Genomic DNA, 55,705 nt, shown 5'->3' on the forward strand with positions numbered 1-55,705 from the left:
CCCCACGAAATCCACGTCAACACTTAACTTAGGGTTTATTGCAGTACCACCAGTAAGCCTGCCAGACACCCCGCCAAGCGGCTATCTATAAGGAAGACATAACAACTCGACATATTCAGGCGCCCCCACGAGTCGCCAGCAGGTGAAGCATGCAATTGGCTGACTCAACAGATGCACGACAAAGCCCCCCCCCCCAATGCTCCACGACATCTATATAGTCATATCCCTAATTTGACCTTAAGGGTTTATCTCGTAACCCTCGCCACGAATTGCTTCTTCCACTTCGGCAACCGACAGCCGACTGCTCACCCGCACCTCACCGTCCGCTAGATCAACCTGTACCTCCGCCGCCTCATCCAATGCCTTCACTGCCTGGGTGATCGCCCGCACACAATGCTCGCAGGACATGCCCTGCACCTTGAACACTTGCATCTGTCACCTCCTTGATTCAGTTGAGGCCCGATACTGTCGAGGCCAGGCACAGTATTCGTCCTGCCACCGGGGCGAGGTCAAGACCACGACTTGTTCTATCGACCGACGTAGACCAGTCTGTAAGCAATCCTAGCGCGTGATGGAGGTGTCATATGCTCCGATCCTGCCTCTCGATGCTCGCTGGGCTGCTGGCACTCGCGACGGCACAAGCACAGCTGGTGCCGCCGGCCACTTCCCATGCCAACAGCTATGCAGTGTTGATCGTCTCGCGTGAGCGCCTGGAAGCAGCCACGTCCTGCGAGATTGGCCTGTTTTTACACGACCAGTTGGCTGCACGCCTGTATCAAGGCCAGTCGGTGGCCTTCAACCTGCCGCCCGGCGAGGTATCGCTGCGTCTCCAGTTGATTGCCAGCGGCACCTGCCATGCAGGCATTCAGCAGCCCAACCTGCAACGCCTCAGCCTGCGCGCTGGCGAGGTACGCCACTACCGCATCGCCCGGCGCAGTGTTGGACTGTACCTGATCGCTACTCCGGCCAGCCTATAACACAGGGCTTGACCTTACCCATGGGTCAAGGTTGATCCTACCGACGAACTCAACGGAGATCGTCCATGTCCAGCCTGACCACCTTTGACCTGCCTATCAGTGGCATGACCTGCGCCAGCTGCGCCGGTCGGGTCGAGCGCGCCTTACGCAAACTACCGGAAGTCATTAGCGCCAGCGTCAACCTGGCCAGTGAACAGGCGCGCGTCGAGGCACCACGCGAAAGCTTGGCGAAGCTGCTCGCGGCGATCGAGGGCGCCGGCTATGAGGTGCCCAGCGAACGCCTGGAACTGGCCATCGACGGCATGACCTGCGCTAGCTGTGTTGGCCGAGTCGAACGTGCGCTGGCCAAGCAGCCGGGCGTGCTGGCGGTCAGCGTCAACCTGGCCACCGAGCAGGCGCAACTGCAAGTAGCACCTGGTCTCGATCCGCATCTATTGTTACAAGCCATCGGCAACGCCGGTTACTCCGCCAGCCTGGTGGATAGCGTCTCTCCAGCGCAGCCCACTGCCGACACGCACCTGCGGCGCGAGCGCTGGGCGCTGGTGCTGGCCCTGCTGTTGGCCGCACCACTGGTTGTACCCATGCTGCTTGAGCCATTCGGCGTGCATTGGATGCTGCCAGCCTGGGTGCAGTTCGCCCTGGCCACGCCGGTGCAGTTCGTGCTCGGCGCGCGCTTCTACCGCGCGGCATGGCAGGCCCTGCGCGCCGGCGCCGGCAATATGGATCAGCTGGTCGCCATCGGCACCAGCGCCGGCTATGGCCTGAGTCTGTATCAATGGGCAATTACTCCGGCGGGGCAGATGCCCCACCTGTACTTCGAGGCATCGGCGGTGATCATCGCCCTGATCCTGCTCGGCAAATACCTGGAGAGCCGGGCCAAACGCCAGACCAGCAGCGCCATCCGCGCCCTGCAGGCGCTACGTCCAGATCAGGCACTGCGCCTGCGCGACGGCCAGGAAGAAATGGTGGCGCTGAGTGCTCTGGCCCTGGGCGACCAGATCGTGGTCAAACCCGGCGAACGCTTCCCCATCGACGGCCAGGTGCTGGAAGGGCAGAGCCACGCGGATGAAGCGCTGATCAGCGGTGAGAGCCTGCCGCAGGCCAAGCAGCCCGGCGACAAGGTCACCGCAGGCGCAATCAACGGCGAAGGCCGTTTGTTGATCGAAACCAACGCCCTCGGCGCGGAAACAGTACTGGCGCAGATCATCCGCCTGGTCGAAGACGCCCAGGCGGCCAAGGCACCGATCCAGAAACTGGTAGACCGGGTGAGCCAGGTCTTCGTGCCGGCGGTGCTGCTGATCGCCCTGGGCACCTTGATCGTCTGGCTGCTGCTCGGCGCGCCATTGGCCAGCGCCATGCTCAATGCCGTAGCGGTGCTGGTGATCGCCTGCCCCTGCGCCCTCGGTCTGGCCACGCCTACCGCGATCATGGCCGGCACCGGCGTGGCTGCGCGCCACGGCATTCTGATCAAGGACGCCGAAGCACTGGAAGTCGCCCATGGCGTGACGGTCGTGGCCTTCGACAAGACCGGCACCCTCACCTCCGGCACCCCGCAGATTGCCCACCTGCAAGCGGTCGACGGCGACGAACAAGCGCTGCTGCAACTGGCCGGCGCCCTGCAACGCGGCAGCGAACACTCGCTGGCCAAGGCGGTATTGGATGCCTGCTCGGCACGACAGCTGACGTTACCCCCGGTCAGTGACAGCCAGGCCCTGGCCGGGCGCGGCATCGCCGGGCAGGTTGACGGTCGCAAGCTGGCCTTGGGCAACCGTCGACTGCTGCAGGACAGTGATCTGCACAGTCGTGTGCAAGGGGGAGAACTGGCGTTATCGGCGCAAGCCTGGGAGTCCGAGGGACGCACCCTGTCCTGGCTGATCGAGCAGGCCCCCGAGCCGCGCGTGCTCGGCCTGTTTGCCTTCGGTGACACGCTGAAAGACGGTGCCACCGAGGCTGTCGCCCAGCTGAAGCGCCAGGGCATCGACAGCCACCTGATCAGCGGCGATAACCAGGGCAGCGTCAAGGCCGTCGCCAGCACCCTGGGCATCGACGCAGTGCATGCCGAAGTGCTGCCAGGAGACAAGGCGGCGATTGTCGGCGAATTGAAAAAGACCGGCGTGGTGGCAATGGTTGGCGACGGTATCAACGATGCTCCCGCGCTGGCCGCTGCCGATGTTGGCATCGCCATGGGCAGCGGTACCGATGTGGCCATGCACGCCGCAGGCATCACGCTGATGCGCGGCGACCCGCGCCTGGTACCCGCCGCCCTGGATATCAGTCGGCGCACCTATAACAAAATCCGCCAGAACCTGTTCTGGGCCTTCGTCTACAACCTGGTGGGTATCCCGCTGGCCGCCGCCGGCCTGCTCAACCCGATGGTGGCTGGCGCCGCCATGGCGCTGTCCAGCGTCAGCGTGGTGAGCAACGCCCTGCTGTTGAAGACCTGGAAACCGAAAGACTACGACTGACACTTCGGAGAGCATCCATGAACATCGGCCAAGCCGCGAAGAAGACCGGTCTGAGCGCGAAGATGATCCGCTATTACGAGAGCATCGATCTGTTGCCGGCCGCAGGTCGTAGCGACAGCGGCTACCGGCAATACAGCCCGCAGGACTTGCATCGCCTGGCGTTTATCAAGCGCGCGCGGGATCTGGGGTTTCCCCTGGCCGAGGTCGGCAAACTGCTGGCCCTGTGGCAGGACCGCCAGCGCGCCAGCGCCGACGTCAAAGCCCTGGCCGCACAGCATATCGCCGAGTTGAACCTGAAGATTGCCGAACTGTGCGGCCTGCGCGACACCCTGCAGGTCCTGCTCGAGCACTGCCAGGGCGATGATCGGCCGGACTGCCCGATTATCAAGGACCTGGAGTCTAACGGCTGCCATCGCCCGCAGTCTGGATGACATACGCGGACATCTATGTGTACCGCCTTGACCCGGATTTTATCCGGGCTACGGGGCCGCAGCTAAAGGGCGCGTTGCAGCGCCTGGCAATCCACCGCGAAGTGATCGGTCAACTCCGGCCAGAGGTTCTCCGGCAAATTGACCAGCACGCCGCACGCGCCTGCAGCACGGGCGCACTCCAGGTCGAAGCGGTAGTCGCCGACCATCACCAGTTCGGCGGGCGCCACCTGCCAGCGCTCGGCCAGTTGCAGCAAGCCACCGGGATGCGGTTTAGGCGGTGCCTCGTCGCGACCGAGGATATCGGCCGTGGAGAAACAATCGCCCAGACCAATCGCCTGCAAGGTCAACAGGGCCAACTCATGGGCGTTGCGCGTCAGAATGCCGAGCCGACAATCGCGCGACTGCAGCGCGCGCACCAACTCGATGGCGCCGGCTGCAGGGCGGGCATTGAGCGCCAGCTCCCGCTCATGCTCCAGCAACCAGGCGTGCTTGGCCGCCGCTTCGTCTTCAGGCAGCGCCGCCAGGTGATGAAGGATGTCGTGCTCCAGAGGGATGTCCAGCACCCGCTTGATAGCCTCGAAATCATGCACCGCCAGGGTCAGGGTGCCGTCCATGTCAAACACCCAGTGGCGCGCGGCACTCAGCTTCACTTCCAATCCTCACGCACGCGGGTCAGGCCTTCCTGGGCCACCGAGGCGACCAACTGGCCCTGACGGTTGAAGATACTGCCACGGGAGAAACCACGGGCGTTGCCGGCCCAGGGACTGTCCATGGCGTACAGCAGCCAGTCATCCATGCGCAGGTTGCCATGGAACCACAGGGAGTGGTCGAGGCTGGCGACCTGCATGAACTTCTGCCACACCGACACGCCGTGGGGCAGCATCGAGGTGGTCAGCAGGTTGAAGTCCGAGGCATAGCCAAGGATGTACTTGTGGATCGCCGGCGTGTCCGGCAGCTCACCGTCGGCGCGGAACCACACGTACTTCACCGGTTCGCTCGGCTCCGGCGCGAAGGGGTTGCCGACCGTAACCGGGCGGATTTCGATCGGCTTGGCACTCACCGCGCGCTCACGCATGCGCTCCGGCAGTGAGGCGGCGACCTGCAGGGCCAGCTCGGTTTCCGACTTCAAGTTTTCCGGCCCCGGTACATCGGGCATCTCGATCTGGTGATGGAAGCCTTCTTCGTCGTACTGGAACGAGGCGCTGCAAGTGAAGATCGGCTTGCCCTTCTGGATCGCCATCACCCGCCGCGTGCTGAAGCTGCCGCCGTCACGCACCCGGTCGACCTGATACACCACCGGCAGTGTGGCATCGCCGGGGCGCAGGAAATAACCGTGCAGCGAATGCACATGGCGATCGTCTTCGACCGTCTGACTGGCGGCGGAGACGCACTGGCCGAGCACCTGCCCGCCGAACAGCTGACGGAAGCCAAGATCCTGACTGACGCCGCGAAACAGGTTCTCTTCGATGGCCTCAAGGCTCAACAGGGCCACCAGTTCGTCCAACACCTGACTCATGCGTATTCTCCTGAAGCCGCTCTAACTTGGCGGCAAGCGTAATTCGGGGTAGGCCGGCAGGGAGCACAAGCGCTCATCCCACACGGCGCGACCAAGGGTGAAATGGTAAAGGCTTTGCCAGCGGCTGTCGGCTAATCCGAGCAATTCATGTACCGCGTCATCGAAATAGCAGCCGATACCGGTGGCCGATAGCCCCGCGGCCTCGGCTTCCAGATAAAGCAGTTGACCGATCTGCCCACACTCCCAATACAGCCGCGGATAACGCCAGGCGCCAGCCGCCAGGGCAAGGTCGAAACGGCTGAGCATGGCCAGGGCCACGCAGCCGTCGCTGGCGATATCCTGGCCGCACGAGAGAAACTCGGCCAGACCACGGGCATCGCCCTCGAGCAACCTATATAGAGGCAGCTGCTCGTGTACCCGCTGCCAGAGAAAATCCTCGCGCAAGCCGCTTTGCACCTGCCCATCGACCCGCGCCAGCCAGTACAACCCCGGCATCAGCCCCTGCACCCGATGGACGAACAGCAGCAGATCGACCTGCGCCGGCTCGCCGCTCACCGCCAGGGGCACCGGCGAACTGGCCGGCATCACACGTTGCAGCCAGGCAAACAGCAGGTCGGCGTGAATGCCGCTCTTGGCATCCATGGCCTGCGCGCTGCGGCGCCGATGCAGTAAGGGCCGCAATGGCAAGCCGGGATTGTCCGCCTGCGCACGCCCCACTTCCACCCGCCAGGGCTGCGCGGGCAACGCCGGGGCGCGACAGAGTGGCTGCACCCGCGCCAACTCCGACCAGTCACGGTACTGGCGCGACAGGCGATTGGGCGTGCCCGTCACGTCCAGAGCCGCCAAGCCTTGCAGCAGACTCATCGGCAAGGGGAATTCTGCATCCTGCGGCGGACCGACCCACAACAGGCAATCGACATGCTCGGCCTCATGAAAGCCGTCTCGGTCCAGGCCGAACACGCCATCCAACTGCGCCTCGGCTACGCCGCGCAGCATGCGTACCTGCCAGCCCAGGCTACTGGCGGCGATGGCCAGCGCGGCCAGGGCGTGACCGAGGTCGTGCTGGCAGTAGCGGTAGGCGCGCTCGCCGTACTTCCACGCCTCGCGCCAGGGAATGCTGGCCAGCGCCAGCAGACAGCCGCCCACCGGCAGCGCCTGATTCAGCTGCAGGGCCAACGGCGCTGGCAGCTCGGCGCGCACCTCCAGGGCGTGGGCATCCGCCGTGTAATGCGTGAGCAGCGCGCCCCCCTCCAGGCTGCCCGCGGGTAGCAACAGATAGGCCTCGGTGGGGTGCAGGTTGCCGGACGAGGGATTGACCCGCAGCGTCCAGCGATTACCGCCGGCCTCCTTCCAGGCCGACAACGCCAGACTGTCGTACAGCAGTTGCGAGACGCTGGCTCGATTCAGCGGCGCCGGCTTGGCCAACGGCGCGGCAAATACCTCGTCGTATCCCGGCGACTCCTCCAGAGGGCGGTGGTGCAGCTCAATCAGCCGCGCGCCGTTATAACGGCGAAACGCGGCCGGCTGGGTCGCCCAGTCGAGCTGTCCCGGCCCGGTAGCAAAGCGCTGCGGCTGATGCTTGCTCAGTTGGTGATAGGCGCACACCTGCTGTAACGGACTCATCGGCCCGCCTCCCAGTCGCTGCGGCGCAGGCGGTACAGCACATGAGGACGCAGACGGTGCCCCGCAGGCAATGCCGGGTGTTCGAAATCCTCCGCCGGGTCGCGCTGCATGCCGATAGCCCGCATGACCTGCTGCGACGCCAGGTTATCCACCGCGGTGAACGAGACGATCTGCTCCAGGCCCAGCCGCGTGAAGCCGCAGGCCAGGGCCGCGCGCGCAGCCTCGCTGGCAAAACCCTGGTGCCAGTGGGAACGGGCCAGACGCCAGGCGATCTCCACAGCCGGGCAGAAGCCTGCGTCGAAGGCCACCGGACGCAAACCGGTAAAGCCGATGAAGGCGCCACTGTCCTTGCGCTCGAGGGCCCAGAAGCCGAAGCCATGACGGGCGAAATCCGCCTCGATGCGCTCGATCTGCTGCTCGCTCTCGGCGCGACTCAGGCAAGCAGGAAAATGCCGCATCACCTCGGGGTCGTCATTCAGCTCGGCGAAGGCCGCATGGTCTTCAGCGCGCCAGCGGCGCAGCGACAGGCGCGGGCTGTCTAGTTCGATCTGGGCAGGCATCGGCCCTCCGCTTGAGTGAAACCGGGCAGCACCGCCATACTCAGGCGCTGCGAGAAAAGAGCCATATTGTATGCGCCTGCCGCTGGTCTATCACGACGACTACAGCCCGCCCTTCCCGGCCGGGCACCGCTTCCCCATGGAGAAGTTCCGCCTGCTGCGCGACCACCTGGTCGACAGCGGCCTGACCTGCGATGCCGAGTTGCTGCGCCCCGAACTGTGCCCGCCGGAAATTCTCGGCCTGGCCCATTGCCCCTCTTATATAGAGCGTTTTCGCAGCGGCGATCTCGGCCGCGAAGAACAGCGACGCCTCGGCCTGCCCTGGAGCGAGGCCCTGGCGCAACGCACCATGCGCGCGGTCGGTGGTTCGCTGCTGGCCGCCGAACAGGCGCTGCAGCACGGCCTGGCCTGCCACCTGGCCGGCGGCACCCACCATGCCCACTACGATCACCCGGCGGGTTTCTGCATCTTCAACGACCTGGCGGTGATCAGCCATTACCTACTGGCTGCAGGCCGGGTGCAGCGCGTGCTGATCTTCGACTGCGACGTGCACCAGGGCGACGGCACCGCGCGCATCCTCAAGGACACCCCGGAAGCGATCACCGTCTCCTTGCACTGCGAGAAGAACTTCCCCGCACGCAAGGCCGACAGCGACTGGGACATTCCCCTGCCGATGGGCATGGGCGATGCCGACTACCTGAGGGTGGTCGACGATGCGCTGAACTACCTGCTGCCGCTGTACCAACCGGACATCGTGCTCTATGACGCCGGCGTCGACGTGCATAAGGACGATGCCCTGGGCTATCTGAAATTGACCGACCAGGGCCTCGCCGAGCGCGACGCACGGGTGCTCCAGCACTGTCTGAGCCGCGACATTCCGGTGGTCGGGGTGATTGGCGGTGGTTACGACAAGGATCGAGAAGTATTGGCCCGGCGCCACGGTATCCTCCACCACAGCGCGGCGCAGGTCTGGGCTGAGCGCAGACTGGGTTGAGGCCGAGAAGCCGAACGCCCTGCAACGCCCCATTGCAGGCGTTATCCCGTCAGAACCAGACAGCCTGACGTCATGTCCACTGACATTGCCTCGAGTAGCCCGGATGCAATCCGGGGCGCAATCACACCCGCTGTCCAGGCGTCGCGGATTTCATCCGGGCTACTGGCTGCCGGCGCCTCGGGTAGAATGCGCCACCCACCACTATGACCAGCGCCCTTCTAATGACCGATATAGCCACCTCCTCGACTCATTCGGTTGCCATCATCGGCGGTGGCCCGGCGGGCCTGATGGCGGCCGAAGTGCTGGCACTGGCCGGGGTCAAGGTCGAGCTGTTCGATGCCATGCCGTCGGTGGGGCGCAAGTTCCTGCTGGCCGGAGTGGGCGGGATGAACATCACCCACTCCGAAGCGAAAGAGCCATTCCTGACGCGCTACGGCGAGCGCAGCGCAGAGATCGCCCGGCTGCTCGCCGAGTTCGACGCCGAGGCGCTGCGCAGCTGGATTCATAACCTCGGCATCGACACGTTCGTCGGTACGTCCGGCCGGGTGTTCCCCACCGACATGAAGGCCGCGCCGCTGCTGCGCGCCTGGCTCAAGCGCCTGCGCGAACACGGCGTGGCGATCCACACGCGCCGGCGTTGGCTGGGCTGGACCGACGGTGGCGCGTTGCGCATCGCCACGCCCGCAGGCGAGATTGCCGTACAGGCCGACGCCACCCTGCTGGCCCTGGGCGGTGGCAGCTGGGCGCGACTCGGTTCGGACGGCGCCTGGGCGGCGCTGCTGCAGGCGCGCGGTATTGCGATTGCGCCGCTGCAGGCCAGCAATTGTGGCTTCGAGGTGGCGGGCTGGAGTCCGTTGCTACAAGACAAATTCGCCGGCGCACCACTGAAGAACGTGAGCCTGCGCCTGGATGACGAAGCGCCGCGCCTGGGCGAATTCGTCCTCACCCGCAGTGGCATCGAGGGCAGCCTGGTGTATGCGCTGTCGGCGCGTATTCGTCAGCGGATCGATCAACAGGGTTCGGCCACCATCGTGCTCGACCTGTTACCGCAAAGCCCTTTGGACAAACTGCACCGAGCGCTGAGCAAGCCACGCGGTTCGCATTCGATGGCCAAGCACCTGCATCGCCAGGTCGGCATCGACGGGGTGAAAGCCGCGCTGTTACGCGAGCTGACCAACGCCGAGCAAATCAACGATCCGGCGCAACTGGCCGCTGCGCTCAAGGGGCTGCCCATCACCCTGGTCAGACCGCGGCCCCTGGATGAAGCTATCAGCAGCGCCGGTGGCGTGCCCTTCGAGCAACTTGATGAACAGCTGATGCTCAGACAACTGCCTGGCGTATTCTGCGCCGGCGAGATGCTCGACTGGGAGGCACCGACCGGGGGCTACCTGCTCACCGCCTGCTTTGCCAGCGGGCGCCAGGCGGGTCTGGGCATGTTGCACTGGTTGCAGGCAAAACCCACCGACTAGAGCCTTAGAGGCCCTTTTGGTGAGTCGATTGCACAGTTAGCGGGCCCCACCTCCTCCCCGTTACATGCCAAGTCAGCTGCCCCCTTATCGCCTGCTCGTAAACAGCAGCTTCCGCCAGCCAGCGGCAGCGCGGCATTGGGCTTAGCCGGCGGCAGGGGCTATGCTTGCGCCAAGCCGACACAGAGCGGCTCCCGATCCACGCGCACAGGTAGCCCCTCAACCGTGACTCCCTTGTTGGTCTGCGATGACTCGAACATGGCGCGCAAGCAATTGATCCGCGCCCTCCCCGCCGAATGGCCGGTGACCATCAGCCAGGCGGCCAACGGCCAGGAAGCCCTGGCGATCATTCGCCAGGGTCAGGTCAAGGTGATGTTACTGGACCTGACCATGCCGGAGTTTGACGGCTACCAGACCCTCGCTGCGCTACGGGCCGAAGGCTTGCCGTGCAAGGTGGTGGTGGTTTCCGGCGATATTCAGGAAGAAGCCCTTCGTCGCGTCAAGGAACTCGGCGCCCTGGCCTTCCTGAAGAAACCGGCCGACCCCGACACCTTGCGCAGCACCCTGATCGAGCACGGCCTGTTCGATCCCCAGGCGCCGTCCACGGCCATGAGTCCACCTGCGGCGCAGATTGAGCTGAAGGTGAATTTCCGCGACGCCCTGCGCGAAGTCAGCAACGTCGCCATGGGCCGTGCCGCCGCGCTGCTGGCCAAGGTGCTCGGGGTATTCGTCAAGCTGCCGGTGCCGCAGGTGAATATCTTCGAAGTCAGCGAGCTGCATATGACGCTCACCGACGCCCAACGCGGCGAACGCCTGAGCGCGGTGTGCCAGGGCTTTATCGGCGATGGCATCGCCGGCGAGGCGCTGCTGCTGTTCCACGACTCGGAAGTCGCCGATATGGCGCGCCTGCTCCAGTGGCAGCCGAAGGACGATAACGAAACGTCGGAGATGCTCATCGACCTCGCCAGCATCCTCACCGGCGCCTGCCTGGCCGGGATCGCCGAACAGATCGACGTGCGCTTCTCCCAGGGACATCCGCAACTGCTCGGCCAGCACGCCTCGATCGAGCGGCTGATCCACCTCAACCAACGCCGCTGGAAGAAGACCCTGGCGGTGGAGATCAGCTACAGCCTGGAGGATCACAACATTCACTTTGACCTGCTGCTGTTGTTCACCGAGGACTCGATCAAGCGCCTGACCAACAAAATTCGCTACCTGATGGACTGACCAGCATGTCTACCCAGATCGATATCAAAGAAGTCCACTGGCTGCTCGACATCGTGCAGTGCATCGACGTTGGCGTGATCGTGCTCGACCGCCAATACCAGGTGGAGGTGTGGAACAGCTTCATGGAGAACCACTCCGGCATGGGTCCGGACGAGGTACATGGCAGACCGCTGTTCGAGCTGTTCCCGGAAATCGACGAAACCTGGCTACGCCGTAAGGTGGACACCGTGGTGCAACTCGGCACCCGGGCCTTCAGCCTGTGGGAGCAGCGCCCCTACCTGGTGCACTTCAAGAGCTACCAGCCGATTACTGGCCAGGAAGATTTCATGTACCAGAACGTCACGCTGCTGCCGCTGAGCGGCGCCAGCGGTGAGGTCGACCATCTGTGCCTGGTGATCTACGACATGACCGCCGCCGCCACCCATAAGAAGCAACTGACCGCGAGCCAGGTCGCGCACTAGCCGAGCCTAGCCCGGCATCCATGAGTGCGCACCCCTGGCGGCGCCCCTCGCGAACTACGGCTTTCTACCGCCCTTGGCCGGCCCGCCACCGAAACTCGGCACCTTGCGCACCGCCTTGATCGGCGGTGCTGCTGGCTCGTCGCTCTCCAGCCAACGGCCGAGACTGCCCCCTTTGCCGCCGCCCACCACCTTGGCTTTCTTCGGCTTCTTCGGCTTTTTCACCACTTGGCCGCCGGCCAGGGTCTGCGGCACCCGATGGTCGGGAATGAAATCAGGCTCGTCGACGCGTTTGAGCACCTGTTGAATCAGCGCCTCGATGGCCGACAGGTGCTGCACCTCGTCGGCGCACACCAACGACACCGCCTGGCCGGTGGCGCCGGCACGCCCAGTACGGCCGATTCGGTGCACGTAGTCTTCGGCGACGATCGGCAGGTCGAAGTTGACCACCAGGGGCAGATCGTCGATATCCAGGCCGCGAGCCGCCACGTCGGTGGCCACCAGTACCTTCACCTCGTTGTTCTTGAAGCGTTGCAACGCGCGCAGCCGGGTCGGTTGCGGCTTGTCGCCGTGAATCGCGTCGGCGCTGATGCCCTGGCGCTGCAGTTCAGCTTCCAGCTCGTCGACGCCCTTGCGGGTCTTGACGAACACCAGCACCTGACTCCAGCGCTGGCTCCGATACAGGTGCAGGAACAGCTCGGCCTTGCGCTTCTTGTCCACCGGGATCAGCCACTGCTTGACCGATTTGGCCGCCGCATTGCGCGGGCTGACCTCGATACTCAGCGGGTCGCGCAGCAGTTCCTTGGCCATGCCGCGGATGGCCTCGGAGAAGGTCGCGGAAAACAGCAGGGTCTGGCGTTTTTTCGGCAAGGCGCAGAACAGATCGTCCAGTTCGCGGGCGAAGCCCAGGTCGAGCATGCGGTCGGCTTCGTCGAGTACCAGGGTCTGCAACTGGTTGAACTTCACCGCGTTCTGCCGATAAAGATCGAGCAAGCGCCCAGGCGTCGCCACCAGCACGTCGAGACCCTTGCGCAGCTTCATCATCTGCGGGTTGATGCTGACCCCGCCGTACACCGCATAGCTGCGCAACGGCAGGTGCTGGCCATAGGTCAGAAAACTCTGCTGCACCTGCTCGGCCAGCTCGCGAGTCGGCACCAGCACCAGCGCGCGCACCGAGTTACTGGCCACATTCGGCCCTTCCATCATCAAGCGCTGCAACAGCGGCAGGGCGAAACCGGCGGTCTTGCCAGTGCCGGTCTGCGCCGCGGCCATCAGATCGCGCCCCGCCAGTACCGCAGGAATGGCTTCGGCCTGCACCGGTGTGGGCGCGACATAGTCGAGGCTGTCGAGGGTGCGCAGTAATGGATCGATAAGACCGAGGGAGGCGAATGTCATGAGGGTAACCAGAACCAGGAAAGCGGATGTGCGAATGCGCGCAGTTTACCCTGAGCAGCGCCTATCGGCCCGTTTCTGTTGCCCTGACGGCCGCGTGAACCGGCAGATCTGTCTGGACCTCGGTGCAGTTCCGCCAACCCTCCGAACCCTGCGGCCGACTGGGGGTCTCTAACCTGCGGTCTACACTGTGCGGGACCAGGCGGCTCGGTAGATCCCCCAGCGGACAACGCGATTGGCTTATCGCCTGGGCACCCGGTAGGGTGAGCCTGTATTAACGACTCAACATGGAGATCAGCGAAGCATGCAGACAACCACAGGATTCGGCTTCAGCGCGCGAGTGGCCGCCTTACTGGCCATGGCCGCACTGTTGACTGGCTGCGGCATCAACAACATTCCCACTTACGACGAACAGGTCAAGGCGGCCTGGTCTCAGGTGGAAAACCAGTATCAGCGTCGCGCAGATCTGGTGCCCAACCTGGTGGAAACCGTCAAAGGCTTCGCCAAACAGGAACAGGAAACCCTGGTGGCGGTGATCGAAGCCCGCGCCAAGGCCACCTCCATTCAGGTAGACGCCAGCACCCTGGACGATCCGCAGAAACTGCGCCAGTTCCAGCAGGCACAGGAACAGCTCAGCGGCGCCCTGAGCCGCTTGATGGCGGTCTCCGAACGCTATCCCGACCTGAAGTCAAACCAGAACTTCCTGGCCCTGCAATCCCAGCTGGAAGGCACGGAAAACCGCATCGCGGTGGCCCGTCGCGACTTCATTACCTCGGTCGAACGCTACAACACCGAGATCCGCACCTTCCCGGGGCGCATCTGGCACAGCCTGATGTACAGCGACATGTCAGTGCGGGAGAACTTCGAAGCCACGGCACCTAAGGCGGACAAAGCGCCCGAAGTGAAATTCTGATGTCCGCAGTACTGCGCCTGCCGCTGCTCTTGCTACTGTCGGCCTGGGCTTGCCTGGCCCAGGCCCAGCCCGAGTTCCCCGCGCTGAGCGGACGGGTGGTGGATCAGGCCGAGATGCTCGATGCGCAGAGCGAAGCAAGACTGACGCAACAGCTGGCAGCGCATGAGCAAGCCAGCAGCGAGCAAGTGGTGGTGGTGACACTGGAGAACCTGCAAGGCGTCCCCATCGAGGAATTCGGTTATCAGCTGGGCCGGCACTGGGGCATCGGCCAAAAAGGCAAGGATAACGGTGCCCTGCTGTTGATCGCCCGTGACGAACGCAAAATCCGCATCGAGGTCGGCTATGGCCTGGAGGGCCGCCTGACCGATGCGCAATCCTCGGTGATCATCAATCAGGTCATCAGCCCCGCCTTCAAGGGGGGTGATTTCGCCAAGGGCATCAGCGACGGCGTTACGGCGATCCTCCAGGTGCTCGGAGGTCAACCCCTGGTCGATAGCGCGAAGCCGGAGAAACAGGCCAAAGCGATCCCCTTCTTCGTCTTGCTGATGGTCATCCTCGGTCTGATCGGCGGCGGCCGTGGCGGACGCCGTGGCCTGCTGCTGGGCGGGCTTCTGGCTGCAGGTATGGGCCGTGGCGGCTCCGGCGGCGGCTTTGGTGGCGGCGGTGGTTTTGGCGGTGGTGGCGGCGGCTTTGGTGGCGGCGGTGCTTCCGGCGGCTGGTAATTCAATTCAACGAGTAGACGAGCCCCATGGCGTTATTGAGTGCAAGTGAACAACAACAGGTCGCCCAGGCGATCAGCGCGGTCGAGCGCGAGACCGATGCCGAACTGGTCACCGTATTGGCGGCCAGAGCGGACGACTACACCTATATCCCGCTGCTCTGGGCCAGCCTGCTGGCGCTGCTGGTACCCGGTGCGATCAATTACTTTGGTGCCTGGCTGAGCGCCCAGGAGCTGTTGTTGGTGCAGTGGCTGAGCTTTGCCGGCTTGAGCCTGCTGCTGCGCATCCCGTCACTCACCACTCGGCTGATACCGCGTGCCGTGCGTCACTGGCGCGCCTCCAATCTGGCACGGCGGCAGTTCCTCGAGCACAACCTGCACCACACCTCTGGCGGAACCGGCATGCTGATCTTCGTCTCGGAAGCCGAACACTATGTGGAGATTCTGGTCGACCGGGGCATTTCCAGCCGACTGCCCGACGCGACCTGGCAAGCCATAGTCATGGACTTCACTCAGCGGGTGAAACGCGGCGAAACCCTGCAGGGCTTTCTCGGCTGCATCCAGGCCTGCGGCGAGCACCTCAAGCAGCACCTGCCCGCCACCAGCGAACGCAACGAGCTGCCCAATCACCTGGTGATCCTGCCCTGAGTCATTCAGATCATCGAGGTGCTGCTGAGTCGAAGGATAAAAGGAACAGGAGTGGGTAATAAATACACCACTCCCCTTTGATAGAGGCTATTTAATTAATCGCCCGGTTTGCTATTGATTGAAAAGCCTTTATTGACCACTCGAACCTCTCGCTGCGGGAAGGGTATCTCATAACCATGTTCCTGCAGCGCTTCCAAAATCATCAAAAGCAGGTCACCGCCCACACGATTCTTGCCATCGTCGATGCCTTCCATCCAGAACTCAACGAACATATTAATACCGGAATCGCCAAAGCTGTCTATTTCACAATCGGGACGTTCCTCGAACGGTACATCGTCGCCGCTAAACACCTGTGGGTGGCTAGCAACTACGGCTTTGATAATTTCGACCAGCTTCCTGATATCGGAATGATAAGCGACCGAGAAATCTACCCGGTAACGTTGACTTTTGTCCTTGTGCGTCCAGTTGGTAAATATTTCGGCGATGAATTTTTCGTTAGGCACCACAATATCTTTGCCATCAAACGTTTCCAGCGTTGTCGAGCGCATATTTAACTCGCGAACAATTCCGGTACGGCCGTCATCGAGCTCCACATAATCACCAATAGACACGGAGCGATCCAGCAGGATGATAATTCCGGATATGAAATTGGACGCAATGGCCTGCAATCCTAAGCCAATACCGACACCAAGCGCACCGCCAAACACCGCGAGCGTGGTGAGATTGATACCCATGAGTTGCAAAATCAACAGGGATATCAAGAAAAATATCGCCACCTCGAAAAGTTTCGCCGCAACTTCGCGGGTACGGATGTCGAGGCTTTCCTGATGGGAAATGAATGCTCGGCCGGTTTTGCTGCTAGTGCGACCAAGCCAGAACAGCAGTGAACCGAAAATGGCAACGCGAGCGATACCGTAAACTGAAATCTCAATATTGCCTAAATTTACCGATATGGATTCGAGTATGGCTATTAACTCACTCAATATACCGAGCAGATGCAGAAACAATAGCGGCATACCCAACCATCTGAACAACCCAGCCGCAACCCTGTTCTGTATAAAATCACGAACAACAGAATAAAACAGAAGCAAGATGGCAACAGTGAGCGCCGCCTGCACAAGCCAGCCCTGATTTAATGCGCGCTCACTCACTTCGACGGACACTCGCAACATCAAGATAGCGAGCACCGGAAAAATCAACCCACCCAACCTTCCAACAAATTTACGCAAAGGATGAACAGCAGCCCCTTCATGACGGGCATCAAGGAAGGGGGCATATTTCCTGATGCGATTAGCCAGCCCCCACGCAACAAGATAGATAGCTAGAATAATACCTACTTGCGCATAGACTTCTGGCTGGGAAAATACCGCGCCTGCTTTAGAGGCAGCTTTATTAACGAACTTAATGAATTCATCCATTATCATTTTTGGCAACCTTATGTTCTACCTAACAGGCAATTCAGGCCATCGAAGTGTTGCTGTCGGGCTACGGGTCAAGCGACACGCGTACTAATACACCGCCTCGCTACTCCCACGCAGCCGCTGTAGCGCCTGCGCCATCTTGGCCGCGGGCACTTTCTGCAAGTTGCACAGCAGGCCGTGGGACACCTCGGCGATACCGTGCCGCTCACGCAGCAGCGCGGCCATGAAGCAGGTCAGGTTGGCCGCCATCTCCGCATCGGCCAGGGCCCGGTGAGCCTGGCCGGTGTCCGGCAGCTGTGCCCAGCGATTCAGGGTGCCGAGCTTGTGGTTTGGCGCCTGGGGCAACAGGCGGCGGGCCAGCAACAGCGAACAGGCAAATGGCTGCAGGCGCTTGCGCCGAATCAGGCCCAGCTCGGCATCCCAGAACTTCTGATCGAACGAGGCGTTATGCGCCAGCAACGGCGTATCACCGACGAAATCCGCCACTTCGTGCATCACCTGCGCCGCCGGTGGCGCCTCGCGCAACATGGCATTGCTGATGCCGGTGAGCTGTTCGATAAAGTGCGGCACCCAGGCGCCGCTGTTCATCAGGCTCTGATAACGCGCGACGATCTGCCCGCCTTCGACGATGACCACGCCGATCTCGGTGGCGCGGGCCTGGGCCGGCGAAATACCGGTGGTTTCGAAGTCGATAACCGCTATGGGTCCCACACTCACCTCTTTATGCTTGAGCAGCTGAAACTTGAATAACCTGGGGTTGAGTGGCTCAGTGCTTGAGTAGCAGAGCCCCTTCGATCGGCACATAGCGGCTGGCCGCGCGGACCAGCGATTGCGCAGTCAGCCCCGGCACGCCATAGGCCACCGCTTCTACGCCAAAGCTACCCTTGATCTTGTCCAGCAACAGGTCGAAGTCGCCGTCGCCCGAGGCCAGCACCACCTGGTCGACCCGTGGCGCGGCGTCCATGATGTCGATGGTGATGCCTACGTCCCAGTCGCCCTTGGCTGAACCGTCGCTGCGCTGGATATAGGGTTTGAGCTTCACGGTGAAACCGAGGTTGCGCAGGATTTGCTGGAACTGCTGCTGCTTGGCGTCGCCGCGGTCGATGGCATAGGCGTAGGCCTCGACGATCTGCCCGCCCTGGCTGATCTCGGCCCACAGCGCGGCATAGTCGAAGTGGCAGCCATAGGCCTGGCGCACTGTGTAGTAGAGGTTCTGTACATCGGCGAATACGGCGATTTTCTTCACCGGAAATCCTCGGCAAGCGGCTGACGGACTACAGGCGCAAAGGTTAAAGTCGGCGCCCAGTATGCCAGCCTCGGACACAGGACAGTCGAAATGCCGCCGGAACAGCTCACCCGCTCAGCGCCAGCGGCGCTGCTGATCATCGATATGCAGCAGGGCATTCAACGCCTGGACCGCCCCCGCAACAACCCCGACGCAGAAGCCCATATCGCCGCCCTACTGGCGCATTGGCGTGCGCATGCCTGGCCGCTGGTACATATCCGTCACATCTCGCTGGACCCGGCATCGGTGCTCGCCCCAGGGCAGAGTGGGGTCTTGTTTCAGGCAGCATTGGCGCCGCGAACGGGTGAACAGGTGTTCGATAAGCACGTCACCGATGCCTTCACCCATACGGGCCTGGACCGCTGGCTACACGCCCGCGGGCTACGCCGGGTAGTAATAGTCGGGGTGGCCAGCGAGAACTCGGTGGAGGCCACCGCACGTAGCGCCAGCAACCTGGGCTTTACTACTCAGGTGGTAGCCGACGCCTGTTACACCTTCGCAAAATCCGACTATGCCCGTCGAGCGCGTAGCGCCGATGAGGTGCATGACATGGCCATGGCCAATTTGCGCGACGAGTACGCTCAGGTGCTGGACGCGCAGGAGCTGCTGGCCACCCCGACGGACTGACCGCTCAGCTACCCGGCGAGCGTCAGCCCAGCCACGATTTGGAGCCGCCGCACCTATCGGCTAGAGTGGCGGCCTGCTCACCTGACCGCGACTGCTGCCCATGAATCCGCTTCACGTCCTACGCGACGCCTGGTTTTTCTTCAGCGGCAACCTGCTGCCGATTGCCCGCTTGTGCTTGCCCCTGCTGGTGCTCGAAGCCCTGGTGCAACAACAGATCATCGTGCTGTTCGGGGTCGAGGCGGCCGCGGCCTACGGCATTTTGGTCGGCTTGCTGTTCTACCCGCTGTACACCGGTGCGCTGATTCTGTTTCTCGATGCGCGCAGCAACGGCCAATCGCCGCGATTGCGCGACCTGCTCGTCGCCAGCCTGAACCTGTGGCCGCGCTTCGCCCTGCTGGCCGGGATCAGTACCGTGGCGATCATGCTCGGCGCCTCGCTGTTCGTCCTGCCGGGGCTGTGGATGATGATCAAGCTGGCCTTCGCCGAGTACCTGCTGGTACTGCGCGGCATGACGCCAGTGAAAGCCCTGCATGAGAGTTTCGAGCTGACCAGCGGTTATTTCTGGCCGATTCTGTTCTGCGTGCTGGCGGTGATGGTGCCACTGTGGCTGCTCGCCTGGTGGAGCCAGCCGGAAACAGGCGCCCAGACGGACGTGCTGCTGACGCTGTTGCTCGACAGCGCCAACGGCTTCCTGCAATTGTTCGCCACCGTGGTGTTGTTCCGCCTGTTCATGCTGCGCGGCAGCCAACCTGCCGTGGAGTGAAAACCGGCTAGGCTGTTAGGGTCAATTTCCATGGAGGATTGCCCTATGGCCGACATCAACCCCAGCATCCTGTCGCACGTATCCCTCGGCACCAACCAGTTCGAGCGGGCCGTCGCCTTTTACGATCGAGTGCTGCCGACCCTCGGCTGCCAACGCATTCTCGCCCACCCCGGTGCGGTGGCCTATGGCCGTGAATACCCGGAGTTCTGGGTACAAACCCCGATTGATGGGCAGCCGGCGAGCGTCGGCAACGGCAGTCATTTCGGCTTTTTCGCGGCAGATAAAGCCGCAGTGGACGCCTTCTACCAGGCTGCATTGACAGCAGGCGCGAGTGACGAAGGCGCGCCAGGGCCGCGCAGCGAATACGGCGAGGCCTACTACGGCTGCTTTCTGCGTGACCTGGACGGCCACAAGATCGAAGCGATGTGTTGGGATACCGCCTTGGCCTACGAACTGTATGACGAGCCGCGCGACGCCGAACTGGGTGATACCGCGACCGCCTGATGGTCTTGCGCCAGCCTCAACCGTGGCTGGTGCCCTGCGGCTTCATGCCCGACAAGCGCGGCAACAGCACCCGTTCGAATAGCCGCGGGAAGAAACGCGCCAGCAGCCGCGCGCGCCAATCGACATTCGACAGCACCAACAAGCGGCGGCGTTTGAGTGCCGCCAGATAGATGGCATCGGCGACATCCTGCGGCGAGGCGACCTTGCCCATCGCCAACGGCGGTTGCGCCGCCACCGAGCCGTCGCCGACCAGGGCGTTCTTGCGCAGGTCGGTCGCGGTAAAGCCGGGACAGACCAGCATCACATTGACCCCGGACCCTTTCAGTTCGTATCGCAAGGTCTCGAACAGGCCATGCAAGGCGTGTTTGCTGGCGTTGTAGGCGCTGCGGTAGAGCAACGGGGCGAAGCCGGACAACGAGCTGAGCACGATGATCTGCCCGCTACGCTCGATCAGGCTGGGCAGCGCCGCCTGGGTACAGTGCAGGGCGCCAAAATAGTTGACCGCCATGACCCGCTGAAACACCGCCAACTCGGTATCGACGAAGCTGCTGCGGTGAGTGATGCCAGCGTTGTTGACCAGCACATCGATACCGCCAAAGCGTTCGATCGCCAGGGCGATGGCGCACTGCACCGCCTCGGCGTCCGCCACATCGCAGCACAGGCCCAGGGCCTCGGCGTTGTGATGGTCGGCCAGGTGTTGCACCAGGCTGTCCAGCGCCGCCTGCTGCAAATCGAGAATCACCAGGCGCGCGCCGGCCTGAGCCAGGCGCACGGCCAGGGCGCGGCCGATGCCGGCACAACCACCGCTGATCAACACGACCTTGCGATCGAACACTTTGTTGGCGAATACCTTGCGGTACATGCTTCCCCCGGTTATCTGGCTTTGCCCCTACTACAGCTTGTTATGGCTGCCGTCGCAACAGGGCGGCGTATGGCTGTGCTTGCAGCCACAAAAGTACAGGGTGTCGCTGTGCTCGGCATGATATTTCAACGGGGTGATGCCCGTGCCTTTATGGCTGCCGTCGCAAAACGGTTGAGTGGCGCTACGCCCGCAACGACACCAGAAATAGTCCTCCCCCACTTGCACCGCCACCGGATAAGGCCCGCGCTGGGCAATCAACGGCTCAGTCATATCGACATCCTCACTCGCGAGCGCAATGCCCACGCCAGCCAGGCAGTCGCCAGGGCGCTTCTCGGGTATGCTCACGTTCCTCCAGCATAGCCAAGCCTTAGTGGCCTAGCCCTCAATGATCCTGCCTCGCCCACTGTACATCGCCGTATCCGGCCTACTGCTCGTCCTCGGTTGCCTGCTCGCGCTGGTCTACAGCCTGGCCTGGCGTCCCGCCGAGCGCGAGGCCGCCCCGGTCAGTTGTGCGGCCAAGGCGCCGATACTGCAACCAGGCCAGGCCTTGAAGGTGATGACCTGGAACGTGCAATACCTGGCCGGCAAAGGCTACGTCTTCTGGTACGACCTGGACGACGGCAGCGGCCCCGACCGACGCCCGAGCAGCGCCGACCTGGCCACGACCCTCGCCGCAGTGGCGCGAGTCATCCGCGACGAGCAGCCGGACCTGGTTCTGCTGCAAGAGCTGCATGACGGCGCCAAAGCCAGCGACTACCAGGATCAACTGGCGCTGCTGCAGGCGCGCCTGAGCAACCTCTACCCATGCAACAGCCAGGCCTTCTACTGGAAAGCCGGGTTCGTCCCGCACCCGAAGATTCTCGGCAGCGTCGGCATGAAGCTCGGCACCCTCAGCCGTTACCGCATCGCGCGCGCCGAACGTCTGCAACTGCCACGAATGCCGGCCGATCCGCTGAGCCGTCTGTTCGACTTGCAGCGCGCGCTGCTGGTCAGCTACCTGCCCGTGCGCGGCGGCGGTCAATTGGCGGCGATCAACACTCACCTGGACGCCTTCGCCCAGGGCGATGACACCATGCACCAGCAGGTAGCGATGACCGCCAAGCTGCTCGACCAGCTGCAGGCCGCAAACACGCCCTGGCTACTCGGCGGCGACTTCAACCTGTTGCCGCCCGGCCAGTACCAGCACCTGCCAGCGGCCCAGCGCAGCTGGTATGCCGCCGACAGCGAGCTGCAGGTCCTGGCCGCACGCTACCCGATGATCCCCAGCCTGGCCGAAGCTGGCGGCGCGCAGCAGGCCGCCTGGTACACCCACTTCCCCAACGACCCCGACGTGCAGGGGCCCGACCGCACCCTCGACTACCTGTTTCACAGCCCGCAACTGACCCGTCTGGACGCCCAGGTACGCCGGCACGACAGCCTGAGCATCTCCGATCATTTTCCGCTGAGCGCCCGCCTGCTGTTGCCAACGCTAGATTAGGTTGAGGGAGACGTCGGTACAGGCGGGGCTGGACAAAGCCCGTGGCACTTCGCCATGCTCTGCCTGGTGACATCTTTATAACTACAAGACGGCCATGAGCCGCGGCCCTGTTCGATGCCAATACGTCTCTGCCTAGCGCTGGTTGCCGCGCTTGGCTGCGCTACCAGCCATGCTCAAACCGTCGCCAACGGATCACTCCCGCTGATCCAGGTCGGCTTTTATGAATTCCCCCCCTATTCCTACAGCGACCGCCAAGGCCGGCCACAAGGCGCGATCCTGCAGTTGACCGAACGCCTGTTACAACACGCCGGCTACCAGGCCCAGTTCCGCTCCTACCCGGGAGCCCGGGTCTACAGCGGCCTGCAAAACGGCAGCGTACAGCTCTGGCCCGGCGCACCCGGCAAGCCGGAACTGGCCGCGGACACCCTGGAGACCCGCACGCAAATCGGCGAGATCATCCTCAACCTGTACTTCCGGCGCGACACCCTGCTCCCGCGCATCCCCGAGGACCTGCAGGGGCGCGGGCTGATCCTGATCAGTGGCTACACTTACTGGCAGCCAACCAACGCACTGCTCAACGACCCTGCCCTGGCGATCCAGCAGCACCGTACCGGCAGCCACACTGCCGCGCTGGAGATGCTCCAGCGCCGTCGCGGCGATTACCTGCTCGACTATCAGACCCCGGTGGAACAGGCACGGCGGCGTTTGGGCATGGCCGAACTGCCCTTCGTGGTTCTGCAGCGGGTGCCGCTGAAACTGATAGTCTCGCGCCACACGCCCGGCGCCGAGGCCCTGCGCGATGCGCTGGACCGCGCCTATCAGGAGTTGCAGGAGGCCGGTGAAGACTTACGCCTGCCTTGAGTCAGACGGGCTAGCTGCAGCGCCTTACTTTCTCGGTTTGGCCCGCGCCGTGGGCTCGGCGATCAACGGGTCGTCCGGCCAGTAGTGCTTGGGGTAGCGCCCCTTCAGATCCTTCTTCACCTCGGCGTAGGTGCTGCGCCAGAAGTTGCCCAGGTCCTGGGTCACCTGCACCGGGCGCCGCGCCGGCGATAACAGGTGCAGCTTGACCACTTGCCGACCACCGGCGATGCGCGGCGTCTCGGCCAGGCCGAACAGCTCCTGCAAGCGCACCGCCAGCACTGGCGGCTGCTCGCTGTAATCCAGGCCGATGCGCGACCCGGACGGCACCGCCAGGGTGCGCGGCGCCAGTTCGTCCAGGCGCTGTGGCAGCGGCCAGGGCAGCAGATTCTGCAGCAGGCTGGACAGGTCCAGATTGGCGAAGTGACTGAGGCGGGTGACCGGTGCCAGATAAGGTTGCAGCCACTCTTCCAGACTGGCCAGCAACGCCGCATCGCTGACATCCGGCCATTCGCTGTGGCCTTTCTCGGTCAGTTCCAGATGGCGCAGCAGCAGCACCCGCGCCTGCCACTGGCGTCGCTCAGGAGTCCAGGGCAGCAGCTCCAGGCCCTTGCGCCGGACCAGGCCGAGCAAGGCGCGACTGCGCTGCGCCTCGTCCAGCCTGGCCAGTGGCTCGCGGCTCAACACCAGTTCACCGACCTTGCGCTGGCGCTCGGCACGCAGCACACCTTCGCGCTCGTCCCAGTCGAGCAGCTGCAATTCACTGACCTGCTCACTCAGCACCGATTCGAACAATTGCGGCTCAAGCTCGGCGGCCTGGTAGATGCGTTCCTCGCGCTGACCCTGACGGCTGCCCAGATCGGCGACCACCAGCCACTCATGCTTCATCAGCCCATCGACTTCGCCGAACATCGCCGCGCGGCCGTTGGCCAGACGGTATTCGGCGCCGCCGGCGCGGCGCTGCTGGGCCACCCGATCCGGGTAGGCGAACGCCAGCAAGGCGCCGAGCCAGCGCGGATGTTCGGGGTCGGCCACCGGCGTGACCGGCGCGCGACGCCCGAGCAGCCCCTGAAATTGCCGGGCCAGTTGCCGGGCCCGCTGCACCCCGCCTTGAGCCCCGCGCGCGGCCTTGCCGGCGCCGCTGAGCAAAGTCAGGCGACTGTGCAGGTCGGCGCCGGCGCCGCGCAGGAGGTCCCGTTCGCCGAGCAGCGCGGCCAAGTCGCAGGCCAGCGCGCCGAGGCCCAAGGCCTGGCCGCGCAGCAGCAGATGGGCAATTCGCGGATGGGCTGGCAATTCGGCCATGGCCTGGCCATGGGCGGTCAGTACGCCGCGCGCATCCAGCGCCCCGAGGCGCGTCAGTAGGTCCTGGGCCTGGGCATAGGCCGCGGCCGGCGGTGGATCGAGCCAGGCCAGTTCATCCGGCGCCACGCCCCAGCGCGCCAGCTGCAAGGCCAACCCCGCCAGGTCGGCCTGGAGAATTTCCGCAGCGGCATAGGCCGCCAGTTGCTCGTGCTGCGCCTGCGACCACAGCCGGTAACAGACCCCGGGTTCGAGTCGCCCGGCACGCCCGGCACGCTGAGTGGCGCTGGCGCGAGCAATGCGCTGGGTGTCCAGACGGGTCATGCCGCTGCCCGGATCGAAGCGCGGCACCCGCGCCAGACCGGCGTCCACCACCACTCGCACGCCGTCGATGGTCAGGCTGGTTTCGGCGATATTGGTCGCCAGCACCACCTTGCGCATGCCCGCCGGTGCCGGTTCGATGGCCGCGCGCTGGGCATTCAGGTCCAGCTCGCCATGCAGCGGGCACAGGCGAATCTCACTACGTCCGCTCAGGGCCTCGGCCAACTGCTCGTTGACCCGGCGAATCTCCGCCTGTCCCGGCAGAAACACCAGCAGGCTGCCCGGCTCATCGGCCAGGGCCTGCAAGACCGCCTGCACCACCTTGGGCTCGACCCACTCACCGCTCTGCCACGGCGCGCCCCAGCGCATATCCACCGCAAACATGCGGCCCTCGCTGCGCAGCACCGGCGCGTCGCCGAGCAACGCCGCCAGCTTCTCGCCTTCCAGGGTCGCCGACATCAGCAGCACCTTCAGCGCAGGCTCGCCGCTGTCCTCGCCGCGCCCCGCTCCTTGACGAAATAGCGCGCGGCCATTCAGGCACAGCGCCAGGGCCAGGTCGGCGTCCAGGCTGCGCTCATGGAACTCGTCGAAGATCACCAGGCCGACGCCCTCCAACGCCGGATCGTCCTGCAAGCGCCGGGCGAGAATGCCCTCGGTAACCACCTCGATGCGGGTGTTGGGGCCGACCTTGCTGTCCAGGCGAATGCGGTAGCCGACGGTTTCCCCGACTTTTTCGCCCAGCTCGCTGGCCAGGCGCTCGGCCGCGGCGCGGGCGGCCAAACGACGTGGTTCGAGCATGATGATGCGCTGCCCGGCCAACCAGGGCTGATCGAGCAAGGCCAAGGGCACGCGGGTGGTCTTACCGGCACCGGGTGGCGCTTCCAGCACCGCTTCGTGGCGATTGAGCAAGGCCTCGCGCAATGCGGGTAACAGGGCATCAATGGGCAGGGAATTCATGGGCACTCCAATCCGGCAGGCGATTATAACGGCGAACGGCTAGCCTGCTTTGTGGGTCTTACTCATGCCGGCCAGCGAAGCCATTCGCGGGAGCACAAAACGCCGCAGTTTTGCCCCAGGAGCCTTGCTATAGTTGCGCCACTTTTCATTAGGAGGTGTTCAATGCGCATGCAATCTCGCGTTATCGGCGGTGTTCTCACCGTCACCCTGTTCACCCAGCTGACCGCGTGCGGCACGCTGTTCTTCCCCGACCGTCGCGGCCAGATCGAAGGCCGGGTAGACCCGGTAGTGGTGGCGTTGGACGCCATCGGCATCCTGTTCTACGTCATCCCCGGCCTGATCGCCTTCGGCGTCGACTTCGCCACCGGCGCCATCTACCTGCCTAACGGCTACAACGCCCAAGTCGACCCACAGACCCTGAAAAACGCCGTGGATGCCGACGGCAAGGTCGACAACGCCAAATTGAAAGCGCTGATCGAACAGCACACCGGCCACAACCTGCCACTGGATGACCCACGTCTGATCCAGCACCGCGGCAGCGCCGAACAACTGGCGGCCTACGGCCTGCGACCGGCGGCCTGAATGCAACGCCTGCTCGCCAGCCACCTGGAGCGCCTGCTGAGCTACCACGGCTGGGCGTACCAACGCCTCCTGCAAGGGTTGCAGGCCCTGGATGAGGCCGAGTACCGCGCGCCCTGCGGGCTGTACTTCGGCAGCATCCACGGCACCCTCAACCACCTGGCCGTCGCCGACCGCATCTGGCTCGCGCGCCTGCGCGCGCAGCCGCAGCCCTTTGCCAGCCTGGACGCCGAGGCGGCTACCGAACGCAGCGCGCTGGCCGATTACCTGCAGCACGGCGTGCAGGCCTGGCTCGAGCAGCTGCACGCCTATGACGACGCCGAACTGCTGCAGCCGCTGGCCTACCGCAACATGCGTGGCGAGGCGCAAGCAAAACCCATCGCCGACCTGGTGCTGCATCTGGTCAACCACGGCAGCCATCATCGCGGCCAGATCAGTGCCGCACTGACCGCGATGGGCCAAGCCGCGCCGGCGTTGGACTATCTGTACTACCTGCCGGACGCCACGTGACCGTTCCCGCGCAGCATGCCCGCCTGATGCGCCAGGCCACGGTCGCCGCGCTGGCGGTGGCCCTGAGCCTGTCGCTGGCCAAAGCCATCGCCTGGTGGCTGAGCGGCTCGGTCAGCCTGCTCGCCGGCCTCACCGACTCGCTGCTGGATGGCGCGGCGTCACTGCTCAACCTGATCGCCGTGCACTACGCCCTGCGCCCGGCGGACGAGGATCACCGCTACGGCCATGGCAAGGCCGAAGCACTGGCCGGCCTCGGCCAGGCGCTGTTTATCGGTGCCAGCGCGGTACTGGTCGGCAGCCACGGAGTCGAGCGCCTGCTGCACCCCCAGCCACTCGGTGCGCCCGACCTGGGCATCGCGGTGATGCTGCTGTCGCTGGCGCTGACCGTCGCCCTGCTGCTGTTCCAGCGCCACGTGGTGCGCCTGACCGGCTCCACCGCGATCCGCGCCGACTCGCTGCATTACCGTTCGGACTTGCTGCTCAACAGCAGCATTCTGCTGGCCCTGGTGCTGGCCAGCTTCGGTTGGCCGCAACTCGATGCACTGTTCGGCATTGGCATCGCCTTCTATATCCTCTGGAGCGCCATCAGCATTGTCCGCGAAGCGGTGGCGGTGTTGATGGATCAGGAACTGTCGCCTGAGGTCAGCACGCAGATGCTTGACCTGGTCTGCGCCGTGCCGGGCGTGCTCGGCGCCCATGACCTGCGCACCCGGATTTCAGGTACCCGCTGGTTCGTCCAGCTGCACATCGAGTTGCCGGGTGAGCTGAGCCTGTTCCAGGCCCACGCCCTGAGCGATCAGGTGGAAGCGACAATTCGCGCCGAGTTTCCGCGCGCCGAGGTGCTGGTCCACGCCGACCCGATAGCAACGACCGAGTACTGATAGGTCAGGCGCTGCAAGCCGATCCGGCTTAGCCCGGACAGCAAAAAGGGAGGCCTCTCGGCCTCCCTTTTCGATCAGTGTCCTGTGCTGGCAATGCTGTCGCCGCTTTCTTCGCCTGCCTGGTTGGGCAGTGCGGACCCGGGTGCCGTGACGATCCGGTAGGATCGGCGGCTTCCGTTCACCTGATTGGGCGAGCCGGTTGGACATGTCGTCCGGGCCGTGAAACTGAGGTAAAGCTTACGTGCACGGGCGCGACAGAAGATTGCTAACATTGCTGAAAAATCTATCACTTGCGCAATTTTTAACTCATCAAGCATCATTATCCGCAAGCAAAGAACAAAGGCAGCGCAAAGATGAACAAACTTGACCGCTACGACCTGAACATCCTCGCCGAATTGCAGCGCGACGCCACCTTGTCCAACCAGGATCTGGCCGAGCGCATCGGCCTGTCACCCTCGCCCTGCTCGCGACGGGTCAAACAATTGCAGGACGACGGCTATATCGTCAGCCAGGTGGCCCTGCTCGATCGCAAGATGCTCGGCCTGAGCCTCACCGCCTACGTGCTGATCGGCATGGACCGGCACACCCCGGAGCGCTTCGAGCACTTTCAGGAAACCATCCGCCAATGCCCCGAGGTGCTCGAATGCAGCCTGGTCACCGGCATGGACGCCGACTATCAGCTCAAGGTGGTGGTGCCGGACATGGATCACTACCAGAAGCTGCTGCTCGGCACCCTGACCCGCATCGATGGGGTCTCCAGCGTGCGTTCGAGCTTCGTCCTCCAGCAAATCCTCTCCAGCACCCAGCTGCCGCTGCAACACCTGCGCAGCTGAGCGGTCACTGACAACGCCGGGGGCTGACGTATAATCGCCGGCGTTTTTGCGCTGCCCGCGGCGCTGAGTCCCTAGCGCTGGGTCACGCGCCTGGCACAGAACGGTGCAGCCAGCAGTCAATTGATGAGGTGGAGATGGAACCGGAAGTGTTCGAAGAGTTGATGATGACCACGCTGGTCGGCGCCCTGGTGCTGTTCATGGCGTTTATCGTCTGGGATCTGGCGAAGAAATCCAAGGCCGGCCGCTTCGGCACCATGATTCTGTTTCTTGCCCTGGGGCTGGGCGTACTCGGCTTTATCATCAAGACCGTGGTGATTGCCGGGATGGAAGGTATTTAGCAGCCCTTGCGGCTAGCACAGCACTGACCTACAGGCGCGCCTCGACCTCTTTCCACTCGCCGGGCTGCAAGCCCTCCAGGCTCCAGGGCCCGATGCGCACGCGCACCAGGCGCAGGGTCGGCAAGCCAACCGCTGCGGTCATGCGCCGCACCTGGCGGTTGCGCCCTTCGCGAATCACCAGCTCCAGCCAGGCGGTCGGCACGCTTTTGCGAAAACGCACCGGCGGGTTGCGCGGCCACAGCGCCGGCTCATCCAGCAACCGTGCCTCGGCAGGCAGAGTCGGCCCGTCATTCAACTGCACGCCCTCGCGCAGCTGTTGCAGTTGCTCCGAGGTCGGCTCGCCCTCGACTTGCACCCAATAGGTTTTCGCCAGCTTGTGCTTGGGGTCGGCGATGCGCGCCTGCAGGCGGCCGTCGTTGGTCAGCAGCAGCAAGCCCTCGCTGTCGCGGTCGAGGCGCCCGGCCGGATAGACGCCGGGCACCGCGACAAAATCCTTGAGCGTGGCGCGGCCCTGCTCGTCGTTGAACTGGGTCAGCACATCGAAGGGCTTGTTCAGCAGCAACAGGCGCGGCTCGCTCGGTGGTGCCTTGGCCACCCGGTGCAGTGCGGGCTTGGCGGCAGTACGGCGCGGGGCAAGTGGGCGAGGCGGGCGTGACATGCGGTGTCCGGGAACAGAAAACGGGAGCGGCAGTGTAACCGAGACCGCCCTGCCACTATCACCCTCGCTTATGGGACTGCCCACACGGTCAGCGGGGCGACTATGCTGCAGGGGTTATTTCGCGCGCACCGAGGACACCTGCATGAGCACCTCCGAATCCGTACTCGAGACCTTCACCGGCTGGGCCGCCAAGGCCGCCGGCACCGCACTGGAGCCTTTTCAATTCAAGCCCGGTCCGCTGGGCGCGGAAGAAGTCGAAGTCGCCGTGGAGTACTGCGGCATCTGCCACTCCGACCAGTCGATGATCGACAACGAGTGGGGCAATGCCCGCTACCCGTTCATTCCCGGGCATGAGGTGGTCGGCACCGTCGTGCGCCTCGGCGAACAGGCGCGCGGGCTCAAGCTCGGTCAGCGGGTCGGCATTGGCTGGTACAAGGGCAGCTGCATGCACTGCAACTCGTGCATGGAAGGCGCGCACCAGCTGTGCGGCACGGTGAAACCGACCATAGTCGGCAGCAACGGCGGTTTCGCCGACCGTCTGCGTGCGCATTGGGCCTGGGCCGTCCCGCTGCCGGACAACCTCGACCCGAGCCTGGTCGGGCCATTGTTCTGCGCCGGCTCGACGGTATTCAGCCCACTGCTGGAGTTCGACGTGAAGCCCACCGACAAGGTCGGCGTGGTCGGCATCGGCGGCCTCGGCCACCTGGCCCTGCGCTTCCTCAATGCCTGGGGCTGCGAGGTCACCGCCTTCACCTCCTCCTTGAACAAGCAGGAAGAAGCCAAGCGCCTCGGTGCGCACAAGGTGGTGGCCTCCACCGACAGCGCGGCACTCAAGGCGCTGGCCGGCAGCCTGGATTTTCTGCTGGTCACCGCCAGCGCCGACCTCGACTGGAACTCGTTGATCGCCACCCTGGGCGGCAAGGGTCGCCTGCATTTCGTCGGCATCGTGCCAAGCGCCATCCCGGTGCATGTGTTCAACCTGATTCCACGCCAGCGCAGCCTGTCCGGCTCGCCGGTCGGCTCTCCGGCGAGCATGAGCAAGATGCTCGAGTTCTGTGCCCGCCATCAGATTCTGCCGCAGGTCGAACACTTCCCCATGAGCCGGGTCAACGACGCCATCCAGCATCTGCGCGACGGCAAGGCGCGCTACCGGGTGGTACTGGACGCCAGTAAGTAGCTAATCCCTAAGTGGCCACGCCTCACATCACGCTGTCTGAAGCAAAAAGCCCAACGCTTATACGTTGGGCTTTTTGCTTATCGCCTATTGAAAATCTAGCGGAACGGCGGCTCGTCGAAGCTGCGCAGCTTGCGCGAATGCAGCGAGTCGAGCTGACCACGCAGCAGGTCGAGGGCGGCGATGCCGATATGCAGGTGTTGGGTCACCGCCCGCTCGTAGAAGGCCCCGGCCGCGCCCGGCAGCTTGATCTCGCTGTGCAGCGGTTTGTCCGATACACACAGCAAGGTGCCGTAAGGCACGCGCAGGCGATAACCCTGGGCGGCGACCGTGCCGCTTTCCATGTCCACCGCCACCGCACGCGCCAGGTTGATCAAGGGGCGCTCCTGGGCCCAGCGCAACTCCCAGTTGCGGTCGTCGTAGGTCAATACCGTGCCGGTGCGCAAACGCCGCTTCAGCGCATCGCCACGTTCGCCGGTGACTTGCGCAGCCGCCTCCTGCAGCGCCATTTGCACTTCGGCCAGGGCCGGTAGCGGAATATTCGGCGGCAGGACCCGGTCGAGAATGCCGTCGCGACGCATGTAGGCGTGAGCCAACACATAGTCGCCGATGGTCTGCGATTGGCGCAGGCCGCCGCAGTGGCCGATCATCAGCCAGCAGTGCGGACGCAGCACAGCCAGGTGGTCGGTGATGTTCTTCGCGTTGGACGGGCCGACGCCAATATTGACCAGGGTAATGCCGTCGCCGTCACTGGCGAGCAGGTGATACGCCGGCATCTGGTAGCGGTGCCAGACCACCCCCTCGATAATCGCCTGCATCTCGCCTTCGGCCATGCCGCGTTCGATCACAACGTTGCCCGGCAGCACCATGCGCACGAAGCGCGACTCACCGACCAGCATGTCCAGACCATGACGAATGAACTGGTCGACATAGCGGTGGTAGTTGGTCAGCAGAATCCACGGCTGCACATGTCGCCAGTCGCTGCCGGTGTAGTGCACCAGGCGACGCAGGGAGAAATCCACCCGCGCCGCATCGAACAGCGCCAGCGGCAGCGGATCGGTGTTGGCCCAGTCATACAAGCCATCGGCGATGCCGTCGGTGGCGGCCGACAGGTCGGTGCTAGGGAATACCCGCGCCAGCTCGGCGGCGGTCACTCCCGAACCGGCCAGTTCATCGCCCTGCTCGACGACATAGGGGTAGGGAATATTCTGCTGACTGATGCCGACCTCCACCTGCACGGTGAAGTCGCTCATCAACGGCCGCAATTGTTCCAGCAGGTATTTGCGAAAGGCCGCCGGGTGGGTCACGGTGACGCTGTAGGTGCCCGGCACCTGCACCTTGGCGTAGGCGCGCACGCTGGTCGCTACCTCGCCCTGCCCCGGATAAATCAGGCGCAACTCCGGGTAACGAAACTGCGCACGTTGCGCGGCGTCAGGCTTGACTCGCTCCTTGAGGTAATGCCTGAGTGCCTGACTCAGGGCACTGGTGGCTTGCTGATGGAGGACGGCCAGACGATCCACGGCGTCCTCGGCACTGCGGGCGACGATAAAGTCTTCGGAATAAGAGGTCATGGTGCGTCTCCCTGGCTGAGCACAGGCCTCTATCTTGCCTGCATCGCCGCGCTCCGGCATAGCGCGGCGTGCCCATTTCCACGACACCTGGAGCCGCTCTAGCAGTGGCGCCTTGAGCCGTCGTCGTCCAGCCCCACGGCGCGATTGTTCAGGCCGCTCGCCACTCGCGTGGAATACGCACTACGGCAGCAGGCAAACGCTCGCCGCCTCGTGCATGCGCTCAAAGCAAATGGGGCGTACTACGCGCCACCAGCGCCTCGGCCGCCACACCGCGCGGCAAGGTGCCGTAGACCCGCCCGCCCGCGCCCAAGCGGCTGGCGATAAAGGCATCGGATACCGTCGCATTCCCCGCCTCCAACAGCAGCGTGGCTTGCAGCGCCAGCGCCACGTCTTCGGTCAACTGGCGGGCGCGGTACTGGATATCGCCGGTGTCACGAAACGCCGCCTGCAGGTGCTGGATATGGGTCTTGAGCCGCGCATCGCCGTGGCCGTCACCCAGCTCACTGAACAACGCGTCGAGCACCCCCGGCTCCTTGGACAGGGCGCGTAGCACGTCCAGGCACTGCACATTGCCGGAGCCTTCCCAGGTCGAGTTGACCGGCGCCTCGCGGTACAACCGCGGCAGAATGCTGTCCTCGACGTAGCCGGCGCCGCCCATGCACTCGGCGGCCTCGTTGATCATCGCCGGGGCACGTTTGCAGATCCAGTACTTGCCCACCGCGGTGACCAGGCGGGCGAACTTGCTTTCCTGTTCGTCAGCCGGATGGTCCAGTGCCTTGCCCATGCGCAGGGTCAGGGCCAGGGCGGCCTCGCTCTCCAGGGCCAGATCGGCCAGCACGTTCTGCATCAGCGGTTGCTGATTGAGCACCCGGCCGCCGACCTGGCGATAGGCGCAGTGATGCGCAGCCTGGGTCAACGCCTGACGCATCAGGGCGCTGGAGCCGATCATGCAGTCGAAGCGGGTCAGCGCCACCATCTCGATGATGGTCGGCACACCGCGGCCTTCCTCGCCGATCATCCAGGCCAGGGCGCCACGGTATTCCACCTCGCTGGAGGCATTCGACCAGTTGCCCAGCTTGTTTTTCAGGCGCTGGATATACAGCTCGTTACGGCTGCCGTCCGGCCGATGGCGCGGCAGCAGGAAGCAGCTCAGGCCCTTATCGGTGTTGGCCAGGGTGAGAAAGGCATCGCACATCGGCGCCGAGCAGAACCACTTATGGCCGATCAGCTCATAGGCTTGTCCTGGCCCAGCCTGACCGACCGGGTAGGCGCGCGTGGTGTTGGCGCGCACGTCGGTGCCGCCCTGCTTCTCGGTCATCGCCATGCCGATGGTCGCCCCGTTTTTCTGCTCGAACGGCAGGTTGCGCGGGTCGTACTGGGTCGACAGGATCTTCGGCAGCCACTGCTCGGCGATATCCGGCTGCAGTTTGAGCGCCGGTACGCTGGCGAAGGTCATGGTCAAGGGACAACCGCTGCCGGCCTCGGCCTGGCTGTGCAAATAACTCATGGCGGCGCGAGCGACGTGCGCGCCGGCGCGTGGCTCGGTCCAGGGCATCGAGGGGATGCCATGCTCGATGGCCGCGCTCATCAGCTGGTGATAGGCCGGATGGAACTCGATCAGGTCGATGCGATGACCATAGCGATCATGACTGTGAAACACCGGCTTGTTCTCGTTGGCGAGAAAGCCGGCGGCCATCAGCTCGCCTCCTGCCAGGGCGCCATAGGCGTCGATCCGCACCTCTGCCCAGCCGCCTTGGTAGCGCCGCGTCCACTCCTGCAATGGCAGATCGACGCGATACAGGTTGGCGCCGTCCAGCGGCGGCACCTGATTGAACACTTCATGGGTTTCGGCGAGCAGATGCGCTTTCATGACTGAGGCTCCTCGGCGCCTACGGCGCGCAGACAAAAGGTGATCAGGCTCTGGCTGACTTCTGCCAGATCCAGGCTCTGGCGTCCCGCTTCGCGCGCCGCTCGGGCGGGCGGCGACAGCGGGCCGACCAGGGATTCGGCAATCGCACCGACCAGGCAGGCGGCGATCAAATTGAGCTGTTGCACGCGGAAGACGCCGAGGGCGACGCCCTCCGCCAGCAGCTCAACGAACAACTCGGCATAGGCCTCGCGATACAGCAGACGCTGTTCGTCGACCTCTGGGTCGACCGGCTCGGCGATCAAGGCAAAGGCCAGCCGGCGACTGTGCCAGGCCCGTGCGGCGAACTGCTGCAGCCCGGCGGCCAGGCGTGCGGCTGGGCTGCCCGGGCCACGCAGGGTTTGGGCCAGGGCATCCACTTCGCCCTGACTGGCGGTGGCGAACACCTCGGCGGCCAGTTCGCCCTTGCTGCGAAAGTGCCGGTACAGGCTGCCGGTGGCGATCCCGGCATCCTCGGCCAGCGCCTGCATGGTCAAGGCAGCAAAGCCACCCTCGCTGACGCGTTGCAAGGCGCAGGCAAGGATGCGTTCACGTAACGCCAGATCACGGTCGAGGCGCAATACGCTGGTACGGTAAGCCATAGTCTGAATCCTGATTCACAATGATTTCAGTGAATCAGGATTCAGACTTTGATGACAGGGGGATTCACGGCAGAACAGCCGCTAAAAGTGCCAAGGGGGATTCACGCTACCGGCGGAGTGCCGACGCGCCATGCCTCCTAGCCGACCGTACGGTTAGTTGGTTAATTCAGGTTCGGATGACTGGGATTCTGAGGCAAGGCGCTGCGACGAGTCATGGCGGGCTATGGTGAGGAGCAGCAACGCAGCATCAGGGCCTCAGGCGCCGAAGTTGACTAACAGGACTAGCCACACAGGTCACTAGCTCAACAACCAGTCGTGCAGCAGCAGGCGCAGCTCCTCGAACTTCACCGGCTTGGCCAGGTAATCGCTCATACCAGCCGCCAGGCAGCGCTCGCGATCGCCACTGTGACTATGCGCCGTGATCGCCAATACCGGCAGATCGACATACTTGGGTTGCGCACGCAGCGCTCGACAGGTGGCAAAGCCATCCATCACCGGCATCTGACAATCCAGAAGGATCGCGTCGACCGACTCGTGGCGCAGCAACTCCAACGCTTCGGCGCCATTGTCGGCGGTACGCACGCGATAGCCGAGCTTGAGCAGCATACCGCGGGTCACCAATTGGTTGATCGCGTTATCCTCGACCACCAGCACCGTGCATTGCGCCGGCTCGCGCAGAGCCTGCGTGCCGGCGCGACGCACCGGCATCGACACAGCCTCGGCCTGCACCGGCAGGGCCAGCGGCACATTCAACTGGAACCGACTGCCCTGACCCGGCTGCGACTCGTGGCTGAGGTTGCCGCCGAGCAAGTCGACCAACTGTCGACAGATTGCCAAGCCGATGCCCAGGCCGCCGTATTCACGGGTCATGGAGCCGTCCAACTGGTGAAACTGCTGATACAGCGAAGCGTCCTGTGGCGCACTGAAACCCACCCCGCTGTCGATGACCTCGATACTCAGCGGCAGGTTATCGGTCAAGCCGCCGACACGCCTGACCCGCACACAAATCTCACCCTGAGCGGTGAACTTGATGGCGTTATCCAGCAGGCAACCGAGTGCCTGCGCCAACTTGCCGGCGTCGCCGTCGACAGTGTCCGGCAGGCCCTCGTCCAACTCCAGAACAAAACCCAAACCTTTCTCTTCTGCGCGCGGCGCATAGTGCGCGCGCAGGCCGTCAAACAGCCCACGCAGGCTGAAGGGCTCACGTCGCGGGTAGAGCTTGCCGGCCTGCAACTCGGTCAGCGCGAGGATATCGTTGACCATGCGCATCATTTCCCGCGCCGAGCCGGCGGCGGTCTTCTGATACTGCGCCTGCTCGCCCTGCAGCTCGAGGGTATCCATCAACTCCAGTGAACCAATCACCCCGTTCATCGGCGTGCGCAACTCGTGAGTGACGGTGGCCAGAAACTCGTCCTTGAGACGGTTGCTATTGGCCAGTTCCTGGTTCAGCGCCTCCAATTTGCGACCGGTCTCTTGCAGGATGCGCGCACGCTCCTCTTTCATCGCATTGATGCGGTCGGCCAGAGCCAGGGATAACAGGCCGACTTCCAGGGCCGAGCCGATCTGACTGGCATACATGGTGAGGAAGATGTTGGGCAGGTAGCCGAGCACCATCAGGCTGTTGATCACCCCGCCGAGGAGAAAGGCGCTCCAGGCGAAGATGAAGTAGCGGGCCACTCGCATACCGCGCAACCAGGCAATAATCCCCGCAGCAAAGATCACCACGGTAAACAGCAACGCCAGATAGGTGGCCAGGCGCAGCGATAGCGCATAGCTGACCGTCAACGCCAGGAGCATCACCGCGGCCCCGCAGGCCATCAACAGCAACAGGGTGCGATCGACCCAAGGGCTGTGTTCGCCGGTGTGCAGAAAGGTCCGGGCGAACTGACACCCGAACAGCGCCGCCGCGCCGATCATGAACGGTGTGGAAGCATTCGCCCACCAGGGGCTGTTGGGCCATAAATACTCGATGCCGGCCCCATTAACGGAAATCTGGTAAAGGCCGAACGAGGCGATGTAGAGGATGTAGTAGAGGTAACTGGTATCGCGCACGCTCAAAAAGATGAACAGGTTGTAGATCAGCATCACCAGCAGCACGCCGTAGATGATGCCGAGCACATAGATGCGCGCCGGCTGTTCTTCCAGATAGGCGGTGGGCGACCAGAGGGTCAGTGGCGCCTGGATAGAACCCTGGCTCTGCAGACGCAAATAGACGCGTTGGGTCTGGTTCGGCTGCAGCTTGAGCTCGAACAGGTAGTTGTTTTGCTTGATCTCCCGACTGGCAAACGGCAACGCATCGCCGGTACGCTGAACCAACTGAAAATCACCCTGACCATCATCCAGGTACAGCTCCAGGTGATCCAGAGGCGGGTAGGCCAGTTCCAACAGCCAAGGTTGCTGACCACCGAGACGCTGCGGGCGGTACTGCAGGTCCAGGCGCAGCCAGAATACCGAGCGTGAATAGCCGGCGTTCAATACGTCTTTGTCGTGCTGGCGAAAGCTGCCTTGCAGGGCCGACGAGGTGACCTCGTCGATGGTCGCGCTACCGCGTACATCTTCAAACACCGACATCGACCGGCCAAGCGGCAGCGCACGAGTATGCTCATCGAACTCTACGGCAGCGGCAAATACCGGCCAGACGGCCAGCAGAAGGATCAGGATGTAACGCATGCGGCCCCACAGAGACAATGTCGGGATGCGCCGGAGAGTCCCGCCCCTCCTGGATAACACCGCCCCGCATGGCCTGGTTATTCGAATACCCGTCACTCTAGCACAGCCTCGGAGCTGAAAAACCTGTTCACCACACCCTCGCAAATTTCACTGAGACAGCTCTGGAATGCGCCTTAGCGGATCAACCACAGCTATCGTCCAGGCCCTATAAAAGCTGTTGGATCAATCAGTAAAACAGCCCACGACGAGCCCCGACACAGCAATCAAACGCCGCGTAAACAGGTCAAAACAGGCCGTTTGATGGTAAGCTCGCGCACCATGAAAACGCCGAACTCACGCCCTGTAGTGCTTTGCCTGTCCGGCCACGACCCTTGTGGCGGCGCCGGCCTGCAAGCCGATATCGAAGCCCTGCTCGCCCAAGGCTGTCACGCCGCCCCGACCGTGACCGCACTGACCGTGCAGGACAGCGTCAACGTCCAGGACTTTCGCGTGCTCGATCGCGCCTGGGTACTGGCTCAGGCGCGAGCGGTCATCGCCGACCTGCCGGTGGCTGCAGTCAAGCTGGGCATGCTCGGCTCGGTGGAAATGGTCGACACCGTGCTGGAGATCATGCAGCAGCTACCCGGCGTGCCCCTGGTCTGCGACCCCGTACTGAGGGCCGGCGGCGGCGGCGCGCTGGGCCAGGACGACGTTGGCTACGCCATGCGCGAGCGGCTGTTCGCGCTATCCAGCATCGCCACCCCCAACCTGCCAGAGGCGCGCATCCTCGCCGAGCTGCCAGACGGCACGGCCGATCAGTGCGCCGAGAAACTGCTGCCGTATATCCGCCATTTACTGATCACCGGCGGCCACGGCGACGAACGCGAAGTGCACAACCGGCTTTACAGCCGCGATGGCAGCCAACACACCTTCGTCTGCCAGCGCCTGCCCGGCAGCTACCACGGCTCCGGTTGCACCCTGGCCAGCGCTCTGGCTGGGCGCCTGGCCCTCGGCCAGGAACTGGTCAGCGCGGTGCAGTTCGCCCTCGACTACACCTGGCGCACCTTGCGCGATGCCGAACAACCCGGCCACGGCCAGTACCTGCCGCGGCGCCTGCCGCTGGATTTCTGTTGATGGAGAGCTGCCAATGAAGCTGCATGGCCTGTACGCCATCACCGACAGCCAATTGCTCGCCGACGGCAAGCTGCTGCCCTATGTCGAAGCCGCACTGAAGGGCGGCGCCAGGCTGCTGCAGTACCGCGACAAGTCGAGCGAGGACGCGCGCCGCCTTCGCGAAGCCGAAGCCCTGCGCGAGCTGTGCGAGCGTTATGGCGCCGCGCTGATCATCAACGACGACGCCGAACTGGCAGCGCGACTCGGTGTCGGCCTGCACCTGGGCCAGAGCGATGGTTCGCTGGCCGCTGCCCGCGCCCTGCTCGGGCGCCAGGCGATCATCGGCGGCACCTGTCATGCGCAACTGGAACTGGCCGACATGGCCGCCAACGAAGGCGCCAACTACATCGCCTTCGGGCGCTTCTTCAATTCCACCACCAAGCCCGGCGCGCCCGCGGCCACGCTCGACCTGCTGCAAGCGGCACACGACCGTTTCAGCCTACCGATCGTCGCCATTGGCGGCGTCACCCTGGCCAACGCCCCCCAGTTGATCGCTCGCGGCGCCAGCATGGTCGCAGTGATCCACGCGCTGTTCAGCGCTGACTCGGCAGCGCAGGTCGAACAGCGCGCGCGTGCCTTCAGCGCCCTGTTCGCCGACACCCCAGATACCTAATTGCTTACCCGGGCGACCGCCCTCGCCCCGACTCGAATATCAAGAGGTTCGCCATGTCCCGTTCGCAAATCCTGTTCGCCAACGCCCAGAAGCACATCCCCGGCGGCGTCAACTCGCCAGTGCGCGCGTTCAAGAGCGTCGGCGGCACCCCGCTGTTCTTCAAGCACGCCGCTGGCGCCTACCTGATCGACGAAGACGACAAGCGCTACGTGGACTACGTCGGTTCCTGGGGGCCGATGATTCTCGGCCATAGCCATCCGCAGGTACTGGATGCGGTGCGCCAGCAACTGGAACACGGCCTGTCCTTCGGCGCACCGACCGCCATGGAAACCGAGATGGCCGACCTGGTCTGCAGCCTCGTGCCATCCATGGACATGGTGCGCATGGTCAGCTCCGGCACCGAAGCGACCATGAGCGCGATTCGCCTGGCCCGCGGCTTCACCGGTCGCGACAGCATCATCAAATTTGAAGGCTGCTACCACGGTCACTCCGACAGCCTGCTGGTCAAAGCCGGCTCCGGCGCCCTGACCCAGGGCGTCCCGAGCTCCGCCGGGGTGCCGGCGGACTTCGCCAAACACACCCTGACCCTGCCCTTCAACGACCTCCAGGCGGTCGCGCGAATGCTTGGCGAAGTTGGCCAGCAGGTGGCGTGCATCATCGTCGAACCAGTGGCCGGCAACATGAACTGCGTGCCACCAGCACCGGGCTTCCTCCAGGGTTTGCGCGAGCAGTGCGACAAACACGGCGTGGTACTGATTTTCGACGAGGTGATGACCGGCTTTCGCGTCGCCCTCGGCGGCGCCCAGGCGCATTACGGCGTGACCCCGGATCTGACCACTTTCGGCAAGATCATCGGTGGCGGCATGCCGGTCGGCTGCTTCGGCGGCAAGCGCGAGATCATGTCGTGCATCGCCCCGCTCGGCCCGGTCTATCAGGCCGGCACCCTGTCCGGTAACCCGCTGGCCATGGCCGCCGGCCTGACCACCCTCAAGCTGATCAGCCGCCCCGGCTTCCACGCCGAACTGAGCGACTACACCACCCGCCTGCTCGACGGCCTGCAACAACGCGCCGATGCCGCCGGCATACCCTTCGTCACCACCCAGGCAGGCGGCATGTTCGGCCTGTACTTCAGTGGAGCCGACGACATCGTCACCTTCGACGACGTGATGACCAGCGACAGCGAACGCTTCAAGCGCTTCTTCCACCTGATGCTGGAGGGCGGCATCTACCTGGCCCCCAGCGCCTTCGAGGCCGGCTTCACCTCCATCGCTCATGGCGACACGGAACTCAAGCTGACCCTGGACGCCGCCGAACGCGCCTTCGCCGAGCTGAAGAAAGCCTGATGCAGTACAGCACCGCCGCCTCCGATGGACTACTGGCACTGGCCTGCCTGGCCTGCGCCATCGCCCTCGGCAAGGCCCGCGGGCGCCACCCCGAGGCCGATCAACCAGCGCTATTCTGCGCCCTGCTCGGCTTCCTCCTGCCAGCTGCCGCCGCCACAAGCGGTGCGCTACGCTACGGCCTGGATCCCAACTGGCAAGCTGCTCACTTATGGCTGAGCCAGGCCAGCAGCTTTCTCGGCCTGCCGCTGCTTGGCCTGGCCGCGTTGAGCCTGGGACGCAGTTGGGCCTGGAGCCGACCGAACTGGGGCCGAGCGGTATTAGGCCTATGTGCCTTCTTTGAGCTGTTCCGCCAGATGAACCTGCTCGAGGACTACCGCCTGCTATTGGGCCTGGCGAGCTTGCTGCTGATCCTCCATGCCGGCTCCAGGCAATGGCCGCGACGCATTCCCACTCTGGCCGCTGCCGGCGCAGTGGGCCTGTTCCTGCTGGCCGGCCTGGCCGTCGGAACCCAGGGCTTTATCGGCCCCCTGCGTCGCGTCGACCTGTATCACGGCCTACTGACCGCCGCTTACCCGTTAATCGCCTGGCTAATACTGGATCTGCCTGGCTGCCGACGGAAAAAACCCACTCAAGACCCTGTAAGATCGAACAGTCTTATTTCATAATGCGATGGCTGGCGCGCTGCGTCGGCCGGGCAACACACCCGCCCCGCTTGTTGAGGTTCTGTTATCCAGATGATCCGCACCGGCCGCACCCTGTCTCTGGGCTGCCTGTTGCTTGTACTGCCGTTACTTGCCTGCGCAGGCGGCAACTCCCTGCTGATCCCGGCTACCAGCAGTTGCTCGCTGAACAGCCCGCCCGAGGACTTGCCTGACGCCCTGGCCGCCTGTCAGGAAGCTGCGCACAATGGCAGCCTGCAAGCGAAATACGAACTCGGCGAATTTTTTTACGACGGCAAGCGCGCACCGCGCGATCTGCCGCAAGCACTGAACTGGTTCGAACAGGCCTCACTGCAGGGCCACGCCCAGGCTCAATATCGCCTGGGCATGATGTTCTTTCGCGGCGAAGGCGTCCCGGCGAACAATGTTCAGGCCTATATCGTGCTGAAGATGGCGGCAGTCAATGGTTCTGACGAGGCAATGGACAGTGCCGACCTGATTTCGGCACAGATGCCACGCGACGAACTGGAAATTGCCAGCCAGGTGCTCGGGCAGATCTTCCGCAACTACCTGCTGGAATTGCAGACCGCCGACGAACGCTCCCCGTTCGCTCCCCTGCCGTAAGCAAACCGCCTAGCAGGCCGCTGAAAACTTAACGAGCCACGACCAGGCAAGACGAAATCAGCCGACCGGCACAGCCTGACGCAGCCCCAGAGCAAGGCAAGAGCTGCCGCACTCATTGTTAACCTGGAGTGATTCGAGCAGCCCGCAGTTGTTTTACTTGTCCGGCATCGGCATGGGGAACGGCATGATATTGCCGCCGCCCTTGGCCTCGCTGATCTTCGGCGTACCCAGACGCTCCACTTCGTCGATGCGAATGATCGCGTGCATCGGCACGAAGCTACGCACTACGCCATCGAACTGGGCTTTGAGCTTTTCTTCGCTAGGGTCGACCACCACCTGGGTGCGCTCACCGAAGACGAACTCCTCCACCTCAAGAAACCCCCACAGATCGCTTTGAAAAATCTGCTTGGCGTACATTTCGTACACTTGGCCCTGATTGAGAAAAATGACCTTATAGATAGGCTCGCGCTTGCTCATGGATAGCAGTTCAGACTGGGAAAAATGAAGGGGGCAGATAATAGCACAGCCACCGGGCAGCCAACCCTAGGAAGCCAGCCGCCGGACCACTATAATGTGCGGTTCTTCGAATCACCCTTTGAGCCCGCATGACCAAGAAGCTTTATATCGAAACCCACGGCTGCCAGATGAACGAGTACGACAGCTCGCGCATGGTCGACCTGCTGGGCGAACATCAAGCCCTGGAAGTCACCGAGCGCGCCGCGGACGCCGACATCATTCTGCTCAACACCTGCTCGATTCGCGAAAAAGCCCAGGACAAGGTGTTTTCCCAGCTCGGGCGCTGGCGTGAGCTGAAGCTGGAAAACCCCGATCTGGTGATCGGCGTCGGCGGCTGCGTGGCCAGCCAGGAAGGTGCCGCCATCCGCGATCGCGCACCCTACGTCGACGTGGTTTTCGGCCCGCAGACCCTGCACCGCCTGCCGGAAATGATCGACGCGGCGCGCAGCACCAAGCAGCCGCAAGTCGATATTTCCTTCCCTGAGATCGAGAAATTCGACCGCCTGCCCGAGCCGCGCGTCGATGGCCCCAGCGCCTTCGTCTCGGTGATGGAAGGCTGCAGCAAGTACTGCACCTTCTGCGTGGTGCCCTACACACGCGGCGAGGAAGTCAGCCGGCCGCTGGCCGACGTGCTCGGCGAGGTTATTCACCTGGCCGAGAACGGCGTGCGTGAAGTGACTCTGCTCGGGCAGAACGTCAACGGCTATCGCGGCGCGACCCAGGGCGGCCAGCTCGCCGACTTCGCCGAACTGCTCTACGCAGTGGCTGCGATCGACGGCATCGACCGCATCCGCTACACCACCAGCCACCCACTGGAATTCTCCGACGCGCTGATCCAGGCCCACGCGGAGATTCCCGAGCTGGTCAAATACCTGCACTTGCCGGTGCAATCGGGTTCGGACCGCATTCTCGCGGCGATGAAGCGCAACCACACCGCACTGGAATACAAGTCGCGCATCCGCAAATTGAAAGCAGCTGTTCCCGATATTCTGATCAGCTCCGACTTCATCATCGGCTTCCCCGGCGAGACCGAGAAAGACTTCGAGCAGACCATGAAGCTGGTCGAAGAGATCGGCTTCGACTTCTCCTACTCTTTCGTCTACAGCGCGCGCCCCGGCACCCCGGCCGCGGACCTGCCCGACGAGACCCCGGAAGAACTGAAGAAGCAGCGCCTGAAAATCCTCCAGGACCGTATCAACCAACTGGGCTTCGAGAATAGCCGGCGCATGGTCGGCAGCGTGCAGCGCATTCTGGTCAGCGATTACTCGAAAAAAGATCCCGGCATGCTCCAGGGCCGCACCGAGAGCAATCGCGTGGTCAACTTCCGCAGTGACAATCCGCGCCTGATCGGCCAGTTCGTCATGGTGCTGATCGATGACGCCATGCCCCACTCGCTGCGCGGCACCTTGCTGACGGAACCACACCCAGCCTGAGCCAACCACTGGGAAGCTCCGCGAGCACCTGACTCGCGGGCTTTTCAGTGAGCTGCTAAAGTCGCAGTTGCCCGTACTTTCAGCCGAGGGCAGCTGGCGTTATTCTTCGTTTCACTACCCTGCCGACTGGCGGCCACCACACGACCTTGAACACACCCATAGAACCCCGTCGCTTCACCCTCGAACCCTTCGACGCTCGGCGCTTCGCCGACCTGTGCGGGCAACTTGATGAGCACCTGCGCCTGATCGAACAGCGCCTGGGCATTGAAATCCGCAATCGCGGCAATCAGTTCGAGCTGCTCGGCCCGCCAGAGCGTACCCAGTCCGCCGAACAGCTGCTGCGTCGCCTGTACCGCGAAGCCAAGAACAGCGAACTGTCTCTGGACACCGTGCACCTGGCACTGCATGAGTCGGACACCGAAGAGCTGACCAACCCGAGCGCAGAGACCAGCGTGGCCCTGCGTACGCGCAAGGGCATGATTCGCCCGCGCGGCGCCAACCAGCAGCGTTACGTCAAGGCCATGCTCGAGCACGACATCAACTTCGGCATCGGCCCGGCCGGCACCGGCAAGACCTACCTGGCCGTCGCCTGCGCGGTGGATGCCCTGGAGCGCGAGCAGATTCGTCGCATCCTGCTGGTCCGCCCGGCAGTAGAAGCCGGCGAGAAACTTGGTTTCCTGCCCGGCGACCTGGCACAGAAGATCGACCCCTATCTTCGCCCCCTGTACGACGCACTCTATGAGATGCTCGGTTTCGAACATGTTGCCCGACTGATCGAGAAGCAGGTGATTGAGGTCGCACCACTGGCCTATATGCGCGGCCGTACGCTGAGTAACAGCTTCATCATTCTCGACGAAAGCCAGAACACCACGATGGAACAGATGAAGATGTTCCTCACCCGCATCGGTTTCGGCTCCACGGCCGTGATTACCGGCGACATCACCCAGGTCGACCTGCCGCGCGGCACCCGCTCCGGCCTGACCCACGTGATCGACGTACTGCATGAAGTGCCCGGCATCAGCTTCACCCACTTCAAACCCAAGGACGTGGTACGCCACCCGCTGGTGCAGCGCATCGTCGAGGCCTACGAGCATCATGACAACCGCCTGCACGGCAAGCCCGACGACCTGGACAACGACGATGCTTGAGCTGGATCTGCAACTCGCCAGCGAGGGCAAACAGCTGCCCAGCGAGGCACAGTTTCGCGACTGGTGCGCCCTGGCCTTGCGCCAGCGCAGCGCGGACTCAGAGCTGACCATCCGCCTGGTCGATGAGGCCGAAGGTCGCGAGCTGAACCACACCTGGCGACACAAGAATTACGCCACCAATGTACTGTCCTTTCCCGCCGACGTACCGGATGGGCCGGACGGCGTTCCGCTGCTCGACATCCCACTGCTCGGCGACCTGGTGATCTGCGTGCCCGTGGTCGAGCGCGAGGCCATCGAACAGGGCAAGCGTCTGGAGGCGCACTGGGCGCATCTGGTGATTCACGGCTGCCTGCATCTACTCGGTTACGACCATATCGAGGATCTCGAAGCCGAGGAAATGGAAACACTGGAACGCATACTGCTCGCCGAGCTGGGTCACCCCGACCCCTATGCCGGCGACGAATAACTCCCCACAAGTAAGGATTCCGAGTACCCCCATGAGCGAAGACCGATCGAGCAACGAGCAGAAGTCCTGGTTGAATAAACTGACCCAGGCTTTTGCTCATGAGCCGAAAAACCGTCAAGAACTGCTGGAAGTGCTACGCGAAGCACATCAGAACAAGCTACTCGACAGCGAAGCCCTGGCGATAGTTGAAGGCGCCATTCAGGTAGCCGACCTGCAGGTTCGCGACATCATGGTTCCCCGCTCGCAGATGATCAGCATCAAAGCCAATCAAATGCCCAAGGAATTCCTGCCTTCGATCATCGAAGCCGCGCACTCACGCTATCCCGTCGTTGGCGAAAGCCTCGACGATGTGATCGGCATCCTGCTGGCCAAGGACCTGCTGCCACTGGTCATGCTCGATGAGCAACCGAGCTTCAACATCAAGGATCTGCTGCGCCCGGCGACTTTCGTTCCCGAGTCCAAGCGCCTCAACGTACTGCTGCGCGAGTTCCGCGCCAATCACAATCACATGGCCGTGGTCATCGATGAATACGGCGGCGTCGCCGGCCTGGTGACCATCGAGGATGTGCTCGAGCAGATCGTCGGCGACATCGAGGACGAGCACGACGTCGAAGAGGACAGCTATGTCAAACCGCTGCCCAGCGGCGACTTCCTGGTCAAGGCCCTGACCCCGATCGACAACTTCAACGAAGCCTTCGCCTGCGAGTTTTCCGACAACGAGTTCGATACCGTCGGCGGCCTGGTGATGAGCGCCTTCGGCCATCTGCCCAAACGCAACGAAGTGACCGAGATCGGCGAGTTCCGCTTCCGTGTGCTGAACGCCGACAGTCGGCGCATCCACCTGCTGCGCCTGACGCCTCTCGAGCGCTGAGGCCGTCGGCACCAGGCCTGGCTTTTTGCGAGACTGGGCCCGGCTGCGGGGCCCACCGAGCGTGATCACCTGCACTCCATTACCGCTAAACAAGTGCCAGCCGCGACAGTCAGCCTCATACCTACGCGCTTTTCCCACAACGCGGCTTGCCCCCGGCCGCCAGTTCCCTATAGCCTCCTGCGGTCTTTCATTGCCAAGGATTTACGATGCGCTGGATCACCCGCCCCGGCTGGCCGGGCAACCTCCTCGTGGCGGCTGCCGGCGCTGCGACCACCCTGGCGCTCGCCCCATTCGACCTGTGGCCGCTGGCCATCCTGTCTATCGCCCTGTTCTACCTCGCCCTGCGCGACCTGAGCCCGCGTCAGGCGGCGTGGCGCGGCTGGTGGTACGGCTTTGGCCTGTTCGCCGCCGGCACCAGCTGGGTGTATGTCAGCATCCACGATTACGGCGCCGCCTCACCGGCACTGGCGGCCTTGCTGACCCTGGGCTTCGTCGCCGGGCTGGGGCTATTCTTCGCCTTTGCCGCCTGGCTATGGGCGCGCTGGCTGCGCCGTGCCGAAGCCCCGCTGGCCGACGCCCTGGCATTCGCCGCACTGTGGCTGGCGCAGGAGGCCTTTCGTGGCTGGTTCCTCACTGGCTTCCCCTGGCTCTACGCCGGCTACAGTCAACTCGACGGCCCACTGGCCGGGCTGGCGCCCCTGGGCGGCGTGTGGCTGATTTCCTTTGTTCTGGCGCTGACCGCAGCGCTGCTGGTCAATCTGGCGCAACTGCGCGCCCGCGCCGCCTTCCTCGCCGCCGGCATCGCCCTGCTGCTCGCGCCCTGGATCGTCGGCATGACCCTGAAAGACCACGCCTGGACCCAGCCGAGCGGCGCTCCGCTCAAAGTCGCGGCGATGCAAGGCAATGTAGAGCAGAATCTCAAGTGGGACCCGGCGCAACTCAACGCACAACTGGCGCTGTACCGCGACATGAGCCTGAGTGCCCAGCCGACTGACCTTATCGTCTGGCCGGAAACCGCGGTACCGGTGCTCAAGGAACATGCCGCCGGCTACCTGAGCGTGATGGATCGCTTCGCTCGCGAACGCCAGGCAGCGCTGATCACCGGCGTGCCGATCCGTCAGGCTAACGAGCGCGGCGAGCCACGCTACTACAACGCCGTCAGCGTGGTGGGCGATGGCAGCGGCGACTACCTGAAACAGAAGCTGGTGCCCTTTGGCGAATACGTCCCCTTGCAAGAGGTGCTGCGCGGACTGATCGCCTTCTTCAATCTACCGATGTCGGACTTCGCCCGCGGCTCGAGCACGCAGCCGCTGCTGCAGGCCAAGGGCCACAAGATCGCCACCTATATCTGCTACGAAGTGGTCTACCCCGAGTTTGCCGCCGGGCTGGCCGCACAGAGTGAGCTGTTGCTGACCGTCAGCAACGACGCCTGGTTCGGCAGCTCGATCGGCCCGCTGCAACACCTACAGATGGCGCAGATGCGCGCCCTGGAGGGGGGCCGCTGGATGATTCGTGCGACCAACAACGGCATGACAGTGCTAATCGACCCCTACGGCCGGATCACCACCCAGCTGCCACAGTTTGAACGGGGCGTGCTGTATGGCGAGGTTCAGCCGATGCAGCAACTGACCCCCTATTTGCGCTGGCGCACCTGGCCGCTAATCATCCTCTGCGGCCTGCTGTTCGCCTGGGCGCTACTGGCCAACCGGATGGCCAAGACCCTCTAGCGCGACACTTAGGGGTAGGCCAGCGGGTAGGCAATTAACCCAATGGCCTCATTGAGGAGCAAGCCGCTCTGCCACAGCGCCTTGCTTTCCGGTAGCCAGCCGCCGGCCGGGCGACCGTTCGGCACACCGAGAAAACCTACCGGGGCAGCTCGCACCTGAAAGCCGACTTGCTCGAAGCTCCAGCGTGCCCTGGGCATGTGCCACGCCTGAGTCACCAACAACACACGCTTGAAGCCCTCGCTACGCAGCAATTCGGCGCTGTGAGTTGCGTTCTCCCAGGTCGTGCGACTCGCCTCCTCTCGCCAACGTACAGCCACACCGTAGTCGCGAGCCAGCACCTGAACCATCAAGGCCGCTTCGCTGGGCGGCACGCCGTAATGCAGACCACCACTGACCAGCAGCGGCAATCCCGAGGCCTTGGCCAGCCGCGCCGCATAGCGCAGCCGTTCCAGCGCAAAGGGACTTGGTTGATCAGCCCCCCAGGCGGGATCATTCTGCTCGCGCCCGCCGCCCAACACGACGATTGCATCGACCTCCTGCGCCAAGTCGCCCCACTGCGTCTCCTGCAACGCCGACTCAGGCTCCAGCAGACGCGCGGACCACTCCACTGTAATTGGCAGACTCATCAGCCACAGCCCGCCAACTCCGACCACAAAGCAGGCAGCCGCCAGGCGCGGAAAGCGCCTACGCAACCACCAGGCAGCGAGCAACAAGAGCAGCAACAGCCCAGGAGGTAACAACAGCTGTTTGAGGACGTAACGAATCGGCATCGGGCATCTCCACAGAGGAGTGAAGCCTACCAGAGCGGTGATTGGCGATTGCGCTTGCTTACCTGCGGCACCTGAGGTGTACGCCTGGTACCCCCCCCCCCCGACAACGAGAATCCCACCTTTCCATTATCAAGAGAGCAAACGACGGACTTGCCGAGAGTCCCCGGAAGCCGAGTCTTGCCCGGACCAGTACTCAGGGCTCTTTTTATCAACGGCCATTACGTTCGATTAATGAGGGTTACTCGCCCGGAACAACTGCGAGCCACAGGCCGAGCAGGCCTTTGTGCCCTTACCGGGCTGCCAATCGGCAGCCACACCGCACACGGCGCAACAGAGCTGCACGCGCTGTTTCAGCGGGGGTTTCGCCTTGCCATGCCCCCTGGCCGCCGGCTTATGCGCCGAGCGCCAAGGCTTTAACGTTTGCGCCGGCCATTGTTCCAGCTGTGCCAGCTCCTCTGCCGCCGCATGCCAGCCGCGCAACCAGTTGAGATCCCGATCCAGATAGGCGCGAATCAACTCAAGCTCGGCAGAGGTCAGGCCGTGCAACTCCAGATCACGCGGCGGATCGGCAGACACGCGACTCAGGCTGTCAGCCTCATCCAGCGCCAGGGCGAGCCGCTGCAACAGCCGCTCATACAAACCGCTGCCCGTCTCTGTTCGCCGCAACTCACCCATCCACTCACCTCGCGCCGGACTCAAAAAAAGCGGCCCCTATATCCAGCTTAGCGGCAGCCCCTTAACCGGCAGGACACAGCGACCAACGGTGCGCAGCCAAGAACGGACGCCTGCGCGCTGCTGTAATCAGGGTTTCCCTCAGTCAAGGGGGGTCATGTATGCTACGGCGTCTACCGAACAGGCCGCGTGAAAGCGCAGTGAGCGAAGGCTAAGCAAGGCAGTTGCAGGCGAAAAAGCGCAGTTTACCCGTGGTAAATAAGCATTCTGAGCCTGTCCCAACGCCGCATAGCCGAGCGCAGCAACTTTCCTGCTGCCTGTATAAGCCCCCATTCCCCAGCGCCAGTAGCCATGCACGAACAGTATCAGCCACGCGAAATCGAAGCCGCCGCGCAGTCCCATTGGGACACGCAAAAATCCTTTGTAGTGAATGAACAGCCGGGCAAGGACACTTTCTATTGCCTGTCGATGTTCCCCTACCCGAGCGGCAAGTTGCACATGGGTCACGTGCGCAACTACACCATCGGTGACGTGATCGCGCGCTACCAGCGCATGCAAGGCAAGAACGTGCTGCAGCCGATGGGCTGGGACGCCTTCGGCATGCCGGCGGAAAACGCTGCGATGAAGAATAAGGTCGCGCCCGCCAAGTGGACCTACGAAAACATCGACTACATGAAGACCCAGCTGAAGAGCCTGGGCCTGGCTGTCGACTGGACGCGCGAAGTCACCACCTGCAAACCAGATTATTACCGCTGGGAGCAATGGCTGTTCACCCGCCTGTACCAGAAGGGCGTGATCTACCGCAAGAACGGCAGCGTCAACTGGGACCCGGTTGACCAGACCGTACTGGCCAACGAGCAGGTCATCGACGGCCGCGGCTGGCGCAGTGGCGCGCTGATCGAAAAGCGCGAAATCCCCATGTACTACTTCAAGATCACCGCCTATGCGGATGAGCTGCTGAGTAGCCTGGATGACCTGGATGGCTGGCCGGAACAGGTCAAGACCATGCAGCGCAACTGGATCGGCAAGTCACGCGGAATGGAAGTCAGCTTCCCCTATGACGTCGCCAGCATCGGCGAAGCCGGCAGCATGAAAGTCTTTACCACGCGCCCGGACACCCTGCTGGGCGCTACCTACGTCGCGGTCGCAGCCGAACACCACCTGGCGTCCGTCGCCCTCGCACGCCTGCCGAGCGACAAGGCGGCCGAACTGCAGGCCTTCATCGACGAATGCAAACGCGGCGGCGTGGCCGAAGCCGACATCGCCACCCAGGAGAAGAAAGGCCTGCCTACCGGGCTGTTCGTCGAGCACCCGCTGACCGGTGAAAAGCTGCCGGTGTGGGTCGCCAACTACGTGCTGATCCATTATGGCGACGGCGCGGTAATGGCCGTACCGGCTCACGACGAGCGCGATTTCGAGTTCGCCCACAAATACCAGCTGCCGATCAAAGCGGTGGTGCGTACCACGGCCGGCGACGAGACCCCGGCACCCTGGCAGGACGCCTATGGCGAGCATGGCCAACTGATCAACTCCGGTGAGTTCGACGGCCTGGATTTCGAGGGCGCCTTCGACGCCATCGAAGTTGCCCTGCAGAAAAAATCCCTCGGCCAGGCACGCACCCAGTTCCGTCTGCGCGACTGGGGCATCAGCCGCCAGCGCTATTGGGGCTGCCCGATCCCGATCATCCACTGCGACAACTGCGGCGATGTGCCGGTGCCGGAAGACCAGCTACCCGTAGTACTGCCCGAAGACGTGGTGCCAGACGGCGCGGGCTCGCCACTGGCCAGGATGCCCGAGTTCTATGAGTGCAGCTGCCCGAAATGCGGCAACCCGGCCAAGCGCGAAACCGACACCATGGACACCTTCGTGGAAAGCTCCTGGTATTTCGCCCGCTACGCCTCGCCCCAGTACACCGGCGGCATGGTTGATCCGGCCGCAGCCAACCACTGGCTGCCGGTGGATCAATACATCGGCGGTATCGAACACGCCATCCTGCACCTGCTCTACGCGCGCTTCTTCCACAAGCTGATGCGTGACGAGGGCCTGCTCGACTCCGATGAGCCGTTCAAGAACCTACTGACCCAAGGCATGGTGGTCGCCGACACATATTTCCGCGTACTGGAAAACGGCGGCAAGGACTGGTTCAACCCAGCCGACGTAGAAATCGAACGCGACGCCAAGGGCAAGGTCATCGCCGCCAAGTTGAAGATCGACGGCCAGCCAGTGGAAATCGGTGGCACCGAGAAGATGTCCAAGTCGAAGAACAATGGCGTTGACCCACAAGCGATGATCGATGCTTACGGCGCCGACACTTGCCGCCTGTTCATGATGTTCGCCTCACCACCGGACATGAGCCTGGAATGGTCCGACTCCGGCGTCGAGGGCGGCAGCCGCTTCCTGCGCCGCGTCTGGCGCCTGACCCAGACCCACGTCAATGCCGGCCTGCCACAGGCGCTGGACAAGAATACGCTCAGCGACGCACAAAGAGAGGTGCGCCGCGCCATCCACCTGGCCATCAAGCAAGCCAGCCAGGACATTGGCCAGCACCACAAATTCAACACCGCCATCGCCGCCGTGATGACCCTGATGAACGTGCTGGAAAAAGCGCCTCAACAAGCCGAACAAGACCGCGCCCTGCTCCAGGAAGGTTTGGAAACCGTGGCCCTGCTGCTGGCACCGATCACCCCGCACATCAGTCACCAACTGTGGTCGGAACTGGGCCAGCACGGAGCGATCATCGACGCTCGCTGGCCGCAGCTGGACGAGTCAGCCCTGGTGCAAGACAGCCTGACTCTGGTGATTCAGGTCAACGGCAAACTCCGCGGACAGCTTGAGATGCCGGCCAGCGCCAGCCGCGAAGAAGTCGAGACGGCGGCCCGGAGCAACGAGAATGTGCTGCGGTTTACCGAAGGCTTGGCTATTCGCAAGGTGATTGTGGTGCCGGGTAAACTGGTCAATATCGTCGCCAACTGATTACACTCGGCGCGCCCACACATGGCGCGCCGGGATGCTTGACCTAGGGGAAAACAAAGATGATGAAACGGAATCTGTTGGTAATCGGCCTGACTGTACTGCTCAGCGCCTGTGGCTTCCAACTGCGCGGAACCGGTGATGTGCAGTTTGCCCTCAAGGAACTCAATGTCAGCGCCCGCAACGCTTACGGCGAGACGCTCAAACAAGTACGCGAAGTCCTGCAGAACAACGACGTACGCGTTTACCCCGGCGCCCCCTACAGCCTGATCCTGAGCAACGAGCAGGAAGACCAGCGCACCGCCAGCTATACCAGTTCGGCGCGCACTGCCGAATACGAGCTGACCATGACCCTCGACTACGAGATTCGTGGCGCGAAGAACCTGCTACTGCTGAATAACCAACTGGAAGTACAGAACTTCTACGTGCAGGACAGCAACAACCTGATTGGCTCCGGCCAGGAGGCCGCGCAGTTGCGCCAGGAAATGCGTCGCGACCTGGTGCAGCAACTGGTTCAACGTCTGCGTCAGGTGACTCCAGCGCAGCTCGACCAGTTGCAACAGGCCGCCGAAGCCAAGGCCAAAGCCGAAGCCGAGGCTCTGGAGGCCGCTCGCCAGTTCGAAGCCTCGCAACCAAAGCAGTCACCGCTGCAACTGCCGACGCAACTGCAGTAAGTCTGCGAGGGCCGCCCATGCGGCCCGACGCCTGATGAGCCGATGAAACTCAATCCCGCACAACTCAGCAAACACCTCCAGGGCAACCTGGCATCGGTGTATGCGATCAGTGGCGACGAACCGCTGCTGTGCCAGGAAGCCTGCGACACCATTCGTGCAGCCACCCGTGAACTGGGTTTCAGCGAGCGCCAGGTGTTCAACGTCGAAAGCAATTTCGACTGGGGCAACTTGCTGCAAGCCTCTGCCAGCCTCTCCTTATTCGCCGACAAACGCTTATTGGAGCTGCGCCTGCCATCCGGCAAGCCTGGCGATAAAGGCAGTGCTGCGCTGCTCGAATACCTGGCCCGGCCGCCGGAAGACACGGTATTACTGATCAGCCTGCCCAAGCTCGATGGCAGCACCCAGAAAACCAAGTGGGCCAAGGCCCTTATCGACGGACAGCAGACGCAGTTCATGCAGATCTGGCCGGTCGATGCGCATCAACTGCCGCAATGGATTCGCCAACGCATGGCGCAGGCTGGACTGAGCGCCAGCCAGGAAGCCGTGGAGATGATTGCCGTACGCGTAGAGGGCAACCTGCTCGCGGCGGCCCAGGAAATCGAAAAACTCAAGCTGCTCGCCATAGACGGCCAGGTCGATGTCAGCACCGTGCACGCCGCAGTCGCTGACAGTGCGCGCTTCGACGTCTTCGGCCTGATCGATGCAACACTCAACGGTGAAGCCGCGCACGCCTTGCGCATGCTCGAAGGGCTGCGCGGTGAGGGCGTCGAGCCCCCCGTAGTACTCTGGGCGCTGGCACGCGAGCTGCGCCTGCTGGCCAATATCGCTCAGCAATACAGCCAAGGCATGCCGCTGGAGAAAGCCTTCAGCTCGGCACGCCCGCCAGTCTGGGATAAACGACGACCACTGGTCAGTAAAGCCCTGCAACGTCACTCGGCCGCCCGCTGGGCTCTGCTGCTGCTGGATGCGCAACGCATCGATGCGCAGATCAAAGGGCAAGCGCCTGGAAGCCCGTGGAGCGGTTTGAGCCTGCTCACCCTCAACATGTGTGGACAACGCCTGGGCCTCGCCACAGACGCCACGCCCTAGCCTGGACATTTTCTCAGCCGCGGCCCATGCTCGGCCGGCCCCAGATGGTGGGCGCTAAGAGGGCAACCCATGGCCAAGAAAACCCAGCATGGCCCGAACAAGGCCAAATCCCTGGTCGCCCAGCCACTGTTCCGCAGTCGCCAGGAAAGACCGCATAAAGGCAAAGGCAGTTATCGCCGCGAAGCCTCCCAGCACAACTGGGAGACTTCATTCTTTGTCGCCGCCTGAGGCCCCGCAACAGCCCGTATAGAGCCTCATTCGTGCTAAGGTAGCGGCCTGCAAAACGTGCTGAGACCACCATGCCAAACCTGCTTCTGCGCAGCCTGAGCCACACGGCCACGGCCTGCACCCTTCTCCTGTTGAGTGCTTGCAGCGAGGCGCCGGCGCAATCGCTGGCCACTGCAGCCAACTCCCCGAGCGACGGCCTCACCCTTAGCCCTGTGCCAGCCGCATCAGTCGACAGCGAACGACTCAGCTTCGCCGACTGGCGCACTCTGCTACGCAGCGATGCCATCGCCGCCGGCATCGAAGCCGAACTGTTCGACCGGGCCTTTGCCGGAGTCAGCCCTAACCCGGATGTATTGGCCGCCGACAGCAGCCAACCGGAGTTCACCCGCCCCGTCTGGGAGTACCTCGACGGCGCCGTGTCGCCGATCCGGGTTTCCCGTGGCCGCAGCCTGCTCGCCCAACAACGCAACAACCTCACGCGCATCGAACAGCGTTACGCGGTGGACGGCGAGGTCCTGGTGGCCATCTGGGGCCTGGAGAGCAATTTCGGCAGCAATATCGGCCACCACAACGTGATCCGCTCGCTCGCCACTCTGGCCTACGAAGGCCGTCGCCAAGCGTTCTGGCGCAGCCAATTGCTTGCCGTGTTACAGATCCTCCAGCACGGCGACATCACCCCGGAGCGCCTGGTCGGCTCCTGGGCCGGTGCCATGGGCCAGACCCAGTTCATGCCGACCACCTACAACCAGCATGCAGTGGATTTCGATGGCGACGGCCGTCGCGACCTGTGGAACTCCTCGACCGACGCACTGGCTTCGGCCGCGCACTACTTGCAAGCCTCGGGCTGGCAACAGGGTCAGCCCTGGGGCTTCGAGGTGCGTCTACCTGCCGAGTTCGATTACTCCCTCGCCGATCCAGATAACCGCCGCAGCCTCGCAGAGTGGAAGGCACTGGGCGTCACCCCCATGGACTCGTCAAACGCCGTGGCCAGCGCCACTCCTGCAACCCTGTTGCTGCCTGCGGGCCATCGCGGCCCAGCTTTTTTGTTGTTGAGTAACTTTCGCAGCATCCTCAAGTACAACAACTCAACCTCCTACGCGCTCGCCATCGGCCTGCTGGCCGACGGCCTGCGCGGCGGCACAGGCGTACATGGCAGCTGGCCACGCAGTGATCGCCAGCTGGGCCGTAGTGAGCGCATCGAACTGCAAGCACTACTGTCACAGAACGGTTTCGCGCCAGGACCTGCCGACGGCATTATCGGCGCCAATA

Annotated in this window: 56 protein-coding genes (1 of these 56 cut by a window edge); 36 read left to right on the top strand and 20 right to left on the bottom strand. The window is 63.5% G+C overall.

The genetic code is table 11. The annotated features are described in order from the left end of the window. Window positions 1-237: 237 nt before the first annotated feature. Window positions 238-432 carry a heavy-metal-associated domain-containing protein gene (locus TMS3_RS22530; RefSeq protein ID WP_025167561.1) on the bottom strand — a complete coding sequence of 65 codons (195 nt, stop codon included), beginning with the start codon at window positions 430-432 and terminating at the stop codon, window positions 238-240. Window positions 433-584: 152 nt separating this feature from the next. Between TMS3_RS22530 and TMS3_RS22535 the strand changes: the two genes are divergently transcribed. The 3 genes from TMS3_RS22535 to cueR all read left to right on the top strand — a co-directional run bounded on the left by TMS3_RS22535 (window position 585) and on the right by cueR (window position 3,873). Then, on the top strand, window positions 585-977 hold the full coding sequence (locus TMS3_RS22535) for a hypothetical protein (protein ID WP_025167562.1): 393 nt from the start codon (window positions 585-587) through the stop codon (window positions 975-977). Between the two features lie 65 nt (window positions 978-1,042). Further along, entirely contained in the window at window positions 1,043-3,442 is a 2,400-nt protein-coding gene (locus tag TMS3_RS22540) for a heavy metal translocating P-type ATPase (RefSeq protein WP_025167563.1), read from the top strand. 17 nt (window positions 3,443-3,459) lie between these two features. Continuing rightward, window positions 3,460-3,873: a Cu(I)-responsive transcriptional regulator gene (gene cueR, locus TMS3_RS22545; RefSeq protein WP_025167564.1), complete on the top strand. Its 414-nt coding sequence runs from the start codon at window positions 3,460-3,462 to the stop codon at window positions 3,871-3,873. A 62-nt stretch (window positions 3,874-3,935) separates the two neighbouring features. Here the strand turns inward: cueR and TMS3_RS22550 are convergent, their stop codons facing one another. The 4 genes from TMS3_RS22550 to TMS3_RS22565 are packed head-to-tail and all read right to left on the bottom strand — an operon-like array spanning window position 3,936 to window position 7,572. Next, window positions 3,936-4,523, bottom strand: a complete 588-nt coding sequence (locus TMS3_RS22550; RefSeq protein ID WP_025167565.1) for an HAD family hydrolase — start codon at window positions 4,521-4,523, stop codon at window positions 3,936-3,938. Next, the gene (gene tesB, locus TMS3_RS22555; RefSeq protein WP_025167566.1) at window positions 4,520-5,389 is read right to left on the bottom strand and encodes an acyl-CoA thioesterase II; all 870 of its coding nucleotides are present in this window, start codon (window positions 5,387-5,389) and stop codon (window positions 4,520-4,522) included. The genes TMS3_RS22550 and tesB overlap by 4 nt, the downstream gene beginning before the upstream one ends. Window positions 5,390-5,410: 21 nt before the next feature. Then, window positions 5,411-7,012 carry a SagB/ThcOx family dehydrogenase gene (locus tag TMS3_RS22560; protein ID WP_025167567.1) on the bottom strand — a complete coding sequence of 534 codons (1,602 nt, stop codon included), beginning with the start codon at window positions 7,010-7,012 and terminating at the stop codon, window positions 5,411-5,413. After that, a complete protein-coding gene (locus tag TMS3_RS22565; RefSeq protein ID WP_025167568.1) occupies window positions 7,009-7,572 on the bottom strand; it encodes a GNAT family N-acetyltransferase in 564 nt (187 codons plus the stop codon). The genes TMS3_RS22560 and TMS3_RS22565 overlap by 4 nt, the downstream gene beginning before the upstream one ends. Before the next feature lie 70 nt (window positions 7,573-7,642). Between TMS3_RS22565 and TMS3_RS22570 the strand changes: the two genes are divergently transcribed. From TMS3_RS22570 to TMS3_RS22585, 4 genes are all read left to right on the top strand, one after another. Continuing rightward, the gene (locus TMS3_RS22570) at window positions 7,643-8,563 is read left to right on the top strand and encodes a histone deacetylase family protein (protein WP_025167569.1); all 921 of its coding nucleotides are present in this window, start codon (window positions 7,643-7,645) and stop codon (window positions 8,561-8,563) included. A gap of 221 nt (window positions 8,564-8,784) precedes the next feature. Next, window positions 8,785-10,032 (top strand): TIGR03862 family flavoprotein, encoded by a 1,248-nt coding sequence (locus TMS3_RS22575; RefSeq protein WP_025167570.1) that lies wholly within the window; start codon window positions 8,785-8,787, stop codon window positions 10,030-10,032. 222 nt (window positions 10,033-10,254) lie between these two features. Then, entirely contained in the window at window positions 10,255-11,256 is a 1,002-nt protein-coding gene (locus TMS3_RS22580; protein WP_025167571.1) for a response regulator, read from the top strand. A gap of 5 nt (window positions 11,257-11,261) precedes the next feature. Beyond that, complete coding sequence (locus TMS3_RS22585; protein WP_025167572.1) at window positions 11,262-11,717, top strand: PAS domain-containing protein; 456 nt, start codon at window positions 11,262-11,264, stop codon at window positions 11,715-11,717. A gap of 54 nt (window positions 11,718-11,771) precedes the next feature. Here TMS3_RS22585 and TMS3_RS22590 read toward each other — a convergent pair whose 3' ends face one another. Next, window positions 11,772-13,109 (bottom strand): DEAD/DEAH box helicase, encoded by a 1,338-nt coding sequence (locus tag TMS3_RS22590; RefSeq protein ID WP_025167573.1) that lies wholly within the window; start codon window positions 13,107-13,109, stop codon window positions 11,772-11,774. Between the two features lie 301 nt (window positions 13,110-13,410). Here TMS3_RS22590 and TMS3_RS22595 point away from each other — a divergent pair, with 301 nt between their 5' ends. The 3 genes from TMS3_RS22595 to TMS3_RS22605 are packed head-to-tail and all read left to right on the top strand — an operon-like array spanning window position 13,411 to window position 15,385. Continuing rightward, window positions 13,411-14,019 carry a LemA family protein gene (locus TMS3_RS22595; protein WP_025167574.1) on the top strand — a complete coding sequence of 203 codons (609 nt, stop codon included), beginning with the start codon at window positions 13,411-13,413 and terminating at the stop codon, window positions 14,017-14,019. Further along, entirely contained in the window at window positions 14,019-14,741 is a 723-nt protein-coding gene (locus TMS3_RS25785) for a TPM domain-containing protein (protein WP_029866577.1), read from the top strand. Before TMS3_RS22595 ends, TMS3_RS25785 begins: the two co-directional genes overlap by 1 nt. A gap of 26 nt (window positions 14,742-14,767) precedes the next feature. Continuing rightward, window positions 14,768-15,385: a TPM domain-containing protein gene (locus TMS3_RS22605; RefSeq protein WP_025167576.1), complete on the top strand. Its 618-nt coding sequence runs from the start codon at window positions 14,768-14,770 to the stop codon at window positions 15,383-15,385. A gap of 95 nt (window positions 15,386-15,480) precedes the next feature. On the opposite strand, the gene TMS3_RS22610 is transcribed toward TMS3_RS22605, so the two are convergent. The 3 genes from TMS3_RS22610 to TMS3_RS22620 form a co-directional block, all read right to left on the bottom strand. Beyond that, the gene (locus TMS3_RS22610) at window positions 15,481-16,803 is read right to left on the bottom strand and encodes a mechanosensitive ion channel family protein (RefSeq protein WP_029866578.1); all 1,323 of its coding nucleotides are present in this window, start codon (window positions 16,801-16,803) and stop codon (window positions 15,481-15,483) included. Window positions 16,804-16,893: 90 nt separating this feature from the next. Further along, complete coding sequence (locus TMS3_RS22615) at window positions 16,894-17,517, bottom strand: 3'-5' exonuclease (protein WP_025167578.1); 624 nt, start codon at window positions 17,515-17,517, stop codon at window positions 16,894-16,896. 55 nt (window positions 17,518-17,572) lie between these two features. After that, a complete protein-coding gene (locus tag TMS3_RS22620) occupies window positions 17,573-18,052 on the bottom strand; it encodes an NYN domain-containing protein (protein WP_025167579.1) in 480 nt (159 codons plus the stop codon). Window positions 18,053-18,142: 90 nt separating this feature from the next. On the opposite strand from TMS3_RS22620, the gene TMS3_RS22625 reads away from it, so the two are divergent. The 3 genes from TMS3_RS22625 to TMS3_RS22635 all read left to right on the top strand — a co-directional run bounded on the left by TMS3_RS22625 (window position 18,143) and on the right by TMS3_RS22635 (window position 19,985). Beyond that, complete coding sequence (locus TMS3_RS22625) at window positions 18,143-18,718, top strand: cysteine hydrolase family protein (RefSeq protein WP_025167580.1); 576 nt, start codon at window positions 18,143-18,145, stop codon at window positions 18,716-18,718. Window positions 18,719-18,818: 100 nt separating this feature from the next. Continuing rightward, window positions 18,819-19,481: a YciC family protein gene (locus TMS3_RS22630; RefSeq protein WP_025167581.1), complete on the top strand. Its 663-nt coding sequence runs from the start codon at window positions 18,819-18,821 to the stop codon at window positions 19,479-19,481. Between the two features lie 45 nt (window positions 19,482-19,526). Then, window positions 19,527-19,985: a VOC family protein gene (locus TMS3_RS22635; RefSeq protein WP_025167582.1), complete on the top strand. Its 459-nt coding sequence runs from the start codon at window positions 19,527-19,529 to the stop codon at window positions 19,983-19,985. 16 nt (window positions 19,986-20,001) lie between these two features. Here TMS3_RS22635 and TMS3_RS22640 read toward each other — a convergent pair whose 3' ends face one another. Both TMS3_RS22640 and TMS3_RS22645 read right to left on the bottom strand, forming a co-directional pair. Continuing rightward, window positions 20,002-20,847 carry an SDR family oxidoreductase gene (locus TMS3_RS22640; RefSeq protein ID WP_025167583.1) on the bottom strand — a complete coding sequence of 282 codons (846 nt, stop codon included), beginning with the start codon at window positions 20,845-20,847 and terminating at the stop codon, window positions 20,002-20,004. Between the two features lie 30 nt (window positions 20,848-20,877). Further along, the gene (locus tag TMS3_RS22645) at window positions 20,878-21,117 is read right to left on the bottom strand and encodes a CDGSH iron-sulfur domain-containing protein (protein ID WP_025167584.1); all 240 of its coding nucleotides are present in this window, start codon (window positions 21,115-21,117) and stop codon (window positions 20,878-20,880) included. A 115-nt stretch (window positions 21,118-21,232) separates the two neighbouring features. Here TMS3_RS22645 and TMS3_RS22650 point away from each other — a divergent pair, with 115 nt between their 5' ends. Continuing rightward, complete coding sequence (locus tag TMS3_RS22650) at window positions 21,233-22,324, top strand: endonuclease/exonuclease/phosphatase family protein (protein ID WP_025167585.1); 1,092 nt, start codon at window positions 21,233-21,235, stop codon at window positions 22,322-22,324. 114 nt (window positions 22,325-22,438) lie between these two features. Next, the gene (locus TMS3_RS22655) at window positions 22,439-23,185 is read left to right on the top strand and encodes a substrate-binding periplasmic protein (RefSeq protein WP_025167586.1); all 747 of its coding nucleotides are present in this window, start codon (window positions 22,439-22,441) and stop codon (window positions 23,183-23,185) included. Between the two features lie 24 nt (window positions 23,186-23,209). On the opposite strand, the gene hrpB is transcribed toward TMS3_RS22655, so the two are convergent. Then, entirely contained in the window at window positions 23,210-25,759 is a 2,550-nt protein-coding gene (gene hrpB, locus TMS3_RS22660) for an ATP-dependent helicase HrpB (protein ID WP_025167587.1), read from the bottom strand. A 162-nt stretch (window positions 25,760-25,921) separates the two neighbouring features. Between hrpB and TMS3_RS22665 the strand changes: the two genes are divergently transcribed. The 5 genes from TMS3_RS22665 (at window position 25,922) to TMS3_RS22685 (ending at window position 28,900) form a co-directional block, all read left to right on the top strand. Then, a complete protein-coding gene (locus tag TMS3_RS22665) occupies window positions 25,922-26,341 on the top strand; it encodes a hypothetical protein (RefSeq protein WP_025167588.1) in 420 nt (139 codons plus the stop codon). Continuing rightward, window positions 26,342-26,848 carry a DinB family protein gene (locus TMS3_RS22670; RefSeq protein ID WP_029866579.1) on the top strand — a complete coding sequence of 169 codons (507 nt, stop codon included), beginning with the start codon at window positions 26,342-26,344 and terminating at the stop codon, window positions 26,846-26,848. Window positions 26,849-26,874: 26 nt separating this feature from the next. Next, window positions 26,875-27,729, top strand: a complete 855-nt coding sequence (locus TMS3_RS22675) for a cation diffusion facilitator family transporter (protein WP_407691636.1) — start codon at window positions 26,875-26,877, stop codon at window positions 27,727-27,729. Between the two features lie 353 nt (window positions 27,730-28,082). Next, window positions 28,083-28,562: an Lrp/AsnC family transcriptional regulator gene (locus TMS3_RS22680; protein WP_025167591.1), complete on the top strand. Its 480-nt coding sequence runs from the start codon at window positions 28,083-28,085 to the stop codon at window positions 28,560-28,562. A 134-nt stretch (window positions 28,563-28,696) separates the two neighbouring features. Continuing rightward, window positions 28,697-28,900, top strand: coding sequence for a DUF2788 domain-containing protein (locus tag TMS3_RS22685; RefSeq protein ID WP_025167592.1), 204 nt, complete (start codon window positions 28,697-28,699; stop codon window positions 28,898-28,900). A gap of 28 nt (window positions 28,901-28,928) precedes the next feature. Here TMS3_RS22685 and TMS3_RS22690 read toward each other — a convergent pair whose 3' ends face one another. Continuing rightward, complete coding sequence (locus TMS3_RS22690) at window positions 28,929-29,495, bottom strand: pseudouridine synthase (protein WP_200929753.1); 567 nt, start codon at window positions 29,493-29,495, stop codon at window positions 28,929-28,931. 205 nt (window positions 29,496-29,700) lie between these two features. Here TMS3_RS22690 and ahr point away from each other — a divergent pair, with 205 nt between their 5' ends. Beyond that, the gene (gene ahr, locus TMS3_RS22695) at window positions 29,701-30,735 is read left to right on the top strand and encodes an NADPH-dependent aldehyde reductase Ahr (RefSeq protein WP_025167594.1); all 1,035 of its coding nucleotides are present in this window, start codon (window positions 29,701-29,703) and stop codon (window positions 30,733-30,735) included. A gap of 95 nt (window positions 30,736-30,830) precedes the next feature. Here ahr and amn read toward each other — a convergent pair whose 3' ends face one another. The 4 genes from amn to TMS3_RS22715 form a co-directional block, all read right to left on the bottom strand. Further along, a complete protein-coding gene (gene amn, locus TMS3_RS22700; RefSeq protein WP_025167595.1) occupies window positions 30,831-32,303 on the bottom strand; it encodes an AMP nucleosidase in 1,473 nt (490 codons plus the stop codon). 220 nt (window positions 32,304-32,523) lie between these two features. Further along, window positions 32,524-34,173, bottom strand: coding sequence for an acyl-CoA dehydrogenase family protein (locus TMS3_RS22705; RefSeq protein WP_025167596.1), 1,650 nt, complete (start codon window positions 34,171-34,173; stop codon window positions 32,524-32,526). Beyond that, on the bottom strand, window positions 34,170-34,811 hold the full coding sequence (locus TMS3_RS22710; protein WP_025167597.1) for a TetR/AcrR family transcriptional regulator: 642 nt from the start codon (window positions 34,809-34,811) through the stop codon (window positions 34,170-34,172). Before TMS3_RS22710 ends, TMS3_RS22705 begins: the two co-directional genes overlap by 4 nt. A 297-nt stretch (window positions 34,812-35,108) precedes the next feature. Further along, complete coding sequence (locus TMS3_RS22715; RefSeq protein ID WP_025167598.1) at window positions 35,109-37,481, bottom strand: hybrid sensor histidine kinase/response regulator; 2,373 nt, start codon at window positions 37,479-37,481, stop codon at window positions 35,109-35,111. Window positions 37,482-37,799: 318 nt separating this feature from the next. On the opposite strand from TMS3_RS22715, the gene TMS3_RS22720 reads away from it, so the two are divergent. The 5 genes from TMS3_RS22720 to TMS3_RS22740 all read left to right on the top strand — a co-directional run bounded on the left by TMS3_RS22720 (window position 37,800) and on the right by TMS3_RS22740 (window position 41,872). After that, window positions 37,800-38,594 (top strand): hydroxymethylpyrimidine/phosphomethylpyrimidine kinase, encoded by a 795-nt coding sequence (locus tag TMS3_RS22720; protein WP_025167599.1) that lies wholly within the window; start codon window positions 37,800-37,802, stop codon window positions 38,592-38,594. Between the two features lie 13 nt (window positions 38,595-38,607). Continuing rightward, window positions 38,608-39,246, top strand: a complete 639-nt coding sequence (gene thiE, locus TMS3_RS22725) for a thiamine phosphate synthase (protein WP_025167600.1) — start codon at window positions 38,608-38,610, stop codon at window positions 39,244-39,246. A gap of 53 nt (window positions 39,247-39,299) precedes the next feature. Beyond that, window positions 39,300-40,589, top strand: a complete 1,290-nt coding sequence (gene hemL, locus TMS3_RS22730; protein WP_025167601.1) for a glutamate-1-semialdehyde 2,1-aminomutase — start codon at window positions 39,300-39,302, stop codon at window positions 40,587-40,589. Continuing rightward, window positions 40,589-41,254 (top strand): DUF6962 family protein, encoded by a 666-nt coding sequence (locus TMS3_RS22735; protein ID WP_025167602.1) that lies wholly within the window; start codon window positions 40,589-40,591, stop codon window positions 41,252-41,254. The genes hemL and TMS3_RS22735 overlap by 1 nt, the downstream gene beginning before the upstream one ends. 69 nt (window positions 41,255-41,323) lie before the next feature. Then, a complete protein-coding gene (locus tag TMS3_RS22740; protein WP_025167603.1) occupies window positions 41,324-41,872 on the top strand; it encodes a tetratricopeptide repeat protein in 549 nt (182 codons plus the stop codon). Window positions 41,873-42,025: 153 nt separating this feature from the next. Here the strand turns inward: TMS3_RS22740 and TMS3_RS22745 are convergent, their stop codons facing one another. After that, window positions 42,026-42,349: a DUF1820 family protein gene (locus TMS3_RS22745; protein WP_025167604.1), complete on the bottom strand. Its 324-nt coding sequence runs from the start codon at window positions 42,347-42,349 to the stop codon at window positions 42,026-42,028. A gap of 128 nt (window positions 42,350-42,477) precedes the next feature. Here TMS3_RS22745 and miaB point away from each other — a divergent pair, with 128 nt between their 5' ends. The 5 genes from miaB (at window position 42,478) to lnt (ending at window position 48,033) form a co-directional block, all read left to right on the top strand. After that, on the top strand, window positions 42,478-43,821 hold the full coding sequence (miaB, locus tag TMS3_RS22750) for a tRNA (N6-isopentenyl adenosine(37)-C2)-methylthiotransferase MiaB (protein WP_025167605.1): 1,344 nt from the start codon (window positions 42,478-42,480) through the stop codon (window positions 43,819-43,821). Window positions 43,822-43,967: 146 nt separating this feature from the next. Further along, complete coding sequence (locus tag TMS3_RS22755) at window positions 43,968-44,969, top strand: PhoH family protein (RefSeq protein ID WP_025167606.1); 1,002 nt, start codon at window positions 43,968-43,970, stop codon at window positions 44,967-44,969. After that, window positions 44,962-45,435: an rRNA maturation RNase YbeY gene (ybeY, locus tag TMS3_RS22760; RefSeq protein ID WP_025167607.1), complete on the top strand. Its 474-nt coding sequence runs from the start codon at window positions 44,962-44,964 to the stop codon at window positions 45,433-45,435. Before TMS3_RS22755 ends, ybeY begins: the two co-directional genes overlap by 8 nt. A 31-nt stretch (window positions 45,436-45,466) precedes the next feature. Then, entirely contained in the window at window positions 45,467-46,306 is an 840-nt protein-coding gene (locus TMS3_RS22765; RefSeq protein ID WP_025167608.1) for an HlyC/CorC family transporter, read from the top strand. Between the two features lie 206 nt (window positions 46,307-46,512). Next, a complete protein-coding gene (gene lnt, locus TMS3_RS22770; RefSeq protein ID WP_025167609.1) occupies window positions 46,513-48,033 on the top strand; it encodes an apolipoprotein N-acyltransferase in 1,521 nt (506 codons plus the stop codon). An 8-nt stretch (window positions 48,034-48,041) separates the two neighbouring features. Here the strand turns inward: lnt and TMS3_RS22775 are convergent, their stop codons facing one another. Then, window positions 48,042-48,803 carry a YdcF family protein gene (locus TMS3_RS22775; RefSeq protein WP_025167610.1) on the bottom strand — a complete coding sequence of 254 codons (762 nt, stop codon included), beginning with the start codon at window positions 48,801-48,803 and terminating at the stop codon, window positions 48,042-48,044. 228 nt (window positions 48,804-49,031) lie between these two features. Continuing rightward, complete coding sequence (locus tag TMS3_RS22780; RefSeq protein ID WP_025167611.1) at window positions 49,032-49,478, bottom strand: hypothetical protein; 447 nt, start codon at window positions 49,476-49,478, stop codon at window positions 49,032-49,034. 348 nt (window positions 49,479-49,826) lie between these two features. Between TMS3_RS22780 and leuS the strand changes: the two genes are divergently transcribed. From leuS to TMS3_RS22805, 5 genes are all read left to right on the top strand, one after another. Continuing rightward, window positions 49,827-52,448: a leucine--tRNA ligase gene (leuS, locus tag TMS3_RS22785; protein ID WP_025167612.1), complete on the top strand. Its 2,622-nt coding sequence runs from the start codon at window positions 49,827-49,829 to the stop codon at window positions 52,446-52,448. Between the two features lie 59 nt (window positions 52,449-52,507). Continuing rightward, the gene (locus tag TMS3_RS22790) at window positions 52,508-53,119 is read left to right on the top strand and encodes an LPS-assembly lipoprotein LptE (RefSeq protein WP_025167613.1); all 612 of its coding nucleotides are present in this window, start codon (window positions 52,508-52,510) and stop codon (window positions 53,117-53,119) included. Between the two features lie 42 nt (window positions 53,120-53,161). Continuing rightward, a complete protein-coding gene (gene holA / locus TMS3_RS22795; RefSeq protein ID WP_025167614.1) occupies window positions 53,162-54,208 on the top strand; it encodes a DNA polymerase III subunit delta in 1,047 nt (348 codons plus the stop codon). 69 nt (window positions 54,209-54,277) lie between these two features. After that, window positions 54,278-54,436, top strand: a complete 159-nt coding sequence (gene arfA, locus TMS3_RS22800; protein WP_025167615.1) for an alternative ribosome rescue factor ArfA — start codon at window positions 54,278-54,280, stop codon at window positions 54,434-54,436. 71 nt (window positions 54,437-54,507) lie between these two features. After that, window positions 54,508-55,705, top strand: partial view of a lytic murein transglycosylase gene (locus tag TMS3_RS22805; protein WP_025167616.1) — the 5' portion only. It continues 95 nt past the right edge of the window; the window shows 1,198 of its 1,293 coding nt (coding positions 1-1,198); it begins with the start codon at window positions 54,508-54,510; its stop codon lies beyond the right edge, outside the window.

This window comes from Pseudomonas taeanensis MS-3 (assembly GCF_000498575.2).
In the GTDB taxonomy this organism is placed as follows: domain Bacteria; phylum Pseudomonadota; class Gammaproteobacteria; order Pseudomonadales; family Pseudomonadaceae; genus Aquipseudomonas; species Aquipseudomonas taeanensis.

Coding starts and splice junctions, on each gene's coding strand:
- miaB (WP_025167605.1), top strand. CDS start 42,478: ATGACCAAGAAGCTTTATATCGAAACCCACGGCTGCCAGATGAACGAG.
- cueR (WP_025167564.1), top strand. CDS start 3,460: ATGAACATCGGCCAAGCCGCGAAGAAGACCGGTCTGAGCGCGAAGATG.
- TMS3_RS22670 (WP_029866579.1), top strand. CDS start 26,342: ATGCAACGCCTGCTCGCCAGCCACCTGGAGCGCCTGCTGAGCTACCAC.
- TMS3_RS22740 (WP_025167603.1), top strand. CDS start 41,324: ATGATCCGCACCGGCCGCACCCTGTCTCTGGGCTGCCTGTTGCTTGTA.
- TMS3_RS22775 (WP_025167610.1), bottom strand. CDS start 48,803: ATGCCGATTCGTTACGTCCTCAAACAGCTGTTGTTACCTCCTGGGCTG.
- TMS3_RS22535 (WP_025167562.1), top strand. CDS start 585: ATGCTCCGATCCTGCCTCTCGATGCTCGCTGGGCTGCTGGCACTCGCG.
- TMS3_RS22560 (WP_025167567.1), bottom strand. CDS start 7,012: ATGAGTCCGTTACAGCAGGTGTGCGCCTATCACCAACTGAGCAAGCAT.
- ybeY (WP_025167607.1), top strand. CDS start 44,962: ATGCTTGAGCTGGATCTGCAACTCGCCAGCGAGGGCAAACAGCTGCCC.
- thiE (WP_025167600.1), top strand. CDS start 38,608: ATGAAGCTGCATGGCCTGTACGCCATCACCGACAGCCAATTGCTCGCC.
- hemL (WP_025167601.1), top strand. CDS start 39,300: ATGTCCCGTTCGCAAATCCTGTTCGCCAACGCCCAGAAGCACATCCCC.
- TMS3_RS22715 (WP_025167598.1), bottom strand. CDS start 37,481: ATGCGTTACATCCTGATCCTTCTGCTGGCCGTCTGGCCGGTATTTGCC.
- TMS3_RS22610 (WP_029866578.1), bottom strand. CDS start 16,803: ATGGATGAATTCATTAAGTTCGTTAATAAAGCTGCCTCTAAAGCAGGC.
- TMS3_RS22685 (WP_025167592.1), top strand. CDS start 28,697: ATGGAACCGGAAGTGTTCGAAGAGTTGATGATGACCACGCTGGTCGGC.
- TMS3_RS22780 (WP_025167611.1), bottom strand. CDS start 49,478: ATGGGTGAGTTGCGGCGAACAGAGACGGGCAGCGGTTTGTATGAGCGG.
- TMS3_RS22790 (WP_025167613.1), top strand. CDS start 52,508: ATGATGAAACGGAATCTGTTGGTAATCGGCCTGACTGTACTGCTCAGC.
- TMS3_RS22655 (WP_025167586.1), top strand. CDS start 22,439: ATGCCAATACGTCTCTGCCTAGCGCTGGTTGCCGCGCTTGGCTGCGCT.
- TMS3_RS22590 (WP_025167573.1), bottom strand. CDS start 13,109: ATGACATTCGCCTCCCTCGGTCTTATCGATCCATTACTGCGCACCCTC.
- hrpB (WP_025167587.1), bottom strand. CDS start 25,759: ATGAATTCCCTGCCCATTGATGCCCTGTTACCCGCATTGCGCGAGGCC.
- TMS3_RS22675 (WP_407691636.1), top strand. CDS start 26,875: ATGCGCCAGGCCACGGTCGCCGCGCTGGCGGTGGCCCTGAGCCTGTCG.
- TMS3_RS22665 (WP_025167588.1), top strand. CDS start 25,922: ATGCGCATGCAATCTCGCGTTATCGGCGGTGTTCTCACCGTCACCCTG.
- lnt (WP_025167609.1), top strand. CDS start 46,513: ATGCGCTGGATCACCCGCCCCGGCTGGCCGGGCAACCTCCTCGTGGCG.
- TMS3_RS22640 (WP_025167583.1), bottom strand. CDS start 20,847: ATGTACCGCAAGGTATTCGCCAACAAAGTGTTCGATCGCAAGGTCGTG.
- TMS3_RS22585 (WP_025167572.1), top strand. CDS start 11,262: ATGTCTACCCAGATCGATATCAAAGAAGTCCACTGGCTGCTCGACATC.
- TMS3_RS22565 (WP_025167568.1), bottom strand. CDS start 7,572: ATGCCTGCCCAGATCGAACTAGACAGCCCGCGCCTGTCGCTGCGCCGC.
- tesB (WP_025167566.1), bottom strand. CDS start 5,389: ATGAGTCAGGTGTTGGACGAACTGGTGGCCCTGTTGAGCCTTGAGGCC.
- TMS3_RS22745 (WP_025167604.1), bottom strand. CDS start 42,349: ATGAGCAAGCGCGAGCCTATCTATAAGGTCATTTTTCTCAATCAGGGC.
- TMS3_RS22765 (WP_025167608.1), top strand. CDS start 45,467: ATGAGCGAAGACCGATCGAGCAACGAGCAGAAGTCCTGGTTGAATAAA.
- TMS3_RS22530 (WP_025167561.1), bottom strand. CDS start 432: ATGCAAGTGTTCAAGGTGCAGGGCATGTCCTGCGAGCATTGTGTGCGG.
- TMS3_RS22705 (WP_025167596.1), bottom strand. CDS start 34,173: ATGAAAGCGCATCTGCTCGCCGAAACCCATGAAGTGTTCAATCAGGTG.
- TMS3_RS22635 (WP_025167582.1), top strand. CDS start 19,527: ATGGCCGACATCAACCCCAGCATCCTGTCGCACGTATCCCTCGGCACC.
- TMS3_RS22735 (WP_025167602.1), top strand. CDS start 40,589: ATGCAGTACAGCACCGCCGCCTCCGATGGACTACTGGCACTGGCCTGC.
- TMS3_RS22540 (WP_025167563.1), top strand. CDS start 1,043: ATGTCCAGCCTGACCACCTTTGACCTGCCTATCAGTGGCATGACCTGC.
- holA (WP_025167614.1), top strand. CDS start 53,162: ATGAAACTCAATCCCGCACAACTCAGCAAACACCTCCAGGGCAACCTG.
- TMS3_RS25785 (WP_029866577.1), top strand. CDS start 14,019: ATGTCCGCAGTACTGCGCCTGCCGCTGCTCTTGCTACTGTCGGCCTGG.
- amn (WP_025167595.1), bottom strand. CDS start 32,303: ATGACCTCTTATTCCGAAGACTTTATCGTCGCCCGCAGTGCCGAGGAC.
- TMS3_RS22625 (WP_025167580.1), top strand. CDS start 18,143: ATGCCGCCGGAACAGCTCACCCGCTCAGCGCCAGCGGCGCTGCTGATC.
- arfA (WP_025167615.1), top strand. CDS start 54,278: ATGGCCAAGAAAACCCAGCATGGCCCGAACAAGGCCAAATCCCTGGTC.
- TMS3_RS22595 (WP_025167574.1), top strand. CDS start 13,411: ATGCAGACAACCACAGGATTCGGCTTCAGCGCGCGAGTGGCCGCCTTA.
- TMS3_RS22605 (WP_025167576.1), top strand. CDS start 14,768: ATGGCGTTATTGAGTGCAAGTGAACAACAACAGGTCGCCCAGGCGATC.
- ahr (WP_025167594.1), top strand. CDS start 29,701: ATGAGCACCTCCGAATCCGTACTCGAGACCTTCACCGGCTGGGCCGCC.
- TMS3_RS22645 (WP_025167584.1), bottom strand. CDS start 21,117: ATGACTGAGCCGTTGATTGCCCAGCGCGGGCCTTATCCGGTGGCGGTG.
- TMS3_RS22630 (WP_025167581.1), top strand. CDS start 18,819: ATGAATCCGCTTCACGTCCTACGCGACGCCTGGTTTTTCTTCAGCGGC.
- TMS3_RS22710 (WP_025167597.1), bottom strand. CDS start 34,811: ATGGCTTACCGTACCAGCGTATTGCGCCTCGACCGTGATCTGGCGTTA.
- leuS (WP_025167612.1), top strand. CDS start 49,827: ATGCACGAACAGTATCAGCCACGCGAAATCGAAGCCGCCGCGCAGTCC.
- TMS3_RS22720 (WP_025167599.1), top strand. CDS start 37,800: ATGAAAACGCCGAACTCACGCCCTGTAGTGCTTTGCCTGTCCGGCCAC.
- TMS3_RS22680 (WP_025167591.1), top strand. CDS start 28,083: ATGAACAAACTTGACCGCTACGACCTGAACATCCTCGCCGAATTGCAG.
- TMS3_RS22575 (WP_025167570.1), top strand. CDS start 8,785: ATGACCGATATAGCCACCTCCTCGACTCATTCGGTTGCCATCATCGGC.
- TMS3_RS22570 (WP_025167569.1), top strand. CDS start 7,643: ATGCGCCTGCCGCTGGTCTATCACGACGACTACAGCCCGCCCTTCCCG.
- TMS3_RS22650 (WP_025167585.1), top strand. CDS start 21,233: ATGATCCTGCCTCGCCCACTGTACATCGCCGTATCCGGCCTACTGCTC.